The organism is Venatoribacter cucullus (genome assembly GCF_016132445.1).
Classification (GTDB): domain Bacteria; phylum Pseudomonadota; class Gammaproteobacteria; order Pseudomonadales; family Oceanobacteraceae; genus Venatoribacter; species Venatoribacter cucullus.
Map to the genome: position 1 here is coordinate 338110 of NZ_CP046056.1, position 57671 is coordinate 395780.

The following is a 57671-nucleotide window of genomic DNA, read 5'->3' on the forward strand; positions in this document are numbered from 1 at the left end:
ATGTTTATCCCCATTCTTGATGGTCAGCCTTTTCCCCATAGCGTCGGCAAAATGGTCTGTGTTGGCCGCAACTACGCCGAGCACGCCAAAGAACTGAATAATCCGGTGCCGTCTGCCCCTATTCTGTTTATCAAACCGGCCGATGCCGCGGTTCCGGTTGAGCCGGCCTTTGCCATTCCCACCGACCGTGGCGCCGTGCATCACGAACTGGAAATTGCTGTACTCATTGGTCAGCGCCTGCAGAACGCCGATGAGAGTGCCGTTGTCGCCGCCATTGCCGGGGTTGGCCTGGGGCTGGATCTGACATTGCGTGATGTACAGGACGGGTTGAAAAGCAAAGGCCACCCCTGGGAAATTGCCAAAGCTTTCGATGGCGCCTGCCCGTTGACCGGCTTTGTGAATGCCACCAGGGTGCAGAACTGGCAGGATCTGAACCTGACCCTGACGCGCAACGCTGTGTTGCAGCAGCAGGGGAGCAGCAACGCCATGCTGTTCCCTATACTGCCGCTGATTGCTTATATCAGCCGGATTTTTACCCTGAATCCCGGTGATGTGATTATGACCGGCACCCCGGCCGGCGTTGGCCCGTTAGCCGCCGGTGACGAACTGCAACTGAACCTGCAGGACTGGCTGTCAGTCTGCACCCGCGTTACGGCTGCGCCGCACTGAGAAAGGTTGATCCTGACGATTTCATGCGGTTCAGCATCAGGCTGAAAACGGCAATCAGAATAAACAAGGGCAGGACAATCAAAGAGGTCAGGCGAAAACGGATGCTGAATTGACGAAGTATGGTCTGATCCCGAATTAAGAAATAAAAAAGATAAGGTCGGATGATTATACCGGCCTCCAGGGGAGGAGTATTAGCTGGCTATGAGTATTTCGCCGGAAATAACAGTAACCTTTCCTTCGGCATAAAAGGCCAGCATGACGCTGGCCTGATCGGGCAATAAAAACGATTTAGTTCATTCAGAACGGAATGTCATCGTCAAAATCGTCAAAGTTATTGCCTTGCTGCGGCGCGGCTTGCGGCATGCCCTGCGGCTGCTGATAACCACCCTGGTAGGGCTGTTGTTGCGGCGGCTGCTGATAACCACCCGGAGCAGCCTGAGGTGCCGCCTGCTGCGGAGCTGGTTTTGGGGCCATTTGCGGCGCAGCCTGCGGTGCCTGCTGGTAACCCTGCGGCGGCATGCCGCCCATTGGTGCCGCCGCCATTGGCGCGGCCTGCATCGGGGCTGACTGCATTGGGGCAGTATTCTGATTGTTCATCATGGCGGCCGGGGCGCTGTAAGACCCCATGTTGTCGCTGGCACGATCCAGCATCATCATGTCGTTGGCGATGATTTCAGTGGTGTAGCGCTTAACACCGTCTTTTTCCCATTCGCGGGTGCGCAGGCGGCCTTCAAAGTAGGCGCGCGAGCCCTTTTTCAGATACTGCTGGCAAATTTCTGCCAGCTTGCCGTACACAGTAATGCGGTGCCATTCGGTCTGTTCAACCTTCTGGCCGGTGGTTTTGTCGTTATAGCTTTCGTCGGTGGCCAGGTTGACGTTGGCCACGGCGTTGCCGTTGGGCATATAACGAACTTCCGGGTCACGTCCCAGAGTACCAATGAGTGTCACTTTGTTAACGCTGCGACCCATGCTTTTCTCCTGTTGTTTCGATAATGGCCAACGCCGCTTCATAATCGAAGGCATCGGCACTCACTTTCAGATAAATGGCGCCTTCACTGGCAAGCACACTGACTTCAGCAACCCCCGGCAACGCCTGCAGGCGCTGGAGTTGCTCCCCACTGCAGCCGTGGCTGACAAGGCGGATGCTGGTCAGATAGGGAGGTGCCGGGCAGCGGGATAAATACAGCGCCCAAAGTACCATTAAAGCCCCTAACCCGACAAATACTGCGCTGCTGCCATAATGGCTGAGCAGCCAGCCGCCCAGCGCCCCGCCAACAAAGGCGCCAAAAAACTGCAGACTGGAGTAAATGCCCATCGCGCTGCCTTTGGCGCCGGCCGGGGCGACCTTACTGAGCCAGGAGGGCAGGCTGGCTTCCATCAGATTAAAGCCCCAGAAATACAGCAGTAACACCAGTGCCCAATGCCATAACGAGGTGGCCAGCGCCATCAGTAACAGACTGGCAGCAATCATCAGGGCACCAGTGAGAACCACACTTTTCATGCGGCGCTTTTTCTCGGCCACGATAATAAAGGGCACCATCAGTACAAAGGCCAGCAGTAACACCGGCAGGTACAGCCAGCCGTGCTGCGCTGTACTCAGTCCCAGCTGTAATAAATGGGCAGGAATGGCGACAAACACGGCCACCATTAAGGCATGCAACAGAAAAATACCGCTGTTCAGTGGCCATAGCTGGCGGTTACGGGCCTGCACCAGCACATCACTCCAGACCGCCGTAGAATCGCGGTGGGTAAGGCGTGGCGGGTTGGGAATCAGGGTCAGGGTAACCACGATGCCGCCCAGCGCCAGTACGCCGGTGACGCCAAAAATCAGCGGTAAACCACCCAGCCCGGCCAGCCATGGCCCCAGTACCAGAGCGACGGAAAACGCCATGCCGATGCTGGCGCCGATAAAGGCCATGGCTTTCATGCGGTGCTGTTCGCGGGTGAGATCAGTGACCAGCGCCATAATGGCACTGGCAATGGCCCCCGCACCCTGCAACGCGCGGCCGGCAATCAGCATCCAGATACTGTCGGCCATTGCCGCGATCAGGCTGCCGAGGGCAAAGATCAGCAAGCCGCCGATAATCACCGGTTTACGGCCGATACGGTCAGACAGGGTGCCGGCCGGAATCTGCAGCAGGGCCTGGGTTAAACCATACACCCCCATGGCTAAACCGAGCAGGCTGGCGGTGGCGCCGTTCAGGTGCTGGCCTTCGGTAACCAGCACCGGCAGCACCATAAACAGACCGAGCATGCGCAGAGCGTATAAGGACGCCAGTGACGATACGGCACGACGTTCGGCCGGGCTGCGCTCATCCGCTGCTGGTAACGATTGGGAATACGGGTCAGACATAAGCGGTTATTGATCAGATTGTCGGAATAAAGGGCGGCAAGTCTAACAGTTTTCGGTTGCGCCTATCAGCCCCGTTGGCTGACAGGAATGGCAGGCAGGAATCTTGCCGCTGGTGGGACAAATTGTGCCGGTTAGCGGGAATGACGGCTGTGCAGGGGTGATATTTCTGGTTGTTTTTTCTACACTGCCAGCCTTGATCGCGGAAGATCACTCATGGAATCAAAATTATAACGGAGATATAAATTATGGATAAAAAGATCAATTCTCCCCGCCAGCATGTGCTGCTGTTTGGTCAGCAGAATCTGCAGAATTCCATTCTCATCGGCTACATCCATCAGCGTGCGCAGGTTGACTGTCAGCTGATCACCCAGGCCGCCTGGCAACCGGAGTGGACGCGCCAGGGTAATAAAATACTGGTGCTGATTGATGCCGAAATGGCCCGCCCGGAACGCTTACAGGATCTGCTGGAGCAAATTTATGAGCAGCCGCTGGATTTACGGGTGGCCTTTTTTAATGTGCCGGAGTCACACCCGGTTGAGCGGATGCTGGTCTGGCCGATGGTGACCGGATTGTTTTACCGCGACAGCACCCAGCAGCAATTATGCAAAGGTATTCTGGCCCTGTTCGATGGTGAATACTGGCTGCCGCGTCAGCTGGTGGCCGATTACCTGCAGCGTACCCGGCAGAAACCGCGCCGTATGGGGATCTCTGACACAGTCCTGACCCGCCGCGAAAAACAGATTCTGCGCTTAACCGCTACCGGTGCCACTAACAGCGAAATTGCCGATCAGCTGAATGTCAGCATGCATACGGTAAAAACCCATATTTATAACCTGTTCAAAAAGATTGGCGTGGCCAATCGCATCCAGGCCGTGAACTGGGCCAAGGAGTACATGGAAGAACTGTTGCACGAAGCGGTGGAATAACTTCCCTGTGGCTGCTGAACCCAACCCCTGCTTGCTCTACAATGGCTGCTTTACTCCTGTGATGAGCGGTTATGGACAAGATTCAGGTACGCGGGGCGCGCACCCACAACCTTAAGAACATCGATCTGGATATTCCCCGCGACAAGCTGGTGGTGATCACTGGTTTAAGCGGTTCCGGCAAATCTTCGCTGGCGTTTGATACCCTCTATGCCGAAGGGCAGCGGCGTTATGTTGAATCGCTGTCGACTTACGCCCGTCAGTTCCTGTCGATGATGGAAAAGCCCGATGTCGATCTGATTGAAGGTCTGTCGCCCGCCATTTCCATCGAGCAGAAATCCACATCTCACAACCCGCGCTCAACCGTTGGTACCGTTACAGAAATCTACGATTATCTGCGCCTGTTGTTTGCCCGGGTCGGCACACCCCGTTGTCCGGAACATGACGTTACGCTGGAGGCACAAACGGTCAGCCAGATGGTGGATGCCATTATGGATCTGCCGGAAGACGGCAAGTTTATGATTCTGGCGCCGGTGGTACGTGACCGCAAAGGCGAGCACCTGCATATCTTTGAAAGCCTGCGGGCGCAGGGCTTTATCCGCGTACGGGTGAATGGGCTGGTGTGTGATCTGGACGATACCCCCGAGCTGGATAAACGAAAAAAACACAGCATCGAAGTGGTGGTAGACCGCTTTAAAATTAAGGAAGGTATTGAGCAGCGGTTGTCGGAATCGCTGGAAACCTGCCTGGAGCTGAGCGGTGGTATTGCGCTGGTGGCTTCTATGGATGACGCCGCCGCCGCCCCTTTATTATTTTCTTCACAATTTTCCTGTCCGCATTGTGGTTACAGCCTGCAGGAACTGGAGCCGCGCTTATTTTCGTTTAACAACCCGGCCGGTGCCTGCAGTGGCTGTGATGGTTTGGGGGTAAAACAATATTTTGACCCCGATCTGGTGGTGCAGGATGCCAGCCTGAGTATTGCCGAAGGTGCTATTCGCGGCTGGGACCGGCGCAGTATTTATTATTACCAGATGCTTACGTCGGTGGCCGACCATTACGGATTTGATATTGATAAACCCTTTGCCAAATTATCAGCCCGGCAGCGGGAATTATTGCTGTACGGCAGCGGCGATGATGCCGTCAATTTCAGCTACATCAACTCCCGCGGCGACAGCATTGTTAAATCGCATCCCTTTGAAGGGGTGCTGCCCAATTTAGAGCGCCGTTACCGCGAAACCGACTCGCAAATGGTGCTGGAAGAACTGGCCAAATATTTAAGTGTGCAGCCTTGTCCGGCCTGTGAAGGCTCGCGGTTGCGTACCGAAGCCCGCCATGTCTTTATCGGCGATAAAAATATTCATGGCTGCACCACCATGCCGGTAGAGCAGGCGCTGGACTATTTTAATCAGCTGCATCTGGCCGGCCATCGTGGTGAAATTGCCGAAAAAATTCTGAAAGAAATCCGTGAGCGTTTACGGTTTCTGGTGAACGTGGGGCTGGAATATTTAAGTTTAAGCCGCAGCTCCGATACGCTTTCCGGTGGCGAAGCTCAGCGTATCCGGCTGGCGTCACAAATTGGTGCCGGGCTGGTGGGCGTTATGTATATCCTGGATGAGCCGTCCATTGGTCTGCATCAGCGCGACAACGACCGTTTGTTAAAAACCCTGTTCCATCTGCGCGATCTGGGCAATACCGTGTTGGTGGTGGAACATGATGAAGATGCCATTCGCAGCGCCGATCATTTAATTGATATCGGCCCCGGTGCTGGCGTACATGGCGGCCAGGTCATCGCGCAAGGCACACCAGAGCAGGTATTTGCCAACCCCAATTCCATTACCGGGCAATTTATGTCGGGTAAGCGTCGTATTGAAATACCGGCGCAGCGGGTGCCTTTTAATAAAGATAAGGTGCTGACTTTAAAAGGCGCGCGCGGTAACAACCTGAATAACGTTGATTTAACCATTCCGCTGGGTTTAATGACTTGCGTGACCGGCGTCTCGGGCTCTGGTAAATCGACTTTAATTAACCGCACGTTATTCCCGCTGGCGTCCACGGCGCTGAATGGTGCGACTACGTTAAAAGCAGCTGAGCATGACAGCATTGTCGGCCTGAAGCAGCTGGATAAAGTGGTGGATATTGATCAAAGTCCGATTGGCCGCACACCGCGTTCCAACCCGGCGACTTACACCGGTATTTTTACCCCGGTACGGGATTTATTTGCCGGTACCCAGGAAGCCCGCGCGCGGGGCTATAAAGCCGGGCGTTTTTCTTTTAACGTCCGTGGTGGCCGCTGTGAGGCTTGTCAGGGCGATGGTGTGATTAAAGTGGAAATGCACTTCCTGGCCGACATTTATGTGCCCTGTGATGTGTGCAAAGGCAAGCGTTACAACCGCGAAACACTGGATATCCGCTACAAAGGCAAGAATATCCACGAAGTACTGGAAATGACGGTGGAAGATGCCCGCACCTTCTTCGATGCTATTCCGGCGGTGGCGCGCAAACTGCAAACCTTAATGGATGTGGGCCTCAGTTATATCCGGCTGGGGCAGGCGGCCACCACCTTATCGGGCGGCGAAGCACAGCGGGTCAAATTATCCAAAGAGCTGTCCAAACGCGACACCGGCCAGACGCTGTACATCCTGGATGAGCCGACCACCGGCCTGCATTTCCATGATATTCAGCAATTACTGGACGTGCTGCACCGCCTGCGCGACCACGGTAATACCGTGGTGATTATCGAACACAATCTGGACGTGATTAAAACCGCCGACTGGCTGGTGGATATGGGCCCGGAAGGCGGTTCGAAAGGCGGGTTTATTATTGCCGAAGGCACGCCGGAACAGGTGGCGGATAACCCCGCGTCGCACACCGGCCGCTTCCTTAAAACGATGCTGGCGGCAGCACCGGTGGCAGCAACCACTGGCAAGAAAAAGACCAAGCGCTGATCGTGAAACGTTTGGTTTGCCGTGGCTGTGGCCGCCCGCAATCGGTGTGCCTGTGCGCGGCGTTGCAGCCGCGCGCTTTGCCACCCGGGCTGACGCTGATGATTCTGCAGGACAAGCACGAGGCCCGGCATCCGTTATCCACGGTGCCGTTATTGCAGCGCAGTTTTCCCGACAGCCGGTTACTGGTGGGTGAGGTTTTTTCTGCGGCTGAGGTGCTGGGCGATACGGCCATGGCCAATACCGCTTTGCTGTATCCGCTGACCCATAAGCCTGTGTTAGCGACCGAATACTATGCTGACGTGCGGTGTTTGATCGTGCTGGATGGCACCTGGCGCAAAGTGAAAAAAATGCTGCTGAATAATCCCTGGTTAACCGACTTACCCCATCTGGCCTTACAGCCGCAGCAGCCTGGCCGCTATGCCATTCGCACGTCACCGCGGGCTGATGGCGTATCGACTCTGGAAGCGACGGTACTGGCGCTGAACGCTCTGCACCCGGCCGGCCAGTATGACAATACGCTGGCTGTACTGGATGCCCTGGTGCAGCAGCAGTTGCAGTTTGGCCATAAAAAACCATAAAAAAAGCGCCGCAAATGCGGCGCTTTTTTTAGCGGTAATAGCGCGATTCCATTACTGGAATTTGTACACCACTTTAACCGAACCATCGACGGCAGCAGCATCGACATAGCCGACCAGATTCGGGTTCTTGGCCACCAAAGCCACCACGTCAGCATCGCTGCCGGATTCTTTCGGTGGGGTGCCCTTGCCGGTAAAAATCAGCCGTGACCAGTAGGCTTTTAACTGGCTAGAGCTTTTGCCCAGCACTTTGTCGTTAAAGGCTTCACGGGCAGCACTGCCTTCGTTCTGGTCTACCGGAATGGCCTGAGAGCCATCAGGGAAACTGGCGGTTTTGCCCAGGAAAATCCGTTCAATGGTGTCTTTGTCCAGGCTGCCGTTGCCATTGCTGGCGCTGACAATTACGGCCACTTCAGCCTGTGCCATAGCACCGATAAACAACGTCAGTACGATAAGCAGTTTGGAGAAGGATTTTAATACAGTCATGGTCGTTCTCCTTAAAATACCAGGCTCATGCCAACGGTGTAGAGGAAGCCGGAATTATTATCCATCGGGAGGTTGGCAGCAGCAGCTCCAAGCGCGGGGTTGGCTTTTAAAGCATCACCCCTGTTTGAAGCGCTATCCTGGTCTACATGCTGTACTTCAAATTTCAGCGCGGTACTGCTGTCGTAATCGTAACGCAGGCCCAGAATAATGCGGGCATCTTTGTTTTCGGCAAACTTCTGTACGGTACCGACGGTGCCGGATTTCAGATCGTCTTCTGTTACGCTGTAGGTCAGATGCACCGTGGCGTCGCCGTAGCGCTGTGCCGCAGAAATCAACCAGGCCTGATCATCTAACAATGCGGCGGTGTCGTGTTTCAGGGCAGTCCACTCGGCGATTAAGGCAGTGCTGCCGTTATCCCAGGTTAAGGACGCCTGATAAAACTTGGACTGGTCTTCTTGTGGGGTGAAAGCAGTACCAACGCCAAAGTTGGTTGCAGTAAACAACAATCGATCCAGTGCGCGTCCGGTTGCAGCGGCTTCAGCATCGAAACTCAAATCCGCCTGATGGTAGCTGACCCGCGCCCCGAAATTGCCCTGGTTCAGGCTGAATACCGCACCGAGGGTGTTACGCAGTTCCACCTCATAGGTATCGCCGTTCAGAGCGAAATCGTCGTTATAACGACCGGTATAGACCTGCACTGAGCCATCGACATTACCGATGTTAAAGCGGTGAGTAATGTCGACGCCGGTAATGGACGATAAACCATCTAAGCGGTAAACCGATGACGGCGGACGTACCCAATTAAAGGCGTAACCGACTTCGAGGAAATCGGAATAATAGAAGAAGGGGGTACGCAGACGACCGGCACGGATATCGGTGTCGTTGTTCAGGGCGTAGGTAATGTAGGCCCAGGACGCTTCGGTTTTGTAATCTTCACTGCCACGGGAGACCAGTTGTACGGTGGCGGAGGTGCTGTCATTCACCTTCTTCGACATTTGCAGGCCCATTAATGTGCCCTGGTCGAAAGACGGGTTGTCGTCGTAGCCGTCCAGGCTGATCTTGTCGTTCGACAGCACGCCGCCGGTGACGTTAATAAAGCCGTTGATGTTCAGGTCGTTGGCGTAGGCCAGTTGGCTGCCGGCCAGTAATACGGCAGCGGCCAGGCCGGTTTTTTTCAGAACCATGGTCTGTTCCTCTATGGTTGGTTTGCGCTTAACCCTAGTTCAGAAAAACATTTTTTCCAGCCATGCGGCTGGAATTTCAGGGGTATTGTGCTGGCCGTAAACGCCGGTTATTCGGACGTGGCGGTCATGGCCGTGATATGGCGGATTTGCCGGCTGATCAGCGACTGCTGCTTTTCCGGTAACTGTTGCAGCCAGTAATTTTGTTGCGGCCGGCCGTGCAGATCGGTCAGATCCGGACCGCAGCGCCAGAGCAGGTTATCCTGCGGCTGGATTTCGGCGTGCAGTGTGGCGCTGACCAGCAGTTCCTGATTCTGGCTGTGGTGCGCCAGGTGGGCAGCCCAGTGCAGGGTGTCGCCAATCAGGTTGCAGTGAGTGGTGCTGTTGTCGGTGGTCAGAGGTGCCAGTAACACCGGCCCCCAGTGCGCCGCCAGCCGGAAGCGGATGCAGGGGGTTTGTGGCTCGGGCCGGCAGTTACGGATCAGGCCCAGAAACAGTTGGGCGGCATACAGACAATGCAGCGCATGGTGGTTACGTTCTTCACTGCTGTGGTTGCCGCTCATGCCGAACAACATCACCGCGCCATTGCCGATATAGCGGTCAAGTTTGCCGTTATAAAGCTTGGCGGCCTGGGTCAGCAGGCGGTAATAGCGATTCAGGTTATCGGTCAGTTCTTCGGCGCTGAGGCTGGCCTGCAGGCTGTCGAGATCTTCAATTTCAATAAACAGCATGGCGCAGTCATGATATTGCAGGCGGGCACTGGCGGCCGGTGCGCCGCCGGCGCTGAAGCGGGCCAGAGCCTGCTGAATGGCCTGTTGCTGGTGCTGCTGGCGGGCCAGTGCCGACAAGGTCTGATGCAGTTCCTGTAATTCTCCCAGGGCCGGGCTGGCCGGCAGTTCCAGTAAAGCGCTGGTGTCTTGTTGCCAGTGCTGCAGACGTTGTTGTAACTGGCGAACATAACCCAGATAACGCTCAGCCAGCGTCAGAACCGCCAGCCCGGCCAGCAAGGCACAAAAGGCGGTGGCAATCATTCCGAGGGCCAGATAACGACCGGCGGTTTGCCGGGCCGGCTGCAGATTCAGATCGGCCCGCAAAACACCAATGGCAACGTCATCCTGGGTAACCGGCTGGCTGATTTCAACGCTGTTGGCACCGGCGCGGCCGCTTTCGGCAATCACCTGCTGGTTGTTATTCAACACCCGGATAGCGTCCAGTTCCGGACCACGTACCCATTCCTGCAGCGTGACGCTGATGCTGACCCGGTCCTGTTGCAGCAGGCTGGGCGCGATGGTAACGGTTAAGCGTTGCAGCTGGCGCTGGGCATCCTGCTGCAGACGCAGGCTGAGCTGATCCTGCAGGTGTGACCAGGTGAGCCAGCTGATCAGCAGGCCGGTTAACAGCACCAGTGCGGCGGCCAACAGCCCGGAAATTTGACTCAGATTCAGCTTTTGCCCAAACAGGCGGTCAGTGGTCATGTGATTACTCAAACAGACGGAGATTTCCTTGGTATTGGTGGTATTATATGCGCCGCCTCAGTGGGCGCCAGCGAAAAGGCAGCCATCCTGCAGGCCAAGTATTCAAATTTACTGATGGGGATTCACCATGAGCGACGTGAAACAGTCACTGCAAGACAAACTGCAACAACTGGAAAAAGGTCTGTTCCTGATGAGCTTGGACCGTGTTCGCGCACTGTCTGTGCACGAAACCGTAGAGCTGATCGAAGAATTGCGCGCAGTGGTGGCCGCGGCCAAAGCTGACGCAGCCAAGCTCTGAACGACTTACCCGGGAACCGCAGGAACTTATCCGTGACCGAATTGGTGTTAATCCGTGTGACTGGGGCGGATAAGCCCGGGTTGACCTCGAACATCAGCGCAATTCTGGCGCTGCATGGTGTGACGATTCTTGATATTGGCCAGGCCGAAATCCACGATTCTTTATCGCTGGGTATTCTGGCTGCCATCCCTTCCCGGGCGGAATCCGGCTCGGTATTAAAAGACGTATTATTCCGTGCGCATGAGCTGGGGTTATCGGTGCGTTTTACGCCGGTAACACCGGAAAGCTATGAGCATTGGGTGCAGGGGCAGGGGAAACCCCGGCATATTATTACCTTGCTGGCGCGTACCATTGAGGCCGAAGCCATTGCCCGGGTTACCGCCATTGTGGCCGCACACGGTCTGAATATTGATCAGATTAACCGCTTATCCGGCCGGGTATCCCTGACTCAGGCCGAGCAGAATACCCGCGCCTGTGTCGAGTTCTCCGTACGCGGTGACGCCGACCAGAGTGTGATGCGGGCGCAGTTTCTGCAGGTCGCCAATGATCTGGGCGTTGATATTGCCTTCCAGGAAGACGATGTCTATCGCCGTACCCGCCGCTTAGTGTGTTTCGATATGGATTCCACCTTAATTGAAGCCGAAGTCATCGACGAGCTGGCGGCCGCAGCCGGTGTGGGTGAGCAGGTGTCAGCCATTACCGAGCGGGCCATGCAGGGCGAACTGGATTTTATTCAGAGTTTTGAGCAGCGCGTGGCGCTATTAAAAGGCCTGCGCGGTGATGTGCTGCAAGGCATTGCCGAGCGTTTGCCGGTTACCGAAGGGGCTGAGCGTCTGATCCGCAATCTGCGCGCGCTGGGTTATAAAACCGCTATTTTATCCGGTGGTTTTAATTATTTCGGTCGTTACCTGCAGGACAAGCTGGGCATTGATTATGTCTTTGCCAATGAGCTGGAAATGGAAGACGGTATTGTTACCGGCCGGGTGACCGGGCAGGTGGTGGATGGTAAGCGTAAGGCGGAATTGCTGCGCGAACTGGCAGCCAAAGAAGGTATCCGGCTGGAGCAGACCATTGCCGTGGGCGATGGTGCCAACGATTTGCCGATGCTGAGCATTGCCGGTCTGGGCATTGCCTTCCGGGCCAAACCGCTGGTGCGTGAAAATGCCAAGAACGCTATCAGCACGCTGGGACTGGACGGTATTCTGTATTTGCTGGGTTATCGCGACCGCGATATTCAGGAATAAATAAAAAAGGCCGGAAGTTTCCGGCCTTTTTTATCACTTCATATTTATGCCACTTTCTTTTTACATTTCGCTGTCATCGCTGAAGTCAAAACTCAGCGCTGACTGTGGCGCCTGTACATAGTAGCCCTGAATAAAGTGCACGCCCATTTGCCACAGTGACGCCACAGATGTAGCGCTTTCTACCAAAGGCACGATGGTGAGTTTTTCTTCTTCATGCAGCTGAGTCAGTAATTCTTTCAGATGTTTTTGCGCATCGGCATTGCTCAGCTCCTGAGTAAAGGAGCCGTCCACTTTGACGTAAGAAACGGCCAGATGCTTGAGGATATGCAGCGGATTCAGCGCACAGCCAAAACGGCTGAGGGCTGTCGGAATGCCTTTTTCCTGCAGGCCGTGGCTGAAGTCCTGCGCCTGTTTCAGCATGCGGCTGGCGTCGTCTTCGTGGAACTGGAAGACCACGGAACCTTTGGGCAGGTTAGCGGCATTAATGGCGACACCAATCCAGCCCGGCAAGGCTTCATCTGCCAGCGAGGCACCGCACAGGTTAATAAACATGCGGGTGTTATGGCCTTTGGCGCGGTGTTCGCTGAGCAATTTGGTGGTGTGTAAAACCACCCAGCGGTCAATTTTTCGCTTCAGCTCATCCGATACCGACGGGTCGCTGAAAAATTGCCCGGCTGAAAGCTCATCACCGTCCGGCATTTTCAGCCGCAACAGGGTTTCGTAATGTTCGGTTTCATCACCACGCAGGCTGATCATCGGCTGGAACAGCAGGCGGAAGCTGTTGCTGCGGATGGCGTCGGTAAGCGTTTTCTGCAGGTTCTGCGCGTGTTTTTCTTCGTGTTGCTCTTTGGCCACAAATAAATGCACACCATTGCCGCGGATGGTGTCAGCTTCTTTGCGTACTTCATCGGCTGCATGGTGTGCCTGTTGCAGAATATCGTCCGGCCGCGAGCTGGTATCGGAAATAAGGGCTACGCCGATACTGGCCGTTGCCGTTACCGTGCGGTTGCCGATTTCGATCAGCAGGTGTTCGATGGTGTCGCGCAGATTTTCGGCCAGCTTCAGTATGGCGTCGGCATCGCTGTCCATGCGCAGACAGCAGAAAATATCTTCGCCGATGCGGGCCAGGGTGTCCTGTTCCGACAGGCGTGCTTTTAAGGCATGGGCGACTTCGACAATGACGGTATCGGCGTGGCTGATGCCGACATTGCTTTTGATTTTGCCGAACTGGTCAATATTGATGTACAGCACGCCACCGTGGGCGTCTTTCATAACCGCTTTATCGACGGCCTGTTCCAGCTGGCCGATCAGGAACGGCTTGTTATACAGGCCGGTAAGCAGATCACGGCTGTTTATTTCGCGCAGTTTTTCTTCCAGATCAGCGTTGCCGCTGCTGGTGTTGATGACTACCTGAGTACATTCTTCATCGGCATAGCTGGCCGGAGCAAAGCTCATGCGCATAGCAAAAGGCTGGCCTTTGCCATTGATACCGGTGCTGCTGAATTCAAGACGCTGGTTGCTGTCTTGTTGCAGGGTTTTCAGAAATTGTTTGAACTCGCTCTGCGCGGCGGTATCGAGCATATCCATAATGGGCATGCCTTCCAGATCTTCCGCAGATGGGTAACCAAATAAATCCAGGTAGGCTTTATTGGCATAAACGTGCATACCATCGTGAATATAAGCCACCGGATCGCGGGAACTTTCGAGCAGGCTCTGGCCGCGCTTTTCGGCATCGCGCAGCCGTACTTCCAGCATGCGCACATCGCGGCGGCTGCGCAGGTGGCGCAGTTCACGCTGGATCACCAGCAGCAGTAAATTGCTTTCATCAACCGGCACCATGCTGCAGGCGCCTTTGCGGATGCAGCCTTCCATTTGCATGGCATCGACTTCGTCGTTCAGCAGAATGACCGGCAGGTCTTTGTTCAGCCGTTTGATCAGATGCAGTATTTCTTCATAACGAATATCGCCGATCTGCGGGTAGGCTAGTAATAAATCCCAGGATTTTTCCTGCAGCTGTTCGTTCAGGTCGGCCAGTGATTCAATCTGATGGGCGCGAGTGGCACTGCCGGAATTGCGCAACAGGCTGACAATGCTCTCAGCCTCATTTTGAGTATGAGTAAGCAGTAGCAGATGCAAGGTTTCCCGGCTGGACATGACCACCTCAAGGCAAAGAAAACGCAATTATAGAGACCAGTGCTGAAAATAAAACGATCAGTACGGCCAAATGTTGATTCTGTCCCGCCTGTAGGGCGGTTATTGGTTTTTTATTCTCAGAGTTTGTTCCAGATCGAGTCGAAATCGTCTTCGGTCAGGCCGGGGGCATTCTGCAGCTGGCCGGTGGCGCTGACGGCACCGGTCTGACGGAACTGGAACTGACTGAAACCGCTGGTGGAGGTTAACCTGCGGGTCAGCTGAAAACGACCTTGTAAGGCCGGGTACAACAATTCCACTTTATTACCGGTGCGGAACGGAATTCTGGGCAGCAACAAGGTTGCCGGTTGGGCAATGGCTTTAATGGCCGGCAATAATAACGCCCGCATAAAGGGGCCGTTACTGCCGGTTTTTTGCAATAAGCGGACAGCGCCCACTTCGGCGCGCGGTGCCAGCAGTTCGATACCCAGCTGGGTGCCCTGATCGCGCATGTGGCGGATCCAGCGAATGACCCCCACCGACCAGTGGCGTACGCCTTTTTCCTGAATCCCCAGTAATTCACCGGCCTGAATGCTGGGGGGAATATCACCATCCCAATGCACGCAATAACCACCGGGGCTGGTGTTGATAAGGGTGGCCAGATGCGATGGATACTTTAATGAGTGTTCTTCGTCGTCCTCTTTGCCTTTGTGTTTATTGATGAATTCAATCACATTCAGGTTGAGGTTGTTGTTCTCGGCCAGCCGTGAGCCGCCGGCATCGAACGCATTATCCCAGACGTCATCGGATGGCATGGATGGCATACGTCCTGCGCGGTGACTGCGTTCGCTGTCACCGCTCAGGGTTTGTGGCTTGATACCCGCCACCACCCGTTCAAAATCTTTCTGTCCGGCACTGTAATAGTGCGTGGCGGACAGGCCAATACACAGGCGCAGCTGACCCTCGGTGGGGGCGCGGCGGAATGAGCGCTGCCAATGGATACCCCAGGCCTGAATGGCGTGGGATAACAGGTTGTCGCTGAGCTTGCCCGGCACAGTAATGCTGTTGTGGGTGGACGAAGGATTGGCGGCCCAGTGTTTCAGTGCCTGCACCAGCTGGCTGGTGTTCATGCTGCGGAACATGGGTTTCTGTACATCGCGCAGATGCTGCCGGTACTGGGCCGGACGGTCGCGGTGCAGATTAATAATAAACAGCGCGCTTTCGTCATCAGCGGCTGACAAGGTGACCGATTCGGCCCATAACTCGCTGGCTTCGTACAGGTCGGCGAGGTCTTGCTGGCGCAGGTTATTGGGCTTGGCGGCCCCCAGTAAATGGGCCCGGACAAACACATCCTGAATGCAGGAGGTGGATAAAAAACGGGTTTGCCGGTCGCTGACTTTGTACTGCAGCAGCTGGTTCATCTCGGCCAGCAAATACAGCTGGTTGATCTCCAGCCAGGCATGCTCGGGCGGCTGACAGTACAGCTGAAAAGCCCGCAGCATGGTTTGGCTGGTGTCGGCAATGGCACGATGAATGGCCAGCGTAACCATTTTGGCCGGCCGTTCAGCGCTGTCTTTCAGCGGTGCGCTGAGGCAATGCGCCACCACCATTTTATAGCCGGTAGCCAGATGCCCTTGCATGGCCTGGCTGAGGTTGGCAATTTTGAGCTGCTTGTCATTCAGCGAAATTGAGGACTGCAGGAAGTGCTTATTCAGCAGGGTGCAGATGGAATAGACATAAGGCCGCACCACCTCCAGCATTTTGAAGCGCAGCAGCGGATCGGTTTCCCACTGGTTCAGTTCGCGCACGGCCTGATATAACTGGCGTGCTGACTCACCGGTATTGGCCATGGGCAGTTCCCTGGCCCACTGGGTAATACCGTCAACATGGCCTTCGCAGAACGACAACCGGCTCTGCGAGGCTGTGGGTATGTGCAATCGTATTGGTGTGTTCGGGCTGTCCATGCAATCGCTTCACAAAATTACGGATTCAGGCGGCAAGGTACCACCGGTTAACAAAACATTCACAAACAGTATAGCGAATTAACGCCAGCTGTCGCTTTTCGTCCCTGTTGCGGGGTATCAGTCTTCCGCTTCGGTGCGGGTTGCCATGGCAACGGCTTCACCCATGCGCAGCGGACTGTCAGCCTGCAAGCCTTCCTGCCAGCGGATGGTATCTTTGCCAAAACACAGCACCACGGTAGAACCGAGCAGAAAACGGCCCATTTCTTCCCCTTGCTGCAGGGTGATGGGTTGCGGGTTGCTGAAGTCGGTCACTTTCAGTTCGCGTTTCGGCGGGGTAATCAGGCCGGCCCAGACGGTTTCAATGGCGGCCACGATCATGGCACCGACCAGTACCATGGCCATAGGGCCGTGTTCGGTATCAAAAATGGCCACCAGGCGTTCGTTGCGGGCAAACAGGCGCGGTACGTTTTCGGCGGTGGTTTTGTTAACCGAAAACAAATCGCCGGGTACGTAGATCACTTCGCGCAGCGTACCGGTCACGGGCATGTGCACGCGGTGGTAGTCTTTGGGTGACAGATAAATGGTGGCAAATTCACCGCCCATAAAGGCTTCGGCGCGCTTGCTGTCACCGCCCAGCAGTTCGGTAAGCGAGTAGTCCTGACCTTTGGCCTGAAAAATACGGCCATTGCGGATTTCGCCCAGCTGCGACACCGCACCATCCGCCGGTGACACAACAACGCCATCACCGCTGGCCAGCGGGCGGGCGCCGTCTTCCAGTTCGCGGGTGAAAAAATCGTTGAAACAGCGGAATTCGTCCGCGCTTTTGCGCCGGGCTTCCGCCATGTTTACTTCGTACTGGTCGATAAAAAAATTGATAAAGCTGTTTTTCAGCCAGCGGATTTCACTGGCAGCCAGCCAGCCAACCAGACGGGATAACAGGTGTTGCGGCAGCAGGTACTGCAGGGCAATAAATGCTTTTTGCTGAAATGTCATAAGGTGCCTCAGGGTTGTTCGCCGGTGGTAACCGGAGTGGCCGGATCGTTGCCCCATTCAGACCAGGAGCCGGCATAGCCTTTAATGTTCAGGCCAAGGATTTTCCCGACCAGATAAGTAAAACCGGAACGGTGATGCGTCTGGCAATGGGTGGCCACTTCTTTAGTGGCATCAATACCCAGATCGTTCAGCAGGGAACGGAAGGTTTCCAGATCGTTAATGCGCAGGCCGCGGGCTTTGTTCATGCCCAGGGTCCATTCGTAATTGACCGCGCCGGGAATATGACCGCCGCGGGCAGAAATTACTTTCTCGCCGGTGTATTCGGCCCGTGAGCGGGCATCCCAGATGGCAAAATCCGGTTGCCCCAGCCGCTGCAGAATCTGTTCTTTGGTCAGCGAGCAATCCGGATTGCGCAATTCAGCCTGATAGACCGATGCAGTCGGCAGCGTTTCCGTGCTGCTGGTGGGCAGCCCCTCGGCGCGCCAGGCGACCAGGCCGCCGTTCAGATAGGAATACCGGGTGTGCCCCAGGCAGTCGAGTACCCAGATCAGGCGTCCGGCCCAGCCGCCGCCTTCGTCATCGGAGCAGATCACATGGGTGTCTGGGGTCAGGCCCAGCTCACTGAAAACTTCACTCAATTGGGCCAGGGACGGCAGAGCGCCCGGGGTAGGAGCGGTGCCCAGCTGCAGACGTTTGAAATCCAGCCACACCGAACCGGGAATATGGTTCTGCAGGTAATTGTCGCGGCCGGCCTGCTCAATAATCAATACCTGTCCGGATACCGGCAGGCTGGCCGCCAGTTGGCTGGGTTCCAGTAATAAAGGAAAGCGATTCATGCTGACACAGCCCCGATAAATGCTGACGAGTGCGCGAGTTTAGCCAACCTGAATGATTCTGTCAGGTTTCTGTTTTCCGGCTCAGTCTGTCGGCGGGCGCTGGCGGCGTTGTTCGGTATTAATCCGCAGGGCCGTCAGGCCATGGCAGGTAACAATGCACAGGTTTTTGAAATCGATAAATTCTGCCTGCGTGAAGGGCGGCTGGTTGTCATTCCCCAGCGCCATAACCAGCCCAATGGGCTGCGCACCGGCATCAATCGACATCATCATGCAGTGCTGCGGCAGGCGGGCAGTCATGGCTGGCGGAATATGCGTCAGATAGCGGGCCCGGTTGTCCGGGTTCAGCAGTACCGCTGATTGTTTTTCCATCAGTTTGGTAAACAGTGATGGAGTGCGCAGATCAATCAGAAAGCTCCGCAACGGTGCTTGTTCGCTCAGGCCTTCGCTGTAAAGCACTTTCAGTGCGGTGCGTTCGCGGTTGAGCAGGGCAATGCAGGCTGCCGGCATACCCAAGCCACTGCAGATGCCTTTCAGCATGCCGCGCATCAGGTAATGCAGATCACCGAAGCTGTCTGGTTCGTGCTGTAACTGGCGCAGCAGTTTTTTCATATACAGGGGATCCTGACGGCGCTCGGGTGGGGGAGCGTTGGGCGCAGTCGGGGTGCCAGCCGGTGCGTCGTCGACGGTGCTGGTCTGGTGTTCACGGAATGGCTGGCGCAGACCCGCCGGCGGAATATCCTCCTGGCCCATGGGATTAACCCAGGGGTAGGGCTGATAGGCAGTTGCCGGGCTTACCAGCAGGTGCAGGCCGGTGGCGGCGCTGCTGTGCTGGTTACGGGTGGTCTGTACCTGCAGCTGGCGCAGATGCGGCCGCAGTATGTGAATCGAACGTCCCAGCCAGTTAGCGATCAGGTGCTGCCAGCGCTGGCAGCGCGGGCTGTCGGGGGCAATATGCCAGTGCCAGGCCAGTGCATTGGCCATCAGGCAGATCATGAAGGGTTGATGGCAGCGGTGCATCAGAGCGCGCTGATCGTCGCTGTCTCTGGGGTCGTGCCGGCGCAGATGCCGCCATTGGGCGCGATCCGGCCATTGGGCCGGTTCATACAGAGATTGTGCCATGGCGGGCAGATGCAGTTGTCGGGCTAATTGCGGCCATTCGCGCTGGGCCGGGCCGAAGATCATCCGGCTGGCCGGCAGCAGGTCTATGTCGTTGCCCAGCAGGTGCAGCCAGTTACGCACCGGTGGGTGCTGCAACAGCCACAACCACAGCGGTGCGGACGACATCAGGGTGCTCCAGCGGGCATAATGGGGCGTGGTGTTGTTCAGCACGCTGGCCCAGTCGGCGGCCAGATTGCCGGCCAGCTGCGCCGTGAGTAAGGCGCGGCGGTACAGCTGCAGATGGGCTTCATCGGTATCGGCGGCCACCACCGGCAGCTGTTTCATCAGTTTTACCAGTGACTCCAGGCCCAGCAGAGCCAGGCAGCTGGCGGCCCCCGATACCTGCGCCAGGCTGTTGGGACGGTTGCGGGCCACATGCTGCTGCAAATGCAGACACAGGGCTGCGTCCTGTTCAACCAGTGGCGCCAGATCATCAAAGCTGACGCGGCGGTGCTGCAGCTGCTTTTTGATCCGCAGGCGGGTTTCCGCCAGAATCGGAAAATCCTGGCTGGCGCCGGTTTTGCGCCACAGGCCGGCCGCTGGCGGAGTAATGAGTACAGATGTCATGAGGGTTTGTATAACTGCCCGTTGTCGCCTTTACTTACAAGCTGCTGATGTTAACCGGATATCGGCCGATACACTCAACTATAGACATAAATTATTCTTCCGCTGGTTGCCCTAAGGACGTTAACGGATGCTGTTTCTGATTGGTCTGAGCATTGTTTTTGGCAGTGTGCTGTATGGCTATGTGATGTCACATGGCAATCTGCTGGCCTTATGGCAGCCCTTTGAAATTCTGATTATTGTCGGTGCCGCCTTCGGTGCCTTCCTGATTTCCAATCCCTGGCATGTGGTGAAACATTGTTTCAGAATGACCCCGCAAATCATCATGGGCAGCAAGGTAAACAAAGCCCTGCACATGGATGTTCTCGGGCTGCTGTATGACATTCTCAACAAAGCCCGCCGTGAAGGTATTATGGCCATTGAGGCGGATGTCGAAAGCCCGTCCTCCAGTGCGCTGTTTTCCCGTTATCCGGCCATTCAGGCCAATGAAGAACTGGCCCATTTTATCGCCGATTATTTCCGTATTATTGCCGCCGGCAACCTGACGTCCTTCGAGCTGGAAGCGTTGATGGATCAGGAAATTGAAGCCCGTATGCACGAACTGGAAACGCCCGCCAATGCGGTGGGCCGGGTCGCGGATGCCTTGCCGGGCTTTGGTATTGTCGCTGCCGTATTGGGGATTGTGATTACCATGGGCGCCATTGATGGCGAAATTGCGGCCATTGGTGCCCACGTCGCCGCGGCTCTGGTGGGGACCTTTATGGGGGTTTTTCTCGCTTACGGTATTGTCGGCCCGGTCAGTGCGGTGCTGCACCATCTGGCGGAGGAAGAAATCAAACTGTACGAAGCGGTGAAGTCCTGCGTTATTGCTTCGCTTAACGGTCTGCCGCCGCAGCTGGCGGTGGAGTTTGGCCGTAAATCTCTGTTCACCCGTGACCGGCCGACCTTTACCGAGGTCGAAAGCAAGGTGCGGAGCCGCTGATGGAAAATCTGGGCCAGAACAAAAACATCGTTATTCGTCGTATTAAAAAAGGCAAACATGGCCACCATGGTGGTGCCTGGAAAGTGGCGATGGCGGATTTTGCGCTGGCCATGATGGCGCTGTTTCTGGTGCTGTGGATTATCAGTAATTCCGACGAAACCCAGCGCGCCGCTATTTCCGGTTATTTTCAGGACCCGCTGGCTTACGAAGAAGGCCGTAAAGTACCGTCACGTTATGTGATTGATCTGGGTGGCTCGCCATCGCAGGCCGATAATGTGGCGGAATCAGAAGTGATTGATCCGGAAAAAATTCTGCAGGCGGAAGAAATTGAAAGCATGGCGGAAGCCATTGAACGGCAGCGGCTGGAAAACAAAAAAGCCCAGATCGAAGAGCGCATTAATGCCAGTCCGACCCTCAGCCCGTTTAAAGATCAGCTGTTGCTGGACATCACCACTGAAGGTTTGCGGTTGCAGATTGTCGATAAGACCAACCGGCCGATGTTTGATACCGGCAGCGCACGGCTGAAATATTATTCTGAAGATATTCTGTGGGAGCTGGCGCCGTTAATGGCCGCTATGGATAACCGTTTGTCCATTGCCGGCCATACCGATGCGGCACGCATGGGCGGGGTGGATGAATCTGAAGATGCCAACTGGAGCCTGTCAGCGATCCGGGCTGACAGTGCGCGCCGAGCACTGATGGAAGCCGGGGTGCCGAAGACGCAGATCGCGCAGGTGATTGGCATGGGGGATACCGCGCCGCTGGATGCCAACGACCCTTATGCAGCCGTTAACCGGCGTATTTCCATTACCCTGCTGAATATTCGTTCTGAAGCCAGCGTGCGCAACCGTGGTGCTGAACCCGAGGTGGAATTTATTAACGGAGGTGAGGCGGGTGCCGATGGCGAAGCCGGCACCGCTGACCCGCGTGAACCGGTGATTAATCGTTCCGGCTCGATGCTGGAGCGGCTGCGCCAGCAGCGCGAAGCGCGGGATAATCCTTACGATAACCCGCCCAACGAAGAAGAAGCGTTCTGGTAGTGTTTAAGGAGCCTCTGAATAACTCTGCACAGCTCTGCGCGAGTATTTGCGGGCTGCAGAGCAAGGCGGTGAACGCAGAGAATGGCGAGCCCTTTTCAAGTTCGCCAACGCCGCTATACGGCCCGGAAAGCCGCGCCCTACGGGGATTGCAGGAAAGTCCTGACTCGGTGTCGCCGGGTTTTGACAGAACCCGTTATGCCTTCAACCCGGCTTCGTGATTCAGAACTTTCCTGCAATCCAGAGCGGGCATCGAGTTATTCAGAGGCTCCTTAAAGCCCGGTCAGGGTTTGCACAATGCGCCGGTAACTGTCGAAGCGGCGCTCGCTGATGTCGCCTTTTTTTACCGCCGCACGAATGGCGCAACCGGGTTCCTGCTCATGGGCGCAGTCGCGAAAACGGCAGTAACCGGCCAGCGGCCGTAATTCGCGGAAGCCGTACAGCACCTCATCTTCACTCATGTGCCATAAACCGAATTCACGGATGCCGGGCGAGTCGATTAAATCGCCACCGGCCGGGAAGTGGTACAGCCGCGCGGTGGTGGTGGTGTGTTTGCCTTTGCGGGTATTTTCTGACAGCGCCCCCACTTTCAGTTCTTCACCCGGCAGCAGGGTGCCGATGAGTGAGGATTTACCGACCCCCGACTGGCCGACAAACACACTGGTGCGGCCGTTGAGGAATTCTTTCAGTTCACCCAGGCTGCTGTCGTCCTGACTGCATACCCGCAGGGTGCGGTAGCCCAGCTGTTCATAGCTGTGCAGCATTTTAATAAAGTGGTCGCGGTTGCTGTCGTTAATCAGGTCGGTTTTATTCAGCAGAATAATCGGCTCGATGCCGCAGTTTTCCGCCGCCACCAGGTAGCGGTCAATCAGGTTGGCATGGGCTTCCGGTTCCGGCGCAATCACCAGCACAATAAAATCAATGTTGGCGGCCACCGGTTTGATTTCGTTATAGGGGTTGGGGCGGGATAATTCCGATTGCCGCTCCTGCACCATTTCCACCACACCGCTGTGCACGCCATTCACTTCCGGACCGGGGCGGAACACCACGTTGTCGCCGGTCACCAGTGAGCCCAGGTTGGCACGTAAGTGGCAACGGTAGCGCTGCCCCTGCAGTTCGCCCTGCAGGGCTTCAATTTCCACCAGCGAGCCAAAGTGGGCGATGACCCGGCCGGCGGTTTCGGCGCCCAGTTCACCGGCCTGTAATAAGGTGCTGATGCCGGATTCTTTTTTCTGTACGCGGGCGGCTTTTTCTTCCTGGATTTTTTCTACCCGCCAGGTCTGGCGGCGGGTCAGCTTTCGTTTGCTCATGCTGTAGCACTGCGTTGACGGTTGATGGCCATTGTCCGTGTTGGCTGGCAGTGGCGCAAGTTGCTAAACTTCCCGCACTTTTAACCAGGTAGCAGACTATGAGCCAGAACGATTATTTAGTGTGGATGGATTTGGAAATGACCGGTCTGGATCCGGAGCGGGACGTGATTCTGGAGATCGCCACCATCGTCACCGATGGCAACCTGAACGTGATTGCTGAAGGCCCGGTGCTGGCGGTGCAGCAGCCGGATGTGCTGCTGGATGCCATGGATGACTGGAACACCAAAACCCACGGCAATTCCGGCCTGACCGAACGGGTGCGCAACAGCACCACCGATGCCCGTGCTGCCGAGCTGGCGACGCTGGAATTTCTGCGTCCTTACGTTAAGGCCGGGGCGTCACCACTGTGCGGTAACAGCATCCACCAGGACCGCCGTTTTCTGGTGAAATATATGCCGGAACTGGAAGCCTATATGCATTACCGCAATATTGATGTGTCTACCGTTAAGGAACTGGCCAAACGCTGGAAACCGGAAGTGGTGTCGTCCTTTCAGAAGCAGGGGTCGCATCAGGCGCTGGATGATATTCGCGAATCCATTGCCGAGATGCTGCATTACCGCGAGCATTTCCTGAAGGTGTGATGCCTCAGTCGTGCTGCGCTTCGTGCAGCACACAGAGCCGGTCACGACCCTGATCTTTCGCCAGATACAGGGCCTGGTCGGCCAGATCCATCAGGTCAGCCTCGCTTTCCAGTCCGCGCGCTTCGGTGCCGGCAATGCCGATACTCAGGGTTACCTGCAGCTGCGGGTCGATCTGCGGAAAACGCAATGACCGCACCCGTTGCAGCACCCGTTCTGCCAGTTCGGTCGCGCGCCGGGTGTCACAGTTATCCAGCACCACCATAAATTCCTCGCCGCCATAGCGGCCAACCGTATCGTCAGAGCGCAGACAATGGCGCAATGCGGTGGCAATGCCCTGCAATACCTGATCGCCGGCGGCGTGGCCGAAGCGGTCGTTAATGCGTTTGAAATAATCGGCATCCAGCATCAGCACCGACAGCGGGGTCAGGTTCAGCAAATGGCGCTGATACGCCCGGTGCAGAATCTGCTTAATGGCCCCCTGATTCCACAGCCGGGTCAGGCTGTCGATGCGTGCTTCCTGCCAGGCTTCATCCAGCTCACCGATCAGTTCAATTTGCGAATCACTCAGCTGGGTCAGGTTGACTTCGGTTTGCGCCCAATTGCCGATATCGCGCAGCATTTCCGCCTCTTCCGGGCCGAAGGTTCGTGGCTGAGTATCAATAATGCACAGGGTGCCAATGTTCTGGCCGCGGCTTTTTAACAGAAACCCGGCATAAAAGCGGGCATTGGGCGGGCCAAGCACATAGGGGTTATCGGCAAAGCGCGGATCCTGCAGGGTGTCCGGGCAGATCAGCATTTCGTCTTCCAGCAGGGTGTGCTGGCACAGAGAATCGCTGCGCGGGGTGCTGAGCAGGTCGGCGCCCTGAATGGATTTAAACCATTGAGTGTCGGCTTCCATCAGCGACAGATAGGCGATGGGTACATTAAATAAGCGGTACAGGATGCGGGTAATGCGGTCGAATCGCTCTTCCAGCGGCAAATACAGAATGTCGAGAGCCTGCAGCGCTTCAAGACGCAGTTGTTCCTGTTGCGGATGAGCGGCTGGTGGCATGGCAGATCTCCCTGGTTGTCGCTGTGAGACAGAGTTTAGCTGTTATTGACCGCGTTGCTGAGCTGTTGTTGCAGGGCCCAGTCGATGTGTTCCTGCACCAGTGGCGTGGCCAGCGGCCGGCGTTGTTGCAGCGCCGCCTGAATATCCAGACTGGCCGGCGCATTGCCCAGCGCCACGGCAATATTACGCAGCCAGTTTTCGTAACCGGTACGACGGATGGGCATGCCTTCGGTACGGTTCAGGAAGGTTTGTTCATCCCAGCTGAATAACTCCAGCAATGTGGCTTTATCCAGCCGGTGACGGGGGGAGAAATCCGCTTCGGTGGTCGGTTTGCTGAAGCGGTTCCAGGGGCAGCCAATCTGGCAGTCATCGCAGCCGAAAATGCGGTTGCCCAGACCAGCGCGCAATTCCGTGGGAATCGGGCCTTTCAGTTCGATGGTTAAATACGAAATGCAGCGCCGGGCATCCAGTATATGCGGCCCGACAAAGGCCTGGGTTGGACAAATATCCAGACAGGCAGTGCAGCGACCGCAGTGGTCGGCGCGGTCCGGGGTATCCACTGGCAGCGGCAGATCGGTGAGAATTTCGCCGAGGAAAAAATACGAGCCGGCTTTGCGGTTGATCAGCATGGTGTTCTTGCCGATCCAGCCCAGTCCGGCGTTGGCCGCCAGCGCCCGCTCCAGTACCGGCGCGCTGTCGACAAAGGCGCGGAAGCCCAGGGGACCGGCCGCCTGTTGTAAGCGATTGCCCAGTTCGGTCAGGCGTTTGCGCATCAGTTTGTGGTAATCACGGCCCAGCGCATAGCGGGAAATATAGGCGCGGTGTTTATCCGTCAGCGCCCCGGCCAGCTCCACGCCGGGGGCGCGGTAGTCCATCCGTACGCTGATTACCCGCAGCGTACCGGGCAGCAATTCTGCCGGCCGTGAGCGCATATTGCCGTGGTCGGCCATATAGCCCATCTCACCGTGATACCCCGCCGCCAGCCATTGTTGCAGGCGTTGTTCATCCTCAGTCAGCGCCACACCGGTGACTCCGACTTGCTGAAAGCCCAGTTCTTCCGCCCATTGCTGCAGCTGCTGGCGCAGTAACCGCAGCGGGTCGGTGGTGGCAGAAGGGCACTGATAAGCAGATTGCTGGTCCGGCATGGGTTCGTCTTGGCGGCTGGCTTCGATATACTGCCGCCAATGTATCACAACGGACCCCCGGCACATGAACCGACCTTACAGCGCCCGTGATCATTTGCCCGTTGCGCTTTATCGCGCGGCCGACGTCCGGGCGATGGATCAGCAGGTTATGCACAACGAAGGCATCAGCGCTCTGCAGCTGATGGGCCGTGCCGCCGAAGCCGCTTTTGCCTGCCTGCTGCAACGCTGGCCAGAGGCCCGTTCGCTGATGGTCTTGGCCGGCCCGGGCAATAACGGCGGTGATGCCTGGTTGCTGGCCGGCCTGGCCCAGGCGCATGGTTTAGACGTGCAGTTGTACAGCCTGGGTGACCCGGCCCGCGCCAGTAGCGAGGCGCAGGCCGCGCGCCAGCAAACGCTGGCGGCCGGTGTTACCGCCGGGGCATTTAACGGTGAACTGGCGGCCGATGCCGATGTTATTGTCGATGGCTTGCTCGGTACCGGTTTACAGGGGCCGGCCGCGGCGGACTATGCCCGCCTGATTGAGGCGGTTAATGCGCATCCGGCGCCGGTGCTGGCACTGGATATTCCTTCTGGTTTACAGGCCGATACCGGGGTGGCGGCTGGCGCGGCGGTACGTGCCGATCTGACCGTTACCTTTATCGGTGTAAAGCGGGGTTTGTTAACCGCCGATGGTCCGGATTTATGCGGCGAGCTGGCCTTTGCAGCACTGACGCCGTTAGCCTTGGCGGCACCAGCCGCTGGTGAACGGATCAGCTGGCACCGTCTGCAACGCAGTGGGCAGTGCTTGCCGGCGCGCCGCGGTAATGTGCACAAAGGCGATTTTGGCCATGTGCTGCTGGTGGGCGGTGAGCAGGGCTTTGGTGGAGCCATTTTACTGGCAGCGGAAGCCTGCGCCCGCAGTGGTGCCGGGCTGGTCAGTGTGGCCACCCGGCCACAACACATTACCGCCTTATTAACCCGCTGCCCGACGGTGATGGCGCACGCGGTCAATTCCGGCCTGGAACTGCAGCCTTTGGTTATGCGCGCCGATGTGCTGGCACTGGGGCCGGGGCTGGGGCAGGGCAGCTGGGGTGAATTATTGTTACAGCAGGCGTTGCAGGCAGATCAGCCGCTGGTGCTGGACGCCGATGCGCTGAATTTGCTGGCGTCGCCGGCCTGGCGCTGTGATTTTGCCGGCCGGACGGTGGTGCTGACCCCGCACCCGGGCGAAGCCGCCCGCTTACTGGGCAGCACCATCGCGGCCGTACAGGCTGATCGCTTTGCCGCCGCCCTCCAGCTGGCGCAACAATATCAGGCGGTGGTGGTGCTGAAAGGTCAGGGCAGTATCGTCGCGGAACCCGATGGCCGGCTGGCGGTCTGCAGCGATGGTAATCCGGGAATGAGCAGTGCCGGTATGGGCGATGTGCTGACCGGTATTGTGGCGGCCTTGCTGGCGCAGGGTATGAATGCCGGCGCCGCTGCCCGTTATGCGGTGTGTCTGCATGCGGCCGCCGCCGATGTCTGGGCCGGTCAGCACGGCCGGCGCGGTATGCTGGCCAGTGATCTGGCCGCTGTGGTGCAGGAATTGGTGAATTAATGACGTTGTATCTGAATAACGAACAGGCCACGCTCGATTTCGCTGCCGCCTGTGCGCCGGTATTGGCAGAAGGCGGGCTGGTGTTTCTGGAGGGCACGCTGGGGGCGGGTAAAACCACCTTCAGCCGCGGTCTGATCCGGGCCTTGGGGCATGAGGGCGCAGTGAAGAGCCCCACTTACACCCTGGTAGAGGAGTATCCGCTGCCGGCCGTGACGGTGTGTCATTTTGATCTGTATCGCCTGGGCGATGCCGAAGAACTGGAATTTATGGGCATTCGTGAATATCTGCAGCAACAGGCATTGTGCCTGATTGAATGGGCCGACAAGGGCCGGGGGGTGTTGCCGGCGGCGGATCTGGTGTTGCGCCTGGCGGATGCCGGCAATGGCCGCCAGCTCAGCTGGCAGGCAGGAACGGAACGAGGCCGGCGCTGGGCAACCGCGCTGGAGCAGCTGGCAGCAACATGGGAACAGGCATGAAGTGGTTATTGCCCTTAGTGGGATTATTCAGTGTCTGGGTGCAGGCCGATGTCCGGGATGTGCGTATCTGGCCCGGCCCGGATGGTGATACCCGCATCGTGCTGGATTTAACCAAAGCCCTGGAGCACCGCGCTTTTGATCTGAGTGCGCCCAGCCGGGTGGTACTGGATATCAGCAACGCCCGTATGCTGAAAGATCTGGATCAGGTGGATCTTACCGGTTCGCCGGTGCGCACTCTGCGCAGTGGCCGGCATGGTCAGAATGACCTGCGTTTCGTGATTGAGCTGCGGGAAGGGCAGGAATTCCGCACCTTTCCACTGCCGCCCAACGATATCTACGGTCACCGGCTGGTGGTTGATCTGACGGCGCGGCCGACTCCCAGGGTGGTGGGCAATCAGGCCATCAGTATCCCGGCACCGGTTAAACAATCCACTGGCCGTACCGTTACCCGCGATGTGATTGTGGCGATTGATGCTGGCCATGGCGGCGAAGACCCGGGGGCCATTGGGCCGGGCCGGGTGATGGAAAAACACGTGGTGCTGGCCATCGCCAAAGAATTACAGCGGCTGTTGCAGGACGAACCGGGTTTTACGCCGCTGCTGATCCGTACCGGTGATTACTACCTGGGCCTGCGTGAACGCGCCAGCAAGGCCCGGGCGGCCGGAGCCGATTTCTTTATTTCCATTCATGCCGATGCCTTCAAGCACCCCAGCGCCCGCGGCGGTTCGGTGTTTATGCTGTCAGATCGCGGTGCCTCATCCGAAATGGCCAGCTATCTGGCTGACAAGGAAAACCAGTCTGACAGTATTGGCGGCGTTAAACTGGAAAATGCCGATGACCATCTGGCCATGACGCTGGTGGACTTAAGCATGACCAATAAGCGCAAAGAAAGCGTACAGCTGGGCAGCCATATTCTGGAACAGATGGGCGGTATTGCGAAGCTGCATAAATCGCAGGTGGAAGAAGCCAATTTTATGGTGCTGAAAACCCTCAGCGTTCCCGCATTGCTGGTGGAGACCGGGTTTATATCCAACCCGCAGGAAGCCAGGGCGCTGGCTGACCGCAATTATCAGAAGAAAATGGCGCGGGCGATTTTTACCGGTACCACCCGCTATTTCCGTCGTTTTCCGCCCGATAATATGCAGCTGGCCCAGGCGCCGGCCAGCCGTGTTTATGTGGTAAGACGTGGCGATACTCTGTCGGATATCGCAGTGCGTGAAGGCGTGGCGGTCACCGCCCTGCGCCGCGCCAATGACCTGAAAAGCGACCAGCTGCGCATTGGCCAGCAGCTGCAGATTCCGCGTTCCTGACCGTGCCAGAGCAACCTATGTCCCGTATTCAGCTGTTATCCCCGCGTCTGGCCAACCAGATTGCCGCCGGTGAAGTGGTCGAGCGCCCGGCCAATATCGTCAAAGAGCTGGTGGAAAACGCCCTCGATGCCGGTGCCACCCGCATTGAAATCGACGCTGAACAGGGTGGGGTGAAATTACTGCGTATCCGTGATGACGGCCATGGTATTGCCCAGGATGATCTGCCGCTGGCGTTAAGCCGCCATGCCACCAGTAAAATCACCACGCTGGATGATCTGGAAGCGGTCGCCAGCTTAGGTTTCCGTGGCGAGGCATTGGCCAGTATCAGTTCGGTGACCCGCTTAACCTTAACTTCCCACGCCCACGACAGTGATGAAGCCTGGGCGGTGGAGGCCGAAGGCCGCGATATGGCCACCCGCATCAGCCCGGCGGCACACCCGGTGGGCACTACGGTGGAAGTGCGGGATTTATTTTTTAATACCCCGGCGCGGCGCAAATTTCTGCGCACTGAAAAAACCGAGTTCTCCCATCTGGAAGAAACGGTAAAACGCCTGGCCCTCAGCCGCTACGACGTGGCCCTTACCCTGCGTCATAACGGCCGCACAATTCATCAGTTGCGCCCGGCCGAACGTGGCATTGAAAAAGAAAAGCGCGTCGCCAGTTTATTAAGCGCCGAATTTATCGACAGTTCAGTACACATTGATGCCGAAGCGGCGGGGCTGCAATTGCAGGGCTGGGTGGGTTTGCCGACCTTTTCCCGCTCGCAGGCCGATATGCAGTATTTCTTCGTTAATGGCCGGGTGGTGCGTGACAAGTTAGTGGTGCACGCCATTAAACAGGCCTACCGCGATGTGCTGTACCACGGCCGTCAGCCGGCCTTTGTGCTGTATTTATGGCTGGACCCGAAACTGGTGGATGTGAACGTGCACCCGACCAAACACGAAGTGCGGTTCCGCGATGGCCGGCTGGTGCACGATTTTCTGTTTCGTACCCTGCATCAGGCCCTGGGCAGTGTGCGGCCGCAGGATACTGTGGCCAGCGCCCCGGCCTATGCACTGAATGCGGCCGCCGAACCGGTCAGTGGTGTGGCCGCCGGTGAGTTTCAGCAGCAGGAGCGGCTGAACTGGCAGGTGCCGGTCAGCAACCTGCAGGACCTGAACCGGCCAGCCTATCAGCCGGCGTATGCACCAGCGTTTAATACGGCGCCGGCTGCCAGTGCGGTGGCGGGGCAGCTGGATACTTTGCGGCAGATGAATCAGCCCCTGTCCGCGGCCATGCCGGCTGGCGATGCCGATATGCCGCCGCTGGGGTTCGCCATCGCGCAATTGCACGGCATTTATATTCTGTCGCAGAACGCCCAGGGCATGGTGATTGTGGATATGCACGCGGCCCACGAGCGCATTACTTATGAGCGTTTGAAGCAGGCGGTGGACGAGCAGGGTGTCGCCAGTCAGCCGTTGCTGGTGCCGGTGACCCTGGCGGTCAGTGAGCGTGAAGCCGACACCGCCGAACAGTTTGCCGCTGAGTTTTTACAGCTGGGGGTCGAGCTGGCGCGCATGGGGCCGGAAAATATTGTCGTGCGTCGTATCCCGGTATTGCTGCAGCAGGCGGAAGTGCCGCAGCTGATTACCGATATGCTCGGTGACCTGCTCGAACACGGCACCTCCGACCGTATTCTGGCGCATCGTAATGAACTGCTGGCGACTATGGCCTGCCACGGTTCGGTTCGTGCCAACCGCCGCCTGAGTATTCCGGAAATGAACGCCTTATTGCGCGATATGGAGGCCACCGAGCGCAGCGGCCAGTGCAATCATGGCCGTCCGACCTGGACGCAACTGAGCATGGCCGAGCTCGATAAACTCTTTCTGCGGGGACGCTGATGACCACGCCAACCGGCCTGCCGCCGGCGATCTTTTTAATGGGTCCGACCGCATCGGGTAAAACCGCGCTGGCGCTGGAATTGGTTAAGCGCTATCCGTGCGAAATCATCAGCGTCGATTCGGCGCTGATTTATAAAGGCATGGATATCGGCACGGCCAAGCCCGATGCAGAAATGCTGCAACAAGCCCCGCACCGGCTGATTGATCTGATCGATCCGGCCGACAGCTATTCTGCGGCCAATTTCCGCACTGACGCATTGCGGGAGATGGCTGAGATTACCGCCGCCGGCAAAGTGCCGCTGCTGGTGGGCGGCACCATGATGTATTTCAAATTTCTGCGCGACGGCGCCGCCGATTTACCCCAGGCCGATGAAGCCATTCGTGAGCAGTTGTTGCAGGATGGTTTGCGGCTGGGCTGGCCGGCCATGCACGCGCGGCTGGCCGAGGTCGATCCGCAGGCCGCCGAGCGTCTTAAACCCAATGACTCGCAACGCATTCAGCGGGCGCTGGAAGTTTATGCGGTATCCGGCAAAACACTGTCGCAATTCTGGGCCGAGCAGCAGAGCGAGCCACTGCCGTACAACCTGGTGTCGCTGGCCGTGTGTCCCACCGATCGTGCTGTGCTGCACCAACGCATTGCGCTGCGCTTCCGGCAAATGCTGGAACAAGGCTTCGTTGATGAGGTCAGAGCGCTGTATGCGCGGGGTGATCTGAACGTGAATATGCCGTCGGTACGCTGTGTCGGATACCGCCAGGTATGGGACTATCTGGACGGCAAATATGATTATGAGGAAATGGTGGAGCGTGGCATCATAGCCACTCGCCAGCTTGCCAAGCGTCAGATTACCTGGTTACGCAGCTGGCCCGACCTGCACTGGCTGGATTCCGGAGATCGTAATCTTCTGCAATCTGCCTTGAAAATACTGCATGCCAACGCCATATTTGATTTGCCGTCCTGACCGCACTGATGTTGCTGAGTTTCTCCGGACGACAGGGACTTACTTATCTTTTTTCGCTGTCCCCGTTTTGGACAGCACACCTATATTGAGGAGAACAACATGTCAAAAGGGCATTCCTTACAAGACCCTTACCTGAATCAGCTGCGCAAGGAACGTATTCCTGTGTCCATCTTTCTGGTCAACGGCATCAAACTGCAGGGCCAGATTGAATCCTTCGACCAGTTTGTGATTCTGCTGAAAAACACCGTCAGCCAGATGGTTTACAAACACGCAATTTCTACCGTTGTGCCGTCACGCAATGTGCGCATCCAGCCGCTGGATGGCCAGAGCGAAGGTGATGACGACAGCGACGCTTAATTACTGCAGGAGCCGCTTTCTTGTTCTTTGAACGTCCCGATCACGGCGGCGAAACCGCAATACTGGTGCACATCGATTTCCCGGAAGGGGCGAACCGCGAAGATCTCAGCGAGTTTCAGGAGCTGGTGATTTCCGCGGGTGCCGAGCCGGTGGGGTTGGTGACCACCAAGCGGGCCAAGCCCGATGCCAAAACCTTTATCGGCAAAGGCAAGGTGGAAGAAATCGCCGCTTTGCTGCGTCTGCACGATGCCCATCTGGTGATTTTCAATCACGCCCTCACGCCCAGCCAGGAACGTAACCTGGAAAAAGAATTACAGGCCCGGGTACTCGACCGTACCGGCCTGATTCTGGATATTTTTGCCCAGCGCGCCCGTACTCACGAAGGTAAGCTGCAGGTAGAACTGGCCCAGCTGGAATACCAGTCCACCCGACTGGTGCGCGGCTGGACCCACCTGGAACGGCAAAAGGGCGGTATTGGTTTGCGCGGCCCGGGTGAAACCCAGCTGGAAACCGACCGCCGGCTGCTGCGCGAGCGGGTGAAAAACATTCATGCGCGACTGGACAAAGTACATGCCCAGCGCGACCAGAACCGCCGTGCCCGCAAGCGTTCCGCCATTCCTGGCGTGGCCATTGTAGGCTATACCAACGCCGGTAAATCGACCCTCTTTAATACGCTGACCAGCGCTGAGGTTTACGCCGCTGACCAGCTGTTCGCTACCCTTGACCCGACCCTGCGCCGGCTGGCCATCGATAATGTCGGTGAAATTGTGCTGGCCGATACCGTGGGCTTTATCCGTCATTTGCCGCACAAGCTGGTGGAAGCCTTTCAGGCGACCCTGCAGGAGGCGGCCGAAGCGGATTTATTAATGCATGTGATCGACTGCGCTGCTGCCGAACGGGAAGGCAATATCCAGCAGGTTGAGCTGGTGCTGAAAGAAATTGAAGCCGACAGCGTGCCGCAGCTGCGGGTGTATAACAAAATTGATCTGCTCGGCCATGCCCAGCCACGCATTGACCGCGATGATCAGGGCCGCCCGGTGGCGGTGTGGGTGTCGGCCCAGCAGCGGCTGGGGCTGGACTTACTGGCGCAGGCGCTCAGCGAACTGCTGGGCAGCGAGTTGTATTGCGGCGACATTCTGCTGCATCCGGCCGATGCCCGCTTGCGGGCAATTCTTTACGAACTGGGCGCGGTGCAGCAGGAACGCTGCGAAGAAAATGGTGATATGGTAGTCGCCCTGCGGCTGCAGCTGCAGGATTTTAAACGCGCACTGTCCCGTGCCGGTGTCGATGAACAACGCTTTCTGACGCCGGTGCGCGAAGCCTGGCATTAAGCCGTCTTCGTTTGTGCCGGTAAAATTGGGTATGATCCCGCACACTGCCCTGTGGCAGACTGAATTTATGTGCCTGACTGGAGTGAACTATGGCCTGGAATGAGCCCGGCGGAAAGGGCAATCCGAATGATCCCTGGGGAAATAATAACCGCGGTGGTAATAACAACCGTGGTAATCAACCGCCGGATCTGGATGAAGCCCTGAAGCAGCTGATGGATAAACTGAACGGCTTGTTCGGTGGTGGCAAACGCAACAATAACAGCAACGGCGGCAGCACTGGCGGCAGCGGTGGCTTTATTGGCATTCTGGTGGTCGTACTGGGCATCGTACTGGTGTTCAACTCGGTGTACACCTTGGATGAGCAGGAGCGTGGCGTGGTGATGCGCCTGGGTAAATACCAGGAAACCGTTAACCCCGGTCTGCACTTCAAATTACCGCTGCTGGATCAGGTGATCGCGGTGAATACCACGGCCGTCCGTACGCTGGAAATCCGCGAGCGGATGCTGACCGAAGACGAAAATATCGTCGAAGTTGAGCTGAACGCTCAGTACCGTGTGGCTGATCCGGTGTCCTTTGCGTTACGCATTGAACAACCGGAACGTGCCCTGCAGGTAGCCGCTCAGAGTGCGCTGCGCCACGAAGTGGGCTCGGCCATTATGGATCAGGTGTTAACCGCTGGCCGGGCCGAACTGGCCGATCGTATTCAGATCCGTCTGCAGGATTATCTGGGTCGTTACCAGACAGGTATGGTGCTGACCAACGTCAACATTAAGGATGCCCGTCCGCCCGAGCAGGTGCGCGCCGCGTTCGACGATGTGCAGGTCGCCAAGCTGGATAAAGAGCGCATCATCAACGAAGCCGAAGCGTACGCCAATGCGGTGGTGCCGGAAGCCCGTGGTCGCGCCCAGCGTCAGCTGGAAGAAGCCCGTGCTTACAAAGAGCGCCTGATCGCCCGCGCTGAGGGTGAAGCGGAGCGTTTCAACAAACTGTATGCCGAGTACCGTCGTGCCCCGCAGGTTACCCGCGAGCGTCTGTATATTGAATCGGTTTCCGAGGTTTACACCAACGCCAGCAAAGTGCTGGTGGATGTTAAAGGTGGTAACAACATGATGTATCTGCCGCTGGATAAGCTGATGCAGAACATGCCGGCGGCGCCAGGCAGTACCGGTCTGACCAGTGCTGACTTCTCGCGTCTGACCGATCAGGTACTGAATGAACTGCGCACCCGTCAGGGTGCCACCCAGACCAACACTGTCCGTCGGGAGGGTCGTTAATGTCTCCTAAAGCGTTATTAAGCCTTATTGTGCTGGGCGGCGTGCTGTTGCTGGCCAGCCAGGGCCTGTATGTAGTGAAAGAAACCGAACGTGCCATCAAACTGAAATTCGGTGAGGTGGTGGAAGCCGACCTGCAACCCGGTCTGCACTGGAAAGTGCCCTTTATCGAAGTGGTTAAGCGCTTTGATGCGCGGGTGATGACGCTGGATACTAACCCGTCACGTTTCCTGACTGCCGGTAAGAAATACGTCATTGTTGATGCCTTCGCTAAATGGCGCATCAAAGACGTACGCGCTTACTACAAGGCTACCTCCGGCAGCCGTCTGGAAGCCACCAACCTGCTGGCGGCGCTGCTGAACAAAGGCCTGCGCGATGGCATTGCGGGCCGTACCCTGCACGAAGTGGTGTCCGGTGAGCGGGATGCGCTGATGACCATTCTGACCGCGCAGCTGAACGAACAAACTCAGGTTGAACTGGGTATTGAAGTGCTGGATATGCGGGTAAAAGCCATCGACCTGCCGGAAGACCTGAGTCGTTCGGTGTACAACCGCATGGCCGCCGAACGGAACCGTGAAGCCCGTGAGCACCGCTCTCAGGGTCAGGAATTGTCGGAAGGTATTCAGGCTGATGCCGATCGTCAGAAAGTGGTGCTTGAGGCCGAAGCTTACCGTGAAGCCGAACAAACCCGCGGTGAAGGCGATGCCGAAGCGGCGCGTATTTATGCCTCGGCTTACAACAAAGATCCGGAGTTCTACGCCTTTACGCGCAGCCTGAAGGCTTACACCGAAAGCTTCCGTCAGAACGACGTGCTGTTGCTGGAACCCAGCAGCGATTTCTTCCGTTATCTGAAAGACGCGCAGGGCAAGCAGTAACCGGCCGTCGCCGTTGTGCCTTTGGCGATGGTCAGGGCGCAACGGCTTTGGTAGAATCCTGCAACCGGGCCTGGAGCCCGGTTTTTTTTGTGCGAAGCTTAGGCGGGGATACCTGTGCAACCTGATTTCTGGCGCGAAATAATCATCGCCCTGTGTCTGGTTTTTATTCTGGAAGGGCTGTTGCCCTTCCTGTATCCAACGCGCTGGCGCAGCCTGATTACCCGGCTGGTAACCGCCGATGACCGCACCATACGAATGACCGGCCTGATCAGTATGCTGATCGGTCTCGGCCTACTGTATCTGATCAACTGAGATAAGGCTTGAGCATGACACGCGCTGACCGTTGGTTGCTGCCGGATGGTATTGAAGAAGTTCTGCCCCCGCAGGCCCGTCGTATCGAACAACTGCGCCGCCGTTTACTGGATCTGCTGGATAACTGGGGCTACGACCTGGTGATGCCGCCGACGCTGGAATATCTGGATTCCCTCCTCACCGGCAGCGGCAAAGATCTGGACCTGCGCACCTTTAAAGTAATCGATCAGCTGTCCGGCCGCTTAATGGGCTTAAGTGCCGATACTACGCCGCAGGTAGCCCGTATCGATGCTCACAGTCTGGCCCCGGAAGGCGTCAGCCGTCTCAGTTACTGCCGTACGGTATTTCATGCCAAGGCCGCCTCGTTGCTGGCCAGCCGCACGCCCACCCAGATTGGCGCCGAACTGTACGGCGAAGCCGGACTGGGCGCCGATGTTGAAATCATCAGCCTGATGGTGGCCATGCTTGAAGCCGCCGGCGTCGGTGAGGTGCACCTTGATCTGGGCCATGTTGGTATTTTCCGCGCACTGGCGCAGGAAGCCGGCTTAACCACCGACCAGCAGGCCGAACTCTTTGACTTACTGAAGCTGAAATGTGCCAGCGATATTGATGCCTGGGCCGCTCGCGAAGTAAGCGACCCGCTGCTGGCCTCGGCCTTTGCCCGTCTGATTCGCCTGCAGGGCGATGCCGACAGTCTGGCCGCCGCGCTTGATCAGCTGGCTAAACAAGTGCCGGCCACGGCGCAGGCGATCAGCGATATCCGCCACGTGGCGGAACAGGTGGCGTTGCGCTGCCCGTCCACCCCTATTTATTTCGATCTGTCCGAGCTGCGTGGCTACCATTACCACACCGGACTGGTGTTTGCCGCCTACATTCCCGGCTATGGCGATGCCATTGCCCAGGGCGGCCGTTACGATGAAACCGGTGCCGTGTTCGGGCGCGCCCGTCCGGCCACCGGTTTCAGTGCCGATTTAAAAGTACTGGCGCGGGCCGGCGATTTTGCCGTGGCAGACAAAGCCACCATTATCGCCCCGGCCGACAACGATCCGGCTCTGTGGGCGCGGATTTCAGAATTGCGCAAGGCTGGCCGCCGCGTGGTGGTCGCCATGACACAGGATGATGTGCAGGGTAACGCACAGCTGCTCAGACAGGATGGCAAGTGGCAGCTGGTTGAGTAACTATTAACCACAAACAGGCTGTGCACAGCGGGTGCGCTGCCTCAATTTATTTGAGTGATTGGTACCGAGATGGGCAAAAGCGTTGTTGTACTGGGCACCCAATGGGGTGACGAAGGTAAGGGTAAGATCGTTGATCTGCTGACTGAAAAAGCCGCTGCGGTGGTGCGTTTTCAGGGCGGTCATAACGCCGGTCATACCCTGGTTATTAATGGCGAAAAAACCGCCCTGCACCTGATTCCGTCCGGCATTCTGCGTGACGGCGTCACCTGCATTATCGCCAACGGCGTGGTGGTGGCTCCGGATGCCTTGCTGAAAGAGATCCGCGCCCTGGAAGCCCGTGGTGTGCCGGTGATGGAGCGTCTGCGCTTATCCCACGCCTGTCCGCTGATTCTGCCGTACCACTGCGCGCTGGATCAGGCCCGCGAACTCAAGCGTGGCAATGCCAAAATCGGCACCACCGGTCGTGGTATCGGCCCGGCGTACGAAGACAAAGTCTCTCGTCGTGGTTTGCGCGTGGGTGATCTGTACCAGCCGGAGTTCGCCGACAAGCTGAAAGAAGTGATGGAATACCACAACTTCTCACTGAAGCATTACTACGGCGTCGACGAAGTCAGCTACGAAGAAACCCTGGCGGCCTGTCAAGACTGGGCCGCGCAGCTGCAAGACATCGTCGTGGATGCGGTTGATCTGGTGCACGGCGTGCGTGAGCAGGGCGGCGACATCATGTTTGAAGGCGCCCAGGGCACACTGCTGGACATCGACCACGGTACCTACCCGTTCGTAACCTCATCCAACACCACCGCTGGTGGTGTGGCTACCGGTTCCGGCGTGGGCCCGCTGTATCTGGATCAGATTCTGGGGATCACCAAGGCTTATACCACCCGCGTGGGTTCTGGCCCGTTCCCGACTGAGCTGTTTGACAGCATCGGCGAACACCTGCAAACCGTGGGTAACGAAAAAGGCACCACCACCGGCCGTTCCCGTCGTTGTGGCTGGTTCGATGCCATGCTGGTAAAACACGCCATCCGCGTAAACTCCATCAACACCATCTGCCTGACCAAACTGGACGTACTGGATGGTCTGGAAACCATCAAGGTGTGCGTAGGTTACGAAGACCAGAACGGTAACGCCATCAATGTACCGGCCAGTGCCGATCAGTTCGAAAAAATCCGTCCGGTGTACAAAGAACTGCCGGGTTGGAAAGAATCCACGTTTGGTGCCAAAAAACTGGAAGATCTGCCGGAAAATGCCCGTGCGTATATCCGCTTTGTGGAAGAAGCCATCGGTGCGCCGATTGATATTATTTCAACCGGCCCGGATCGGGTAGAAACCATCGTACTGCGTCACAGCTTCGAGCTGTAAGCCTGACGATAGGCACAAAAAAGCCGGCAACCGCCGGCTTTTTTGTGCCTGTTTCATTGCCGCTGGAGGTTCAGGGCAGGCTGGGAAAACACTCCGTCAGATCGCTGAACGAGGCCACGGCCGGATGAGCCGGTTGTGCCTGCAATGGCTCGTCACGCACCAACCAGGCGGTTTGCAGGCCAGCGGCCCGGGCGGCATCCAGCTCTTCTTTAATGTCGGATAAAAACAGCATTTCTGCGGCGTTAATGCCATGCGTACGCTGCAACTCTGCCGCGATGCGCCGGTAGGATTCCGCTTCCCGTTTGCCGCCGACCTGAGTATCAAAATGACCGCTGAACAGCGGCAGCAAATTGCCATCTTCGCTGTGGGCAAAAAACAGTTTCTGCGCCGCCACCGAACCCGAGGAATACACATACAGCGGCAGCTCGCAGGCGTGCCAGTGGCGCAGAGCGGCGGTGGCATCCGGGTACATATGGGCGCGGTAAGCGCCGCTTTCGTAGCCGGCCTGCCAGATTAGCCCTTGCAGAGTTTTTAGCGGCGTGGCTTTTTTATCTGCGCTAATCCAATCCAGTAATACTTGAATCAGCGCCTCGGTATCGTCGCTGGCCACCGGCCTCCCTTCGGTCGTACTCAGGGCGGCGGTGTCGGCCAGCAGGCTGCGCAGCTCGTCGCTGTGCGCGCGTACATAGGCCGGCAAATGCTCAGCGGCGTAGGGAAACAGCACGTCTTTCACAAAGGAAATGGACGAGGTGGTGCCTTCGATGTCGGTCAGAATCAGCTTAATGGTCATCAGTTTTCCAGCCGGTTGAAGCGTTCGGCAATGTCGCTGCCGGTGAAGTTGGCCACCCAGCCGTCCGGGTTGTTGAACAACCGGATGGCGACAAAGCCCGGATTCGGGCCCATATCGAACCAATGCGGGGTGTTGGCCGGTACGCTGATCAGGTCGCCCTGCTGGCACAGCACTTCGTAAATTTTATTATCGACATGCAGGGTAAACAGGCCTTCGCCGGCGACAAAGAAACGGACTTCGTCTTCGCTGTGGGTGTGCTCACTGAGGAACTTCTGCCGCAATTCGGCTTTCTGCGGGTGGCTGGCATCGAGGCTGATCACATCCATGCTCTGATATCCCTGTTCAGCAATCAGGCGGTCAATATCGGTACGGTAAGCGGCCAGCACGTCTTCGGCGGCAGCACCGGGGGCGATGCTGGCAGCGGTCTGCCACTGCTCAAAACGCACGCCGATTTCCCCCAGCTTATTGTGAATGCTCAGGTTGTTGTCACTGCCGAACAGCAGGTTGGTGGTGTCGCTGTCGTTATAAATTCTTATGGCGCTCATACAAACCTCAGAGTGGACGGAGTTTCAGCAATTCCAGCTGGTAGCCCAGCAGGTTTTCCAGCGCTTCCAGATGGCGGAAGCATTCGGTCAGATCTTTGCCCCAGGTATAAACCCCGTGGCCACGGATCAGATAGGCATGGCCTTGCCCCTGCTGCTGCATGGTGGCTTCCACCTGCGCGGCCAGCCGGGCAATGTCCTGGTCGTTGGCAAACAACGGAAAATTCAGGGTGGCTTCGTGGGTGGTTTCACCGGCAAAGGCTTTCTGCAGCTCCCAGCCGCTGATGCTCAGCTGTTCCTGCGGCCAGATTTGCGACAACACCACCGCCACCGGCGAGTGGGTGTGCAGCACGGCGCCAATACCGGCATCGCGCTGATACAGCTGGGTATGCAACAGGGTTTCGGCCGAGGGTTTGCCGTTGGTCAGCGGCTGGCCCTGCCAGTCGACCACCAGAATATCGGCCGGCGTCAGTTCGCCTTTGTGTTTACCGGAGCTGGTCAGGGCGCAGCACTGGTCGTTCAGGCGCACCGAGTAGTTGGAGCTGGTGGCCGGTGACCAGCCGCGCTGATACAGAATGCGGCCGGTATCGCCCAATGCCTGAGCGGCGCGGGCAAAGTCCTGCGGGTTAAACACGGTCATCTCCTCAGCGGGCCAGCAGCAGCGCTACGCTGTCGTGGTCAGGATTCATAATCAGGCCCTTTTCGGTGGCGATCACATCAATCAGTTCGGCCGGCGTTACGTCAAACGACGGGTTAATGGCCGGACAGCCGGCCGGGGCAATGGGCTGGCCAAACAGGCTGGTCACTTCTTCCGCCGGGCGCTGCTCAATCGGAATGGCGGCACCGCTGTCGAGGGTCGGGTCAAAGGTGCTGGTCGGCGCTGCCACCATCACTTTGACGCCATGGTGTTTGGCCAGTACCGCCAGGCTGTAGGTGCCGATCTTATTGGCCACATCGCCATTGGCGGTAATGCGGTCGGCGCCGACGATGACCCAATCGACCTTACCGGTACGGAACAGCTGTGCCGCTGCACCATCGCATACCAGTGACACCGGAATCTTGTCCTGCAGCAGTTCCCAGGCGGTTAAACGGGCGCCCTGCAGCCACGGACGGGTTTCGCCGGCAAAGACTTCCTGCACTTTGCCGTCGGCGTAACCGGAGCGGATGATGCCCAGCGCTGTGCCATGGCCGCCGGTGGCCAGTGCGCCGGTGTTGCAGTGGGTATAAATGACAGCCTTTTCGCCCAGCACCGAGGCGCCGAACTGGCCCATGGCAAGGTTGGCGATAATGTCTTCTTCGTGAATGCGGCGGGCTTCGGCCACTAATGCTTCGGTACCGGCGTGGCTGAGGGCGGCCATGCGTTCCAGCGCCCAGAATAAATTCACTGCGGTGGGGCGGGATTCGGCCAGTACCCGGAAGGCCTGGTGCAGATCGCGACCAGCCAGCGCGTCGAGGGCGTAACCATAAGCGGCGGCAATGCCGATGGCGGGCGCGCCACGCACCACCATGTCGCGGATGGCATCGGCGACTTCAGCGGCGCTGCGGTAGTGCAGCATCTGTTGCTGATGCGGCAGCAGGCGCTGGTCCAGCAGGTGCAGGCTGTGGTGATGCCATTCAATGGCATGGAACGAGGCGCGGTGCCCGGCAACAGAGGGTACAGACATAGTTCATATCCAGCGTGGCAGGCGTCGGGCTGACGGCCTGCAGAAACAGGCCGGCCATTTTAGCCCAGCCGGGCGCCGGGCTGAACCTTTAAAACTAGCCGCGCCGTCAGAGCTCGTGCTGCATGTGCAGGTAAGCCTGAATCAGGCCCTGGGTGGAGCCGTCAAAGTTGGCCGGCACCGGCTCGCCTTCCAGTGCGTGCAGCACTTTATTGCCCAGTTGTTTGCCCAGCTCCACGCCCCACTGATCGAAGGAGTTGATGCCCCACAGCATGCCCTGGGCCGCCACTTTATGTTCGTACAGGGCGATTAAGGCACCGATGGTGGCCGGTCGTGAACGCGGGAAATACAGGGTATTGCTGGGGCGGTTGCCGGGAATCACCTTCTGCGGTGCCAGCTGGCGCGCCGCTTCGGCGTCCATGCCACTGTCGAGCAGCTCCTGCAGCGCTTCGGCTTCCGACTTGCCTTGCAGCAGCGCCTGGCTCTGGCTCAGACAGTTGGAGACCAGCATGGCGTGGAAGTTATCAATCGGGTTATGGCTCTGCATCGGCATAATAAAATCGCAGGGCGAGAAATGCGTGCCCTGATGCAGCAGCTGGTGGAAGGCGTGCTGGCCGTTGGTGCCGACACCGCCCCAGATAATCGGGCCGGTATCGTAATCCACTGGCGTACCGTCCTGGGTCACCGACTTGCCGTTACTTTCCATATCCAGCTGTTGCAGGTGTGCCGGCAGCGAGCGCAGGTAGTGGTCGTAAGGCAGAATGGCGTGCGAACCGACATCAAAGAAGTTCACATACCAGACGCCCAGCAACGCCATAATCACCGGCATATTCTGGTGCAGCGGCGCGGTGCGGAAGTGCTCGTCCATTTCGTAAGCGCCGCGCAGTAACTCGCGGAAATTGTCGATGCCCACCGCCAGCGCCAGCGGCAGGCCAATGGCCGACCACAGCGAATAGCGGCCGCCGACCCAGTCCCACATCGGGAAAATATTGTCTTCGGCGATGCCGAACTCCACCGCTTTCTGCACGTTGGAGGATACGGCCGTGAAGTGCTTGGCCAGATCGGCCTCGGTACCGCCGTTGTCGAGGAACCAGTGGCGGCAGGCCAGCGCATTTTTCAGCGTTTCCTGAGTGCCGAAGGATTTCGACTGAATAATAAACAGCGTGGTGGCCGGGTCGAGGCGGCGCAGAATTTCGGTGATGTGCGAACCATCGATATTGGCCAGGTAATGAATGTTCAGACGGCTGTCCCAGTAGGGCTTGAGCGCACCGGAGGCCAGTTTCGGGCCCAGAAAGGACCCGCCAATACCAATCGAGACCACATCGGTAAAGGCTTTGTTGGTGTAACCGCGCCACTGGTTGCGGCGGATTTTCCAGCAGAATTCTTCCATGCGCCGGATGGTGGCGCGCACTTCCGGCATGATGTCCTGGCCGTCGACCAGCACCGGACGGTCACTGAAGTTGCGCAGGGCAGTATGCAGGGCCGGGCGTTGCTCGCTGCGGTTGACCACGTCGCCCCGGAACAGGCCTTCAATCTGCGCCGGCAGGTTGCGTTCCTGTGCCAGTTGCAGCAGCAGTTGCAGGGTGTCATTGGTGATGCGGTTTTTCGAGTAATCGAGGCTGAGGCCGGCCGCTTGCAGGTGAAAACGCTGGAAACGCTGCGGATCGGCGGCAAACCAGTCGCGCATGTGCTGGTGGCGAATGCTCTGATAATGCTGTTGCAGCTGTTGCCACAGCGGCGATTGAGTCAGGCTGGCAGTAATGGCCATGAAGATTTCCTTAAATAAACCGACGCAACAAGGGCGCTTCAGGGCGCGAGTATACGGAAGCCGGATCAGCCATTAAAGGCAGGACTGTGTTTCCGTTGAGCGGAACGGCGGGCATAAAAAAACGCCGCACAGCAGAGCCGGGCGGCGTTTTAACAATTCAGTACGAATCAGGCAACCTGTACCGGAATATCGAAGCTGGTATGGCTGACGCTGTTATCGGCGTTCAGGTAGACCATTTTCGGGCGGAAAGTCGCCAGTTCTTTTTCGTCATAGTTGGCGTAGGCGCAGATAATCACCCGGTCACCGACATCGGCCATATGCGCCGCTGCACCGTTGACGGAGATGATACCGGAGCCGTCTTCACCACGGATGATGTAAGTGGTAAAGCGTTTGCCGTTATTAATGTTGTAGATCTGGATCTGTTCAAACTCACGCATTCCCGCGAGATCCAGCAACTTGCCGTCAATGGCGCAAGAGCCTTCATAATTCAGCACCGAGTGGGTAACCCGGGCCTGATGAAGCTTGGCTTTGAGCATGATGGACTGCATGGTAAACCCTTTCTTAACTAATCGGACGAAACAACGTCAGGGATCGGATCCCCCGGTCGCCGTGAGCTTAAAACCCGCGCCGGAATTGGTCACTTATTGCCCACCGGACCATAAGGCGGCGAAGTATGCCTTAATCACTTGCCCGATTCAACGTCACCTGAAGATTATCAATCAGGCGCGCCGGGCCCAGTACCGCAGCCCCCAGAATCACCAGTTCGCGGTCGGCGGCGGTGGCGGGTTGCAGATCCGCCTGGCGGCGCACTTCCAGATAATCAGTGACAAAACCACGACCATTCAGGCGCTCGGTGGCGCTGTTCAGCACACTGGCAATGGTCTCACCGGTCTGCAGCGCGGCGGCGATTTCCTGCAGCGTCTGATACAGGCCAATGGCCAGGGCGCGTTCCTGCTCGCTCAGGTAGCCATTGCGTGAACTCAGGGCCAGGCCATCGGCGGCGCGGGCGGTGGGGACCGGTACAATCTCAATGGGCATATTCAGGTCGGCCACCATCTTGCGGATCACGGCCACCTGCTGGAAATCTTTTTCGCCAAAGTAGGCGTTGTCGGGCTGTACCATATTGAACAGCTTGGTGACCACGGTGGACACGCCATCGAAGTGGCCGGGCCGGCTGGCACCGCACAGACCATCCGATACCACCGGCACCTGCACAATGCTCTGGCCCTGCTGGCCGTTGGGGTACATTTCGTCCACATCCGGCGCGAACAATACATCGCAGCCGGCGGCGCTCAGCCGGGCCTGATCATCCGGCAGGGTGCGCGGATAACGGGCCAGGTCGTTTTTATCGTTGAACTGCAGCGGGTTCACAAAAATGCTGGCCACGGTAAAACACTGGTCGCCACGGGCGCGGTCGATCAGGCTGATATGGCCGTCGTGCAGGTTGCCCATGGTCGGCACAAAGCCAATACGGCGGCCGCTGGTGCGGGCGTTACGGACGTGCTCACGCAGTTCGCGGATGGTATGAACAGTAATCATGCGGAAAACCCATGTTCGGCGGCCGGGAACTGGCCGGATTTCACCTCGGCAACGTAGGCGGCAAAGGCTTGCTGAATGTTGCGGCCGTCGGTAAGAAAATTTTTCACAAACTTGGCCGGGCGGGGATTCAGGCCCAGCATATCGTGCATCACCAATACCTGGGCGTCGGTACCGGCGCCGGCGCCAATGCCGACTACCGGCACGCTGACCGCGGCGGTGATGCGGTTGGCCAGTTCATTCGGTACGCATTCGAGCAGAATCATATCCGCACCGGCGTTGGCCAGGGCGATGGCGTGTTCCACCATGGCATCGGCTTTATCCTGTTCGCGGCCCTGCACCCGGTAGCCGCCGAATTTATTCACTGACTGCGGGGTTAAGCCCAGATGCGCACACACCGGCACGCCCTGCCGGGACAGCGATTCGATCAGCGGAATCAGCCAGGAGTCGCCTTCCAGTTTCAGAATATGGGCACCGGCCTGCATCACCAGCCGCGCACTCTCCAGACCCTGTTCAACCGTGCCGTGGCTCATAAAGGGCAGGTCGGTCATGATCAGCGCCGGGCGCTGGGCGCGGCGGTTGCCACGGGCGACGTTGGCGGTGTGGTAGGCCATGTCAGCCACGGTCACCGGCAAGGTGCTGTCGTGGCCCTGAATCATATTGCCCAGGGAGTCGCCGACCAGCAGCACTTCCACGCCGGCATCGGCAGCCTGTTGCGCAAAGGTGGCATCGTAGGCGGTCAGCATGGAAAATTTTTCCTGCTGCTTCATGGCCTGTAACGAACGGATACTGATGGCGCTCATAACGGTTCTCCGGTTGGCGGTCGTCTGCAGCGTACGGGGCGTCAGACGGTCAGATATTGGGGCGTATGGTGCGGATTGGCGCTGATAAGTCAACCTTCCGGCCGCGACAGCGGGGCAATGCGGACCAGCTCACCACCGAACGTCGGGGTCAGACTGGCCAGCGCCGTGCCATCGGGCAGCTGTAAATCCGGGTTGAGTTCGCGCAGCGGCTCGACCACAAAACTGCGGTTGTTCAGTTCGTGATGGGGAATGTTGAGGCGTTCGCTGCGCATTGTGGTGTTGCCGTACAGCAGCAGGTCAAGGTCGATACAACGCTCGCCCCAGTGGCGGCGTTTGATCCTTCCTTGCTGTTGTTCCTGCGCCTGCAGGGCATCCAGCAGCGCCAGTGGTTCAAGCTGGGTGTCCAGTTCAGCCACGGCGTTCAGATAATCGGGCTGATCCTGCGGCCCCAGTGGCTTGCTGCCATACAGGGATGAGACGCGCAGCAACCGGCAGTGCGGCAGCCGCGCTAAGGCCTGCAAGGCCGTACGGATTTGTGCCGCCGGATCGTCCAGATTGGCGCCGAGGCCGATATAGCAACGGGTTGTTTCAGCCATGCCGGGCTCAGAGGTCGGCAGGCCGGCGGTTGCGGTTACGCGGAGCGCGCCGGCGGCGTTTGCGTGGTGCATCGTTGTAGTCGTCGCTGGCCGGTTGTTCGTCGTCCCCGGCACGGGCCGGGCGACTGCCTACCAAGCCTGGATGCTGTTCCTGTAAGTCTGTCCAGAATTTGCCGATGCCGCTCAGGTTTTCGCCGGATTGCTCACGCAGCAGCACGAAATCGTAGGCGGCGCGGAAACGCGGATGGGTCAGCAGTTCCACACAGCGGCGGCTCTGGGTTTTTGCCAGCCGCGGCTGCAGTTCCCATATTTCGCGCATCGGAATGGAGAAACGCTTGGGAATGGCGGTGGCCTGAATCTGTTGCGACAGCACGCGGTCGGCGGCTTTCTGCAGCGCCGGATGCGGCGGCAGGCCGCGCTGTTCAAATTCGCGCTGGGTACGCACCAGCGCCGGCCACAGCAATGAGGCCATAAAGAAGTAAGGGGTTACCGATTTACCGGCGCGGATGCGCTCATCGGTGTTACGCATGGTGTTTTCGGCCATGGTCAGCGCCTGCGGATCATCGCGCATGCATTGCTCGGCCAACGGAAACAGGTGGCCGAATAACTGGTATTCGCGCAGCAGGCGCAGGGTGTCCAGCGCCTGGCCGTGCAGGAACAGCTTTAACACTTCTTCAAACAGGCGCGCCGGCGGAATCTGCTGCAGCAGCGGTGCCAGTACCGGAATGGGCTCGGCGGTGCGGGCTTCAATGCTGAAACCCAGCTTGGCGGCAAAGCGGATGGCGCGCAGCATACGCACCGGGTCTTCGCGGTAACGGGTTTCCGGGTCACCAATCAGGCGCAGGCGGCGGTTCTGTAAATCATCCCAGCCACCGGCATAAGCGTGCACGCTGTAATCAGCAATGTTGTAGTACAGGGCGTTAACGGTGAAGTCACGCCGGATGGCGTCTTCGTCTTTATTACCGTAGACGTTGTCGCGCAGGATCATGCCCTGATCGCCTTTGGCGGCCACCTTGGTGGAATGTTCGTCGGTCGGTGGCGCCCGGAAGGTGGCCACTTCAATCACGTCGCGGCCAAACACCACATGCACCAGCTTGAAACGGCGGCCGATTAAGCGGGAGTTACGGAACAGCTGATTCACCTGTTCCGGCGTGGCGTCGGTGGCCACATCGAAATCTTTCGGGTTCAGGCCCAGCAGGGTGTCACGGACACCGCCACCGACCAGCAGCGCCTGATAGCCGGCCTTATTCAGGCGGTACAGCACCTTCAGGGCGTTTTCACTGAGGTTGCTGCGGCTGATGCTGTGCTCATCACGGGGCACGATGGTAAGCAGGGCCTTGGCGGCTTTTTTCTTTTTGCCGAACAGGCTGAATACAGATTTGATCAAATTGGCTGGCCGTTTCACGGAAATAGAGTTCATGGGTTGAACAAACAAGCAGCGGAGTGTAACGGTTCAATGCCGACAAATAAACGCCCGGCATTAAGACCAGGCTCAGGGTTTATTCCCGGCCATAAAAACAAAAAGCCGCAGATGCGGCTTTTATGCAGTGGATCCCTGTTGTTCTTGCGTCATTCCCGTTGCGTTCATTCCCCTGCGGAACCGGCTCTGATGAGTAAACAGGCTGCTGCCTTTATTGTTGTTATTTTCACAGCGCAAGCTGTGCACTCATTACAGCTGATTCCTGGCCGCCCCTTTTATTATTGTTGTGGTCGGGTCGGTAACACTGGCTGGTATTTATTTTTATTGTTCAGCCATTGGGCAGTGAACGTTTTTTATTTTTATTGTTCGTCGCTGCCTTGTGTCTGTAATAAAGCAGATGCCGTGCCAGTTTTTATAAAGCCTTTAAAATCAACGGGTTGTGTTTTTATTGGGAGGGTTGTTACCGGGAGTTAAGACTAAAGTGTTACCGAACTGCCCGTTACCGGTAACATTTTTCGTGACACAAGGTAACAGTGTGTAACGGGGTGGGCGTATTGCGCCGGTGATGTCACCGCACAAGCGGCGTTACCAGTGCAACCAGTCACCATCCAGATGGGTCTGCACACCAAAGACAGCGGCTACCTGTGCTGCCGTCAGCACCTCTCGCGGCTTGCCGTCAGCGACCAGCCGTCCGCAGCACAGTAGTAACACCCGGTCGGCGTGGCGGCGGGCCAGATTCAGATCGTGGGCAACCATCAGCACGGCCTTGCCGGCGCCGGCGGTGGCGCGCAGTTGTTGCAGGCACTGTTGCTGGTGGCGCAGGTCCAGGGCTGACAGTGGTTCATCCAGCAGCCATAAGCGGCTGGGTGGCGCCTGCATCTGTAACCAGCTGCGCGCCAGCTGGCAACGTTGCTGCTCGCCACCGGACAATAAGCGCACATCGCGGTCGGCCAGCCAGTGAATATCCCAGCGCTCCAGTGCCTCCTGTACCTGCCGGCGCAGCGTCACCACGGAATGACTGTGTGGCAGGGCGCCCAGCTGCACCACTTCGCGCACACTGAGCGGAAAATTCAGCGGGCTCAGCTGTGGCAGATACGCCAGCGCCTGCGCCCAGTCCTGATGGCGCCACTCAGCAGTTGCCTGGCCTTGTAGGTGAATACTGCCGCGGCTGGGTGGCTGTACACCGGCCAGCCGCTGCAATAGCGTGGACTTGCCGGCACCGTTGGGGCCGACCAGCATGACCAGCTCACCGGTCTGAATATCCAGATTGATATCATCGACGATGGCGGCGCCGCCGCGTTCGACGGTTAAGTGACGGGTTTGCAGTAAGCTCATTGCCAACGCCTCTTTTCCCGTACCAGCAGGGCGATAAACACCGGCGCGCCTAACAGGGTGGTGACAATACCAATGGGAATTTCGGCCGGGGCAATCAGACTGCGTGCCAGGGTATCGGCGGCCAGCAGCAAGCAGCCACCCAGCACCACCGCCAGCGGTAACACCCGCCGGTGGGCAGCGCCGGTAAGCAGCCGTGCCAGGTGTGGGCTGATCAGGCCGATAAAACCGATGATGCCGCAGGCGGCGACGGTCACCGCCACCAATAATGCTACGGAGACCACCACCTGCCATTGCAGGCGTGGCACATCAATGCCCAGTGAGCGGGCTTCGACTTCGCCCAGTAACAAGGCATCCAGCTGGCGCAGACGACGCGGCCAGAACCACAGCGCCAGCAGCAGGACGACGGTTAATAAGCCAACCCACAGCCAGCTGGCTCCGGCCAGGCTGCCGAGTGACCAGAAGGTGATCTGGCGCAGGGCGTTATCGGTGGCCAGATAGGACAACAAACCAATAATGGCGCCGGCCAGCACGCTGACGGCAATACCGGCCAGAATCAGAAAACTCATGGCGTGCAGGGAATTGCCCTGCTGGCCTAACCGCAACACGATCAGTAGCGCCAGCATGGCGCCCATAAACGCGGCGAGCGGCTGGAGCCACAGCGGCAGTAATAAACCCGTGCCGCCCAGCCACAGCACCAGCGCCGCCCCCACGGCGGCACCGCCGGATACACCGATTAACCCGGGGTCGGCCAGCGGGTTGCGCACCATGCCCTGAATCAGCACGCCGGCCCAGGCCAGCAGGGCTCCCACCAGAAAGGCCAGCAGCGCCCGCGGCAGGCGCAGTTGCCACAATACGGTCTGGCCCATGTCGCTGTGCAGCAGCCAGCCGGGGTTCTGACTGCCACTGAACAGCGCCAGCGCCAGCAGCGGCGGCGGTAGCAGCACAGAAAGCAGCAGGATATGCTGGCGGCCAAACAGAAAGGGCGTTTTCAAACACAGATACCGGGGGCAACGAGGAATGCGGGCATTGTGCCACAGTGACCTGATAGCGGAAGGGCAAAGCAAAGGTTTTGAGCGGGATGGCGTGCGCTTATTTGCGGTGCGCAAACAGGGCAAGCTGTACGCTTACCGCAATGAGTGCCCGCACCTGGGTATTAATCTGGAGTGGCTGGACGATCAGTTTCTGGATGCCGACGGCTGTTTAATTCAGTGCGCCATGCACGGCGCACTGTTTTTAATTGAGGATGGCCAGTGTATTTCCGGCCCCTGTCAGGGGCAGGCGTTGCAGGCCGTGCCTTGTGAAGAACGCGATGGTAAGGTGTGGGTGGCGCTGTAGTGGTCACACATCGACAGCGCAGCACACCATCTGAACATTACTGCTGCAATTCCTGCACTTTTTCTTTCACGACCGCTTTGCCATCCTGCAGTGCGTCTTTACCTTGCTCCAGTAATAGCGGGGCTTTTTCCTGCACGGTGTCTTTGCCCTGCTGCAGCAGTTTGCTGCCGCTGGCTTTGGCGTTATCGACCATGGCTTTGGAAGCAAAAGGATTGCTGAACAGGTCGTTGCCCTGACCGAGGTTCATGCCCAGCCAACCGCCCAGACCAAAACCCAGCACAAACACCAGTAACAGTAATTTCATAACAACTCCTCAGGGATTATTCGATAACAACGGGCAGCGGCTGCGACAGCGTCATGCCGGCTTGCTGGTCAGCATGAGCAAAATCGACCCCGAACGCCAGCACCTCAACACCAGCCGCCGCCGCTTGCGCCAGCGCCCGGGCATAGGCCGGGTCGATATCGGCGGCGGCCTGTACGCGGTTGATGCCTTCATGGGGTACGCAGAATAACAACAGTGCCCGCTCACCACCGGCGACGGTGGCTATTAACCGTTGCAAATGCTTCAGCCCGCGCGCGGTGACGGCGTCGGGAAAGCGCCCCAGGCCGGGCTGAACCGCGCTCAGGTCGTTCAGCAGAGTAACGGATTTTACTTCCACCCAGATATCCGGCTGATCAGCGTGGCTGTGCAGCCGGAAATCCAGCCGGCCATCCTCTACTTTGGGTTCCCGCTGCAGCTGATACCCCAGCGTCAGCGATGCCAGTGGACCGTGCCCGGCCAGCCCCTGCTGCAGCGCTTCCTGCACCAACTGATTAGGACGGGCGGTGTTGATGCAGGCGCGCCAGCGTCCGGCAACTTCCACCCATTCCCAGCTGTAGCGCAGTTTGCGTTTCGGGTCGGCGCTGTCGCGCAGCCACACCCGGCTGCCCGGTTCGGCGCAGTGCAGCATGGAGCCGGTATTAGCGCAGTGAGCGGTTACTTCGCGGCCATCGTCCAGCCGCACATCGGCCAGAAAACGCTTATAGCGCTGCAGTAAGCGCCCACTGACCAGCGGCGAATCGTAAATCACAGCCAGTCCCGCAGCCGCTGCACAGCTTCCTGCAGGCGTTCCAGCCGGGTAGTGAAGGCAAAGCGTACGTGTGATCCCGCTTCATGTGCCCCGAAATCAACCCCGGGGGTAATGGCCACGCCGGTTTCTTCCAGCACCCGTGCACACCAGTTCAGACTGTCCTGGGTGAAGGCACTGGCGTCGGCGTAAATATAGAAGGCACCATCGGGGGCCACCGGCAGGCGGAAGCCCAGCTCCGGCAATGCCTGCAGTAAGTACTCACGGCGTTGCGCCAGTTCCTGCCGGCGCGCTTCCAGAATGGCCATACTGTCCGGCTCAAAGGCCGCCAGTGCAGCATATTGAGCGGGTGTCGGCGGCGCCAGAAACAGGTTCTGCGCCAGCGTATCCAGTACCGGTACCCAGTGTTCCGGCACCACCGCCCAGCCCAGGCGCCAACCGGTCATGCCGAAGAATTTGGAAAAGCTGTTCAGCACCACGGCATCGTCGGCCACCGACAACACCGTATGCGCCGGGCCGCTGTAGTTCAGGCCCTGATAAATTTCGTCCACCCACAGCTCGCCATCCTGTTCACGCACTGCCGCTGCCAGCTCCGCCAGCTCCTGCGGGGTTAATACGGTGCCGGTCGGATTGGCCGGTGAGGCCACCAGGGCGGCGCGGGTGCCGGGCTGCCAGTGCTGGCGCACATCGGCGGCGGTGAGCTGATATTTCTGCCCGGCGCTACAGGGCACTAACTGGCCGTGCGCTTCCATGATGCGGGCAAAATGCCGGTTGCAGGGGTAGCCGGGATCAGCCAGTAACAGCTGGTCACCGGGGTTCAGGCGGGCGGCGGTCAGCAACAATAAAGCGCCTGAAGCGCCGGGCGTCAGCACAATACGCTGTGGGCTGACGGTGATGCCAAAGCGGTCGCGGTAATAATCACTCAGCTTCTGGCGCAGGGCGGGTAAGCCCAGTGCGGGTGTGTAACCGGTTTTGCCGGCCTGCATGGCGGCAATGGCGGCGTCGATCATGGGTTGCGGCGTAGGAAAGTCGGGTTCGCCCACTTCCAGATGAATAATGTCGCGGCCTTCGGCCTGCAGCGCCTGGGCACGGGCCAGAATGGCCATCACCTGAAAGGGAGAGACGTCGGCACTGCGCTCGTTACCGCTGCGCTGGGTGGATAAAGAAGAAGACTGCATGGCGGAATATCCGGATAAAAACCCCGGCATTGTGCCAGAAGGTGCGGGCGCGGCAACAAATCGCGGCGGAAACAGTTGGCACCTGCATGGTTCTCTGATAGTTTCCCCGCCTTATCATTTGGAGCCCCGGGATGCCAACTGTAAAAATCCCCGGGCGCATGGACCCGATTTCCGGTGTAAGCCGGTTTACCAGGTGAGGCAGTAAAGCGATGCCGCAAGACAATAAAGAATTTGCACTGTCCAATTTCACCCCTTATGAAATGGGCAAAAACGAAGAATACATGAGCGATGCTCAGCTGGAGCACTTTGCCCGCATCCTGCGCAACTGGAAGCAGGAACTGATGGAAGAAGTGGACCGCACCAAAGAGCATATGCAGACCGAGCTGAACAATTACGCCGATCCGAACGATCGCGCCAGCCAGGAAGAAGAGTTCAACCTGGAACTGCGCACCCGTGACCGTGAGCGTAAGCTGATCAAGAAAATCGAGAAAACCCTCGATCTGATCGATAAAGGCGATTACGGCTACTGCACCGCCTGTGGTGTGGAAATCGGTATCCGCCGCTTAGAAGCCCGTCCGACTGCCGATCTGTGCATCGACTGTAAGACACTGGCTGAAATCAAAGAAAAACAACTGGGCGTTTAAGCCCGGTCTGGTGCCGGCTTCTGGCCGGCACCGTCTCCTTCCGGTCACCTGACCATGTCTGCACCATCTCCTTATATTGGCCGTTTTGCCCCGTCGCCCACCGGGCCGCTGCACTTTGGTTCGCTGCTGGCGGCGCTGGCCAGTTATCTGGACGCCCGCGCCGTGCAGGGCCGCTGGCTGGTGCGGATAGAAGACCTGGATCCACCCCGGGAAGACCCGACCGCTGCGGCGCAGATTCTGCAAATTCTGGATGCCTACGGTCTGCATTGGGATGGCGAAGTGCGTTATCAGAGCTTGCGCAACGAGGCCTACCAGCAGTTTCTGGATGAATTGATTCAGGCTGGGCTGGCGTTTCCCTGCCAGTGTTCACGCAAACAGCTGGCCGGGTTGCCGCATCGCGGTAACTGCCACTGCAGCGCCAGCACCGACATCGCCTGGCGCTTTTTATGCCCGGATGGCCGTTACTGTTTTGATGACCGTCTGCAGGGGCACTGGTGCGAAGACTACGCCGCCGCGATCGGTGACTTTGTACTGAAACGCCGCGATGGCCCCTGGTCGTACCAGCTGGCGGTGGTTTGTGACGACATTGATCAGGGTGTTACCCACATCGTGCGTGGTATCGACCTGATCGACTCCACCGCCCGGCAGGCGCTGTTGTATCAGGCCGTCGGCGCGGCCTTGCCCGGCTATGCCCATATTCCGGTGGCGCTGGAGAGTAACGGCCAGAAGCTCAGCAAACAGAATCTGGCGCGGGCGCTGAATACCGAAGATATAGCCGGTACGCTGTTCACGGCGTTGCAGTGGCTACGGCAGCAACCGCCGGCGGAACTGCGCGGCAGCCATACTGAATTGCTGCGCTGGGCCGTGCAGCACTGGCAGCCGCAGGCCCTGCACGGGATGCAGGCGCTGCCGGCGCCGGCGGGTTTTCAGCGCTGACTTTTCTTTTTCATAACGGTGGCCAGCCCGTTGGGCTGGTTTAGCCGTCACTGCGTGACGGCTTATGCGGGGCTCCGCCCCCGCGCCCCGATTGCGAGGAACTTATCCTCGCGCTCCAGCTTTGCGCTGTATAGCACGTATTTCCTCATTCACCGTCATTGCCGACGGCCACGGATCGTAAGGCGCGTCGTGCGCCACGATCCTCGCCCGGTCCATCCGGGCGGGCCTGTCAATGTCAGTTCATTTCGGCGTGCTATAGGCGCGGATAAAACCGCAGCGGCTACGCCGGCAAGGTTTTTTGTGCGCTACGCGCAAAACAAAAAACAAAAGAAAATATCCGGCCGAAGGCCGCGAAAAAATGTTCAAGTTGCTGGGGTTGTTCCGGCCCATTCGTTCCAGCCCGACGTTTGGCAAAGCCAATAGCATCGTTTGGATGATTCCAAACGAGTGGCCAGGGGCATGGACAATTTTGTTGGAACAAAATTGAACAGCCGAAGGCTGGCCCGCAGGGCGAAAGGCAGGATGCCTGAAGTCTCCCCCTTGGCCGCGTATGCTCAATTGGTTTTGGTAAACGAGGATCAGCTGGAGCGCGGGCCAGAGGGGTTCGCAAGGGGATGCCTCCCCTTGCACTGGGGTGCAGGGGCGGAGCCCCGCATCAGGCCGCCAGCGGCGGCCTGTCCAGCGGCTGTAAGCCGCAAAAAGCAGCCACGCAGTGGCAGCTAAACCAGCCCGGCAGGGCTAGCGTACACAATGCAAAGCCAGCGGGCTGGCGTACACAAAGCACCCCGGCTGCGCCAGCGCCGAATTATGGTAATCTTGCCGCTTTCTCAACAAAGCGAACCTCCATGTACGATTACCGCCTGGGGCTGGCACTGCTGGTGGGCATTTATCTGTTTTCACCCATCATGATGGATTGGTGGCTGGATGGCGGCGGGGCCTGGTACCGCCCCTTTGCCATCTGGCTGCTGCTGATCGCTTTTTATATCTGGCTGAACCATAAGCGGGGCGACGATGAGCTTTAGTCTGGGGCAGCTGAGTTTTATCGTTCTCGGCTATTTGTTCGTCTTGTTTACCACCGCCTATGCGGTGGAACGTGGCTGGGTGCCGCGGCGCTGGGTGCGGCATCCGCTGGTGTATATTTTCTCGCTGGGTGTGTACGCCAGTGCCTGGGCGTTTTATGGCTCGGTGGGCATGGCCAGCCAGTATGGCTATGGCTTTCTGGCCTATTACCTGGGGATTGCCGGCGCCTTTGTGCTGTCGCCGGTGCTGCTGCGGCCGATTCTGCACATTACCCGTATTTATCAGCTCAGTTCGCTGGCCGATTTGCTGGCCTTCCGTTACCGCAGCCGGCTGGCCGGCATGCTGGTGTCGCTGTTTATGCTGGCAGTCGTGGTGCCGATGCTGACGCTGCAGATTTCCGCGGTGGCCGACACCCTGTATCTGCTGAATAACGAGCTATCGCTAACCACCCTGGCCTTTGGTTTCTGCGTGGTGATGGTGTTGTTTGCGGTGCTGTTCGGTGCCCGGCATGTGTCGCCGCGGGAAAAGCACGAAGGGCTGGTGTTTGCGCTGGCGTTTGAGTCGCTGGTGAAACTGCTGGCCATTCTGGTGCTGGGCGGGGTGGTGTTGCTGTCGGTATTTGCGCCGGCCGGCGGGCTGGAGCAGTGGCTGGTGGATCATCAGGAGTTGCTGACCAACCGGCAGCTGACGCTGCAGGAAGGTCCGTGGCGCACGTTGCTGCTGGTGTTTTTTGCCGCGGCGGTGGTGATGCCGCACATGTTTCACGTCACTTTCACCGAAAACCTCAACAGTGATGCGCTGAAACCGGCCAGCTGGGCCTTTCCGCTGTTTCTGCTGGCCATGGCCATGATGGTGCCGCCGATTCTGTGGGCCGGGGTCTATCTGAATGTGCAGACGCCGGCGGAGTATTTTGCCATTGGTATTGGCCTGCAGCTGCAGTCACCGGCGCTGGTGATTATTACCTTCCTCGGCGGACTGGCGGCGGCGTCCGGCATTATGATTGTGATGACGCTGGCCACGGCGGCCATGTTCCTCAATCATCTGGTTCTGCCTTTCCATAAGCCCAGCCCGCGCCACGATTTCTACCGCTGGTTGCTGTGGGTGCGGCGTGCGCTGATCGCCGGCATTCTGCTGCTGGCTTACTTCTTTTATGCCGCCATCGGTACCGGGCTGGATCTGAACCGGCTGGGCTTGCTGGCCTTTGTCGCCTCGCTGCAGTTTTTACCCGGGGTGCTGGGGTTGCTGTACTGGCCGCGCTCCAATCGTAAGGGTTTTTTGTCGGGACTGATCGCCGGCATTCTGGTCTGGACCTACAGCATGCTGCTGCCGTTTTCGGCCTACCGTATGGATTGGCAATTACCGCTGCCGTTGCCGGTGGTGGACGAAACCAACTGGCATCTGGCGGCCATTGCGGCCTTTGGCATCAATATGCTGCTGTTTGTGCTGGTCAGTCTGGTCAGCCGCCAGAAAGCCTCGGAAGTGTCCGCGGCGCAGGCCTGTTCGGTGGATACCCTGTCGCGTCCCAGCCGGCGGCCGCTGATTGCCGGCAACTCCAACGATGTGATTGTGGCGCTGAGCAAACCGCTGGGCCGTTATGTGGCTGAGCGTGAGGTGTATCAGGCACTGGCCGATCTGGATTTGCCTTCTTACGAAGACCGTCCTTATGCGCTGCGGCGGCTGCGGGCGCGGCTGGAAGCCAACCTGTCTGGCCTGATGGGGCCGACGGTGGCGCACGATATTGTCAGCCGTTATCTGCCGTTCCAGGAAAATGCCGAACTCAGTGAGGATATTTACCAGATTGAGCAACGGCTGGAAGGCTTCCATGACCGCCTCAGTGGTCTGGCCGGTGAGCTGGATAACCTGCGCCGTTATCACCGCCAAACGCTGGAGCGCCTGCCGATGGGGGTGTGTTCGCTGGCCGATGATGGCGAAATTCTGATGTGGAATCAGGCCATGACTGACCTGACCCAGATTCCGGCCCGGCAGGTAACCGGCTCGCATCTGAGCCGGTTGCCCCCGCCCTGGCAGAGTCTGCTGCAGGACTTCCTGCGAAACCGCGCCATGCATGAATATAAAAAACGGGTGGATATCGGCGCCCGGCCGCGCTGGTTCAGTCTGCACAAATCGGTGATCAAACCCAGCGGCGGTCAGCCCGGTGGTATTGTGCTGCTGATGGAAGATCAGACCGACACC

Annotated in this window: 55 protein-coding genes (1 of these 55 running past the window's edge); 27 read left to right on the plus strand and 28 right to left on the minus strand. The window is 58.1% G+C overall.

The annotated features are described in order from the left end of the window. On the plus strand, positions 1-669 hold the full coding sequence (locus GJQ55_RS01710; protein WP_228345789.1) for a fumarylacetoacetate hydrolase family protein: 669 nt from the start codon (positions 1-3) through the stop codon (positions 667-669). 297 nt (positions 670-966) lie between these two features. On the opposite strand, the gene ssb is transcribed toward GJQ55_RS01710, so the two are convergent. Together ssb and GJQ55_RS01720 are read right to left on the minus strand one after the other, a co-directional pair. After that, positions 967-1638: a single-stranded DNA-binding protein gene (gene ssb / locus GJQ55_RS01715; protein WP_228345790.1), complete on the minus strand. Its 672-nt coding sequence runs from the start codon at positions 1636-1638 to the stop codon at positions 967-969. Further along, positions 1622-3022, minus strand: coding sequence for an MFS transporter (locus GJQ55_RS01720; RefSeq protein WP_228345791.1), 1401 nt, complete (start codon positions 3020-3022; stop codon positions 1622-1624). The genes ssb and GJQ55_RS01720 overlap by 17 nt, the downstream gene beginning before the upstream one ends. Before the next feature lie 245 nt (positions 3023-3267). Here GJQ55_RS01720 and GJQ55_RS13390 point away from each other — a divergent pair, with 245 nt between their 5' ends. The 3 genes from GJQ55_RS13390 to GJQ55_RS01735 all read left to right on the plus strand — a co-directional run bounded on the left by GJQ55_RS13390 (position 3268) and on the right by GJQ55_RS01735 (position 7468). Beyond that, positions 3268-3948, plus strand: coding sequence for a LuxR C-terminal-related transcriptional regulator (locus GJQ55_RS13390; RefSeq protein ID WP_275944425.1), 681 nt, complete (start codon positions 3268-3270; stop codon positions 3946-3948). Between the two features lie 71 nt (positions 3949-4019). Next, positions 4020-6890: an excinuclease ABC subunit UvrA gene (uvrA, locus tag GJQ55_RS01730; protein WP_228345792.1), complete on the plus strand. Its 2871-nt coding sequence runs from the start codon at positions 4020-4022 to the stop codon at positions 6888-6890. 2 nt (positions 6891-6892) lie between these two features. Further along, positions 6893-7468: a tRNA-uridine aminocarboxypropyltransferase gene (locus GJQ55_RS01735; RefSeq protein ID WP_228345793.1), complete on the plus strand. Its 576-nt coding sequence runs from the start codon at positions 6893-6895 to the stop codon at positions 7466-7468. Positions 7469-7519: 51 nt separating this feature from the next. On the opposite strand, the gene GJQ55_RS01740 is transcribed toward GJQ55_RS01735, so the two are convergent. From GJQ55_RS01740 to GJQ55_RS01750, 3 genes are all read right to left on the minus strand, one after another. Next, the gene (locus GJQ55_RS01740; protein ID WP_228345794.1) at positions 7520-7951 is read right to left on the minus strand and encodes a type 2 periplasmic-binding domain-containing protein; all 432 of its coding nucleotides are present in this window, start codon (positions 7949-7951) and stop codon (positions 7520-7522) included. Positions 7952-7962: 11 nt separating this feature from the next. Next, entirely contained in the window at positions 7963-9135 is a 1173-nt protein-coding gene (locus tag GJQ55_RS01745) for a porin family protein (protein WP_228345795.1), read from the minus strand. A 107-nt stretch (positions 9136-9242) separates the two neighbouring features. After that, positions 9243-10619, minus strand: coding sequence for an adenylate/guanylate cyclase domain-containing protein (locus GJQ55_RS01750; RefSeq protein ID WP_228345796.1), 1377 nt, complete (start codon positions 10617-10619; stop codon positions 9243-9245). A 115-nt stretch (positions 10620-10734) separates the two neighbouring features. Between GJQ55_RS01750 and GJQ55_RS01755 the strand changes: the two genes are divergently transcribed. Together GJQ55_RS01755 and serB are read left to right on the plus strand one after the other, a co-directional pair. Then, positions 10735-10905 carry a hypothetical protein gene (locus GJQ55_RS01755; protein ID WP_228345797.1) on the plus strand — a complete coding sequence of 57 codons (171 nt, stop codon included), beginning with the start codon at positions 10735-10737 and terminating at the stop codon, positions 10903-10905. Between the two features lie 32 nt (positions 10906-10937). After that, entirely contained in the window at positions 10938-12149 is a 1212-nt protein-coding gene (gene serB / locus GJQ55_RS01760; RefSeq protein ID WP_228345798.1) for a phosphoserine phosphatase SerB, read from the plus strand. A gap of 60 nt (positions 12150-12209) precedes the next feature. Here serB and GJQ55_RS01765 read toward each other — a convergent pair whose 3' ends face one another. The 5 genes from GJQ55_RS01765 to GJQ55_RS01785 form a co-directional block, all read right to left on the minus strand. Continuing rightward, positions 12210-14303: an EAL domain-containing response regulator gene (locus tag GJQ55_RS01765; RefSeq protein ID WP_228345799.1), complete on the minus strand. Its 2094-nt coding sequence runs from the start codon at positions 14301-14303 to the stop codon at positions 12210-12212. A 116-nt stretch (positions 14304-14419) separates the two neighbouring features. Next, complete coding sequence (locus GJQ55_RS01770; protein ID WP_228345800.1) at positions 14420-16216, minus strand: hypothetical protein; 1797 nt, start codon at positions 16214-16216, stop codon at positions 14420-14422. Between the two features lie 144 nt (positions 16217-16360). Continuing rightward, complete coding sequence (asd, locus tag GJQ55_RS01775) at positions 16361-17236, minus strand: archaetidylserine decarboxylase (protein ID WP_228345801.1); 876 nt, start codon at positions 17234-17236, stop codon at positions 16361-16363. Between the two features lie 8 nt (positions 17237-17244). Then, on the minus strand, positions 17245-18072 hold the full coding sequence (locus GJQ55_RS01780; RefSeq protein WP_228345802.1) for a sulfurtransferase: 828 nt from the start codon (positions 18070-18072) through the stop codon (positions 17245-17247). A gap of 81 nt (positions 18073-18153) precedes the next feature. Further along, on the minus strand, positions 18154-19797 hold the full coding sequence (locus GJQ55_RS01785) for a hypothetical protein (RefSeq protein WP_228345803.1): 1644 nt from the start codon (positions 19795-19797) through the stop codon (positions 18154-18156). 127 nt (positions 19798-19924) lie between these two features. Here GJQ55_RS01785 and motA point away from each other — a divergent pair, with 127 nt between their 5' ends. Next, positions 19925-20776 carry a flagellar motor stator protein MotA gene (gene motA / locus GJQ55_RS01790; protein WP_228345804.1) on the plus strand — a complete coding sequence of 284 codons (852 nt, stop codon included), beginning with the start codon at positions 19925-19927 and terminating at the stop codon, positions 20774-20776. Continuing rightward, entirely contained in the window at positions 20776-21816 is a 1041-nt protein-coding gene (gene motB, locus GJQ55_RS01795) for a flagellar motor protein MotB (protein ID WP_228345805.1), read from the plus strand. Before motA ends, motB begins: the two co-directional genes overlap by 1 nt. Before the next feature lie 269 nt (positions 21817-22085). Here motB and rsgA read toward each other — a convergent pair whose 3' ends face one another. Next, complete coding sequence (rsgA, locus tag GJQ55_RS01800; protein ID WP_228345806.1) at positions 22086-23123, minus strand: small ribosomal subunit biogenesis GTPase RsgA; 1038 nt, start codon at positions 23121-23123, stop codon at positions 22086-22088. Between the two features lie 98 nt (positions 23124-23221). Between rsgA and orn the strand changes: the two genes are divergently transcribed. Continuing rightward, positions 23222-23764 (plus strand): oligoribonuclease, encoded by a 543-nt coding sequence (gene orn, locus GJQ55_RS01805; protein ID WP_228345807.1) that lies wholly within the window; start codon positions 23222-23224, stop codon positions 23762-23764. Between the two features lie 4 nt (positions 23765-23768). Here orn and GJQ55_RS01810 read toward each other — a convergent pair whose 3' ends face one another. Together GJQ55_RS01810 and queG are read right to left on the minus strand one after the other, a co-directional pair. Further along, complete coding sequence (locus tag GJQ55_RS01810) at positions 23769-24815, minus strand: GGDEF domain-containing protein (RefSeq protein ID WP_228345808.1); 1047 nt, start codon at positions 24813-24815, stop codon at positions 23769-23771. Between the two features lie 35 nt (positions 24816-24850). Continuing rightward, positions 24851-25960: a tRNA epoxyqueuosine(34) reductase QueG gene (gene queG, locus GJQ55_RS01815; protein WP_420907158.1), complete on the minus strand. Its 1110-nt coding sequence runs from the start codon at positions 25958-25960 to the stop codon at positions 24851-24853. 64 nt (positions 25961-26024) lie between these two features. On the opposite strand from queG, the gene GJQ55_RS01820 reads away from it, so the two are divergent. From GJQ55_RS01820 to GJQ55_RS01875, 12 genes are all read left to right on the plus strand, one after another. After that, positions 26025-27536, plus strand: a complete 1512-nt coding sequence (locus GJQ55_RS01820; RefSeq protein ID WP_228345810.1) for an NAD(P)H-hydrate dehydratase — start codon at positions 26025-26027, stop codon at positions 27534-27536. After that, positions 27536-28012, plus strand: coding sequence for a tRNA (adenosine(37)-N6)-threonylcarbamoyltransferase complex ATPase subunit type 1 TsaE (gene tsaE / locus GJQ55_RS01825; protein WP_228345811.1), 477 nt, complete (start codon positions 27536-27538; stop codon positions 28010-28012). Before GJQ55_RS01820 ends, tsaE begins: the two co-directional genes overlap by 1 nt. Then, complete coding sequence (locus GJQ55_RS01830) at positions 28009-29322, plus strand: N-acetylmuramoyl-L-alanine amidase (protein ID WP_228345812.1); 1314 nt, start codon at positions 28009-28011, stop codon at positions 29320-29322. The genes tsaE and GJQ55_RS01830 overlap by 4 nt, the downstream gene beginning before the upstream one ends. 17 nt (positions 29323-29339) lie before the next feature. Further along, positions 29340-31202 carry a DNA mismatch repair endonuclease MutL gene (mutL, locus tag GJQ55_RS01835; RefSeq protein WP_228345813.1) on the plus strand — a complete coding sequence of 621 codons (1863 nt, stop codon included), beginning with the start codon at positions 29340-29342 and terminating at the stop codon, positions 31200-31202. Continuing rightward, positions 31202-32161: a tRNA (adenosine(37)-N6)-dimethylallyltransferase MiaA gene (gene miaA, locus GJQ55_RS01840; RefSeq protein WP_228345814.1), complete on the plus strand. Its 960-nt coding sequence runs from the start codon at positions 31202-31204 to the stop codon at positions 32159-32161. Before mutL ends, miaA begins: the two co-directional genes overlap by 1 nt. A 99-nt stretch (positions 32162-32260) precedes the next feature. Next, a complete protein-coding gene (hfq, locus tag GJQ55_RS01845; RefSeq protein ID WP_228345815.1) occupies positions 32261-32518 on the plus strand; it encodes an RNA chaperone Hfq in 258 nt (85 codons plus the stop codon). 20 nt (positions 32519-32538) lie between these two features. Further along, complete coding sequence (gene hflX / locus GJQ55_RS01850) at positions 32539-33849, plus strand: ribosome rescue GTPase HflX (protein ID WP_228345816.1); 1311 nt, start codon at positions 32539-32541, stop codon at positions 33847-33849. Between the two features lie 89 nt (positions 33850-33938). Continuing rightward, entirely contained in the window at positions 33939-35123 is a 1185-nt protein-coding gene (gene hflK / locus GJQ55_RS01855; protein WP_228345817.1) for an FtsH protease activity modulator HflK, read from the plus strand. Beyond that, positions 35123-35995 (plus strand): protease modulator HflC, encoded by an 873-nt coding sequence (hflC, locus tag GJQ55_RS01860; protein ID WP_228345818.1) that lies wholly within the window; start codon positions 35123-35125, stop codon positions 35993-35995. Before hflK ends, hflC begins: the two co-directional genes overlap by 1 nt. A 114-nt stretch (positions 35996-36109) precedes the next feature. Further along, positions 36110-36307, plus strand: coding sequence for a DUF2065 domain-containing protein (locus GJQ55_RS01865; protein WP_228345819.1), 198 nt, complete (start codon positions 36110-36112; stop codon positions 36305-36307). A gap of 14 nt (positions 36308-36321) precedes the next feature. Beyond that, positions 36322-37485, plus strand: a complete 1164-nt coding sequence (locus tag GJQ55_RS01870; RefSeq protein ID WP_228345820.1) for an ATP phosphoribosyltransferase regulatory subunit — start codon at positions 36322-36324, stop codon at positions 37483-37485. 69 nt (positions 37486-37554) lie between these two features. Further along, positions 37555-38847 carry an adenylosuccinate synthase gene (locus GJQ55_RS01875; protein ID WP_228345821.1) on the plus strand — a complete coding sequence of 431 codons (1293 nt, stop codon included), beginning with the start codon at positions 37555-37557 and terminating at the stop codon, positions 38845-38847. Positions 38848-38917: 70 nt separating this feature from the next. Here the strand turns inward: GJQ55_RS01875 and mtnC are convergent, their stop codons facing one another. From mtnC to pcnB, 10 genes are all read right to left on the minus strand, one after another. Next, positions 38918-39637: an acireductone synthase gene (gene mtnC, locus GJQ55_RS01880; protein ID WP_228345822.1), complete on the minus strand. Its 720-nt coding sequence runs from the start codon at positions 39635-39637 to the stop codon at positions 38918-38920. Beyond that, positions 39637-40182 carry a 1,2-dihydroxy-3-keto-5-methylthiopentene dioxygenase gene (locus tag GJQ55_RS01885; protein ID WP_228345823.1) on the minus strand — a complete coding sequence of 182 codons (546 nt, stop codon included), beginning with the start codon at positions 40180-40182 and terminating at the stop codon, positions 39637-39639. The genes mtnC and GJQ55_RS01885 overlap by 1 nt, the downstream gene beginning before the upstream one ends. A 7-nt stretch (positions 40183-40189) precedes the next feature. After that, a complete protein-coding gene (locus GJQ55_RS01890; RefSeq protein ID WP_420907149.1) occupies positions 40190-40813 on the minus strand; it encodes a methylthioribulose 1-phosphate dehydratase in 624 nt (207 codons plus the stop codon). 10 nt (positions 40814-40823) lie between these two features. Next, positions 40824-41843, minus strand: a complete 1020-nt coding sequence (mtnA, locus tag GJQ55_RS01895; RefSeq protein WP_228345825.1) for an S-methyl-5-thioribose-1-phosphate isomerase — start codon at positions 41841-41843, stop codon at positions 40824-40826. 106 nt (positions 41844-41949) lie between these two features. Beyond that, entirely contained in the window at positions 41950-43608 is a 1659-nt protein-coding gene (gene pgi / locus GJQ55_RS01900; protein WP_228345826.1) for a glucose-6-phosphate isomerase, read from the minus strand. Positions 43609-43775: 167 nt separating this feature from the next. Next, positions 43776-44156 (minus strand): aspartate 1-decarboxylase, encoded by a 381-nt coding sequence (gene panD, locus GJQ55_RS01905; protein ID WP_228345827.1) that lies wholly within the window; start codon positions 44154-44156, stop codon positions 43776-43778. 130 nt (positions 44157-44286) lie between these two features. Continuing rightward, positions 44287-45147, minus strand: coding sequence for a pantoate--beta-alanine ligase (gene panC, locus GJQ55_RS01910; protein WP_228345828.1), 861 nt, complete (start codon positions 45145-45147; stop codon positions 44287-44289). Next, a complete protein-coding gene (panB, locus tag GJQ55_RS01915; RefSeq protein ID WP_228345829.1) occupies positions 45144-45947 on the minus strand; it encodes a 3-methyl-2-oxobutanoate hydroxymethyltransferase in 804 nt (267 codons plus the stop codon). The genes panC and panB overlap by 4 nt, the downstream gene beginning before the upstream one ends. Positions 45948-46036: 89 nt before the next feature. Further along, on the minus strand, positions 46037-46543 hold the full coding sequence (folK, locus tag GJQ55_RS01920) for a 2-amino-4-hydroxy-6-hydroxymethyldihydropteridine diphosphokinase (protein ID WP_228345830.1): 507 nt from the start codon (positions 46541-46543) through the stop codon (positions 46037-46039). A 7-nt stretch (positions 46544-46550) separates the two neighbouring features. Next, a complete protein-coding gene (pcnB, locus tag GJQ55_RS01925; protein WP_420907150.1) occupies positions 46551-47930 on the minus strand; it encodes a polynucleotide adenylyltransferase PcnB in 1380 nt (459 codons plus the stop codon). A gap of 222 nt (positions 47931-48152) precedes the next feature. Between pcnB and GJQ55_RS01930 the strand changes: the two genes are divergently transcribed. Next, positions 48153-48437 carry a hypothetical protein gene (locus GJQ55_RS01930; RefSeq protein ID WP_228345831.1) on the plus strand — a complete coding sequence of 95 codons (285 nt, stop codon included), beginning with the start codon at positions 48153-48155 and terminating at the stop codon, positions 48435-48437. A 111-nt stretch (positions 48438-48548) separates the two neighbouring features. Here GJQ55_RS01930 and GJQ55_RS01935 read toward each other — a convergent pair whose 3' ends face one another. Both GJQ55_RS01935 and GJQ55_RS01940 read right to left on the minus strand, forming a co-directional pair. Continuing rightward, on the minus strand, positions 48549-49298 hold the full coding sequence (locus GJQ55_RS01935) for a heme ABC transporter ATP-binding protein (RefSeq protein WP_228345832.1): 750 nt from the start codon (positions 49296-49298) through the stop codon (positions 48549-48551). Beyond that, entirely contained in the window at positions 49295-50290 is a 996-nt protein-coding gene (locus GJQ55_RS01940; RefSeq protein ID WP_228345833.1) for a FecCD family ABC transporter permease, read from the minus strand. Before GJQ55_RS01940 ends, GJQ55_RS01935 begins: the two co-directional genes overlap by 4 nt. A gap of 25 nt (positions 50291-50315) precedes the next feature. On the opposite strand from GJQ55_RS01940, the gene GJQ55_RS01945 reads away from it, so the two are divergent. After that, the gene (locus GJQ55_RS01945) at positions 50316-50633 is read left to right on the plus strand and encodes a Rieske (2Fe-2S) protein (protein ID WP_228345834.1); all 318 of its coding nucleotides are present in this window, start codon (positions 50316-50318) and stop codon (positions 50631-50633) included. A 37-nt stretch (positions 50634-50670) separates the two neighbouring features. On the opposite strand, the gene GJQ55_RS01950 is transcribed toward GJQ55_RS01945, so the two are convergent. Genes GJQ55_RS01950 through GJQ55_RS01960 form a run of 3 tightly spaced genes read right to left on the minus strand, consistent with a single transcriptional unit; the run spans position 50671 to position 52878 of the window. Beyond that, the gene (locus tag GJQ55_RS01950; RefSeq protein ID WP_228345835.1) at positions 50671-50937 is read right to left on the minus strand and encodes a hypothetical protein; all 267 of its coding nucleotides are present in this window, start codon (positions 50935-50937) and stop codon (positions 50671-50673) included. A 16-nt stretch (positions 50938-50953) separates the two neighbouring features. Then, entirely contained in the window at positions 50954-51703 is a 750-nt protein-coding gene (gene sfsA, locus GJQ55_RS01955; protein WP_228345836.1) for a DNA/RNA nuclease SfsA, read from the minus strand. Next, complete coding sequence (locus GJQ55_RS01960; RefSeq protein WP_228345837.1) at positions 51700-52878, minus strand: pyridoxal phosphate-dependent aminotransferase; 1179 nt, start codon at positions 52876-52878, stop codon at positions 51700-51702. Before GJQ55_RS01960 ends, sfsA begins: the two co-directional genes overlap by 4 nt. Positions 52879-53087: 209 nt before the next feature. On the opposite strand from GJQ55_RS01960, the gene dksA reads away from it, so the two are divergent. The 4 genes from dksA to GJQ55_RS01980 all read left to right on the plus strand — a co-directional run. Then, complete coding sequence (gene dksA / locus GJQ55_RS01965) at positions 53088-53522, plus strand: RNA polymerase-binding protein DksA (RefSeq protein WP_228345838.1); 435 nt, start codon at positions 53088-53090, stop codon at positions 53520-53522. A gap of 54 nt (positions 53523-53576) precedes the next feature. Beyond that, positions 53577-54458 (plus strand): tRNA glutamyl-Q(34) synthetase GluQRS, encoded by an 882-nt coding sequence (gene gluQRS, locus GJQ55_RS01970; RefSeq protein ID WP_228345839.1) that lies wholly within the window; start codon positions 53577-53579, stop codon positions 54456-54458. Positions 54459-55303: 845 nt separating this feature from the next. After that, a complete protein-coding gene (locus GJQ55_RS01975; RefSeq protein WP_228345840.1) occupies positions 55304-55480 on the plus strand; it encodes a hypothetical protein in 177 nt (58 codons plus the stop codon). Further along, positions 55470-57671, plus strand: the 5' portion of a protein-coding gene (locus GJQ55_RS01980; RefSeq protein WP_228345841.1) for a sensor histidine kinase. It continues 738 nt past the right edge of the window; only the first 2202 of its 2940 coding nucleotides appear in the window; its start codon is at positions 55470-55472; the stop codon falls past the right edge of the window. The genes GJQ55_RS01975 and GJQ55_RS01980 overlap by 11 nt, the downstream gene beginning before the upstream one ends.

Coding starts and splice junctions, on each gene's coding strand:
- dksA (WP_228345838.1), top strand. CDS start 53,088: ATGCCGCAAGACAATAAAGAATTTGCACTGTCCAATTTCACCCCTTAT.
- GJQ55_RS01780 (WP_228345802.1), bottom strand. CDS start 18,072: ATGAATCGCTTTCCTTTATTACTGGAACCCAGCCAACTGGCGGCCAGC.
- GJQ55_RS01740 (WP_228345794.1), bottom strand. CDS start 7,951: ATGACTGTATTAAAATCCTTCTCCAAACTGCTTATCGTACTGACGTTG.
- orn (WP_228345807.1), top strand. CDS start 23,222: ATGAGCCAGAACGATTATTTAGTGTGGATGGATTTGGAAATGACCGGT.
- GJQ55_RS01755 (WP_228345797.1), top strand. CDS start 10,735: ATGAGCGACGTGAAACAGTCACTGCAAGACAAACTGCAACAACTGGAA.
- GJQ55_RS13390 (WP_275944425.1), top strand. CDS start 3,268: ATGGATAAAAAGATCAATTCTCCCCGCCAGCATGTGCTGCTGTTTGGT.
- GJQ55_RS01870 (WP_228345820.1), top strand. CDS start 36,322: ATGACACGCGCTGACCGTTGGTTGCTGCCGGATGGTATTGAAGAAGTT.
- GJQ55_RS01885 (WP_228345823.1), bottom strand. CDS start 40,182: ATGAGCGCCATAAGAATTTATAACGACAGCGACACCACCAACCTGCTG.
- GJQ55_RS01710 (WP_228345789.1), top strand. CDS start 1: ATGTTTATCCCCATTCTTGATGGTCAGCCTTTTCCCCATAGCGTCGGC.
- GJQ55_RS01765 (WP_228345799.1), bottom strand. CDS start 14,303: ATGTCCAGCCGGGAAACCTTGCATCTGCTACTGCTTACTCATACTCAA.
- GJQ55_RS01975 (WP_228345840.1), top strand. CDS start 55,304: ATGTACGATTACCGCCTGGGGCTGGCACTGCTGGTGGGCATTTATCTG.
- panB (WP_228345829.1), bottom strand. CDS start 45,947: ATGAGCGCCATCAGTATCCGTTCGTTACAGGCCATGAAGCAGCAGGAA.
- GJQ55_RS01950 (WP_228345835.1), bottom strand. CDS start 50,937: ATGAAATTACTGTTACTGGTGTTTGTGCTGGGTTTTGGTCTGGGCGGT.
- GJQ55_RS01875 (WP_228345821.1), top strand. CDS start 37,555: ATGGGCAAAAGCGTTGTTGTACTGGGCACCCAATGGGGTGACGAAGGT.
- ssb (WP_228345790.1), bottom strand. CDS start 1,638: ATGGGTCGCAGCGTTAACAAAGTGACACTCATTGGTACTCTGGGACGT.
- rsgA (WP_228345806.1), bottom strand. CDS start 23,123: ATGAGCAAACGAAAGCTGACCCGCCGCCAGACCTGGCGGGTAGAAAAA.
- GJQ55_RS01945 (WP_228345834.1), top strand. CDS start 50,316: ATGCGGGCATTGTGCCACAGTGACCTGATAGCGGAAGGGCAAAGCAAA.
- hfq (WP_228345815.1), top strand. CDS start 32,261: ATGTCAAAAGGGCATTCCTTACAAGACCCTTACCTGAATCAGCTGCGC.
- GJQ55_RS01935 (WP_228345832.1), bottom strand. CDS start 49,298: ATGAGCTTACTGCAAACCCGTCACTTAACCGTCGAACGCGGCGGCGCC.
- hflK (WP_228345817.1), top strand. CDS start 33,939: ATGGCCTGGAATGAGCCCGGCGGAAAGGGCAATCCGAATGATCCCTGG.
- GJQ55_RS01810 (WP_228345808.1), bottom strand. CDS start 24,815: ATGCCACCAGCCGCTCATCCGCAACAGGAACAACTGCGTCTTGAAGCG.
- mutL (WP_228345813.1), top strand. CDS start 29,340: ATGTCCCGTATTCAGCTGTTATCCCCGCGTCTGGCCAACCAGATTGCC.
- GJQ55_RS01785 (WP_228345803.1), bottom strand. CDS start 19,797: ATGACATCTGTACTCATTACTCCGCCAGCGGCCGGCCTGTGGCGCAAA.
- mtnA (WP_228345825.1), bottom strand. CDS start 41,843: ATGTCTGTACCCTCTGTTGCCGGGCACCGCGCCTCGTTCCATGCCATT.
- folK (WP_228345830.1), bottom strand. CDS start 46,543: ATGGCTGAAACAACCCGTTGCTATATCGGCCTCGGCGCCAATCTGGAC.
- motB (WP_228345805.1), top strand. CDS start 20,776: ATGGAAAATCTGGGCCAGAACAAAAACATCGTTATTCGTCGTATTAAA.
- GJQ55_RS01820 (WP_228345810.1), top strand. CDS start 26,025: ATGAACCGACCTTACAGCGCCCGTGATCATTTGCCCGTTGCGCTTTAT.
- gluQRS (WP_228345839.1), top strand. CDS start 53,577: ATGTCTGCACCATCTCCTTATATTGGCCGTTTTGCCCCGTCGCCCACC.
- queG (WP_420907158.1), bottom strand. CDS start 25,960: ATGCCGGACCAGCAATCTGCTTATCAGTGCCCTTCTGCCACCACCGAC.
- GJQ55_RS01960 (WP_228345837.1), bottom strand. CDS start 52,878: ATGCAGTCTTCTTCTTTATCCACCCAGCGCAGCGGTAACGAGCGCAGT.
- tsaE (WP_228345811.1), top strand. CDS start 27,536: ATGACGTTGTATCTGAATAACGAACAGGCCACGCTCGATTTCGCTGCC.
- asd (WP_228345801.1), bottom strand. CDS start 17,236: ATGACATTTCAGCAAAAAGCATTTATTGCCCTGCAGTACCTGCTGCCG.
- pgi (WP_228345826.1), bottom strand. CDS start 43,608: ATGGCCATTACTGCCAGCCTGACTCAATCGCCGCTGTGGCAACAGCTG.
- panC (WP_228345828.1), bottom strand. CDS start 45,147: ATGATTACTGTTCATACCATCCGCGAACTGCGTGAGCACGTCCGTAAC.
- uvrA (WP_228345792.1), top strand. CDS start 4,020: ATGGACAAGATTCAGGTACGCGGGGCGCGCACCCACAACCTTAAGAAC.
- mtnC (WP_228345822.1), bottom strand. CDS start 39,637: ATGACCATTAAGCTGATTCTGACCGACATCGAAGGCACCACCTCGTCC.
- motA (WP_228345804.1), top strand. CDS start 19,925: ATGCTGTTTCTGATTGGTCTGAGCATTGTTTTTGGCAGTGTGCTGTAT.
- GJQ55_RS01830 (WP_228345812.1), top strand. CDS start 28,009: ATGAAGTGGTTATTGCCCTTAGTGGGATTATTCAGTGTCTGGGTGCAG.
- hflC (WP_228345818.1), top strand. CDS start 35,123: ATGTCTCCTAAAGCGTTATTAAGCCTTATTGTGCTGGGCGGCGTGCTG.
- GJQ55_RS01720 (WP_228345791.1), bottom strand. CDS start 3,022: ATGTCTGACCCGTATTCCCAATCGTTACCAGCAGCGGATGAGCGCAGC.
- panD (WP_228345827.1), bottom strand. CDS start 44,156: ATGCAGTCCATCATGCTCAAAGCCAAGCTTCATCAGGCCCGGGTTACC.
- GJQ55_RS01745 (WP_228345795.1), bottom strand. CDS start 9,135: ATGGTTCTGAAAAAAACCGGCCTGGCCGCTGCCGTATTACTGGCCGGC.
- GJQ55_RS01930 (WP_228345831.1), top strand. CDS start 48,153: ATGAGTAAACAGGCTGCTGCCTTTATTGTTGTTATTTTCACAGCGCAA.
- miaA (WP_228345814.1), top strand. CDS start 31,202: ATGACCACGCCAACCGGCCTGCCGCCGGCGATCTTTTTAATGGGTCCG.